Source organism: Flavobacterium anhuiense (assembly GCF_001705175.1).
In the GTDB taxonomy this organism is placed as follows: Bacteria; Bacteroidota; Bacteroidia; order Flavobacteriales; family Flavobacteriaceae; genus Flavobacterium; species Flavobacterium anhuiense.
The window spans coordinates 4,440,702-4,498,372 of record NZ_CP016907.1; the positions used below are offsets into that span (position 1 = coordinate 4,440,702).

The 57,671-nt window shown below is 32.9% G+C and carries 51 protein-coding genes (2 of these 51 cut by a window edge); 16 read left to right on the plus strand and 35 right to left on the minus strand.

What is annotated here, in order from left to right; all coding sequences use genetic code 11:
* A protein-coding gene (locus BB050_RS18740) for an LTA synthase family protein (RefSeq protein ID WP_066034659.1) crosses the window boundary here: on the plus strand, window positions 1-653 show its end. The gene continues 1,486 nt to the left of window position 1, outside the view; only the last 653 of its 2,139 coding nucleotides appear in the window; its start codon lies off the left edge, out of view; it ends in the stop codon at window positions 651-653.
* 98 nt (window positions 654-751) lie between these two features.
* On the opposite strand, the gene BB050_RS18745 is transcribed toward BB050_RS18740, so the two are convergent.
* Window positions 752-1,750 carry a zinc dependent phospholipase C family protein gene (locus tag BB050_RS18745; RefSeq protein ID WP_008464073.1) on the minus strand — a complete coding sequence of 333 codons (999 nt, stop codon included), beginning with the start codon at window positions 1,748-1,750 and terminating at the stop codon, window positions 752-754.
* A 221-nt stretch (window positions 1,751-1,971) separates the two neighbouring features.
* Between BB050_RS18745 and BB050_RS18750 the strand changes: the two genes are divergently transcribed.
* Window positions 1,972-2,874, plus strand: a complete 903-nt coding sequence (locus BB050_RS18750) for a hypothetical protein (RefSeq protein ID WP_236940364.1) — start codon at window positions 1,972-1,974, stop codon at window positions 2,872-2,874.
* 94 nt (window positions 2,875-2,968) lie between these two features.
* Here the strand turns inward: BB050_RS18750 and BB050_RS18755 are convergent, their stop codons facing one another.
* From BB050_RS18755 to BB050_RS18860, 21 genes are all read right to left on the minus strand, one after another.
* The gene (locus tag BB050_RS18755) at window positions 2,969-3,934 is read right to left on the minus strand and encodes a YeiH family protein (protein ID WP_066034661.1); all 966 of its coding nucleotides are present in this window, start codon (window positions 3,932-3,934) and stop codon (window positions 2,969-2,971) included.
* A 75-nt stretch (window positions 3,935-4,009) separates the two neighbouring features.
* Window positions 4,010-4,906 (minus strand): LysR family transcriptional regulator, encoded by an 897-nt coding sequence (locus BB050_RS18760; RefSeq protein WP_066034662.1) that lies wholly within the window; start codon window positions 4,904-4,906, stop codon window positions 4,010-4,012.
* A gap of 10 nt (window positions 4,907-4,916) precedes the next feature.
* A complete protein-coding gene (locus BB050_RS18765; RefSeq protein ID WP_066034663.1) occupies window positions 4,917-5,705 on the minus strand; it encodes a hypothetical protein in 789 nt (262 codons plus the stop codon).
* Between the two features lie 27 nt (window positions 5,706-5,732).
* On the minus strand, window positions 5,733-7,760 hold the full coding sequence (locus tag BB050_RS18770; RefSeq protein ID WP_066034664.1) for a hypothetical protein: 2,028 nt from the start codon (window positions 7,758-7,760) through the stop codon (window positions 5,733-5,735).
* Between the two features lie 79 nt (window positions 7,761-7,839).
* Complete coding sequence (gene fabG / locus BB050_RS18775; protein WP_008464066.1) at window positions 7,840-8,586, minus strand: 3-oxoacyl-[acyl-carrier-protein] reductase; 747 nt, start codon at window positions 8,584-8,586, stop codon at window positions 7,840-7,842.
* Between the two features lie 562 nt (window positions 8,587-9,148).
* Window positions 9,149-10,510, minus strand: a complete 1,362-nt coding sequence (locus BB050_RS18785) for a DUF4302 domain-containing protein (protein WP_066034666.1) — start codon at window positions 10,508-10,510, stop codon at window positions 9,149-9,151.
* A 29-nt stretch (window positions 10,511-10,539) separates the two neighbouring features.
* On the minus strand, window positions 10,540-11,397 hold the full coding sequence (locus BB050_RS18790) for a zinc-binding metallopeptidase (protein WP_066034667.1): 858 nt from the start codon (window positions 11,395-11,397) through the stop codon (window positions 10,540-10,542).
* Window positions 11,398-11,417: 20 nt separating this feature from the next.
* Complete coding sequence (locus BB050_RS18795) at window positions 11,418-12,905, minus strand: RagB/SusD family nutrient uptake outer membrane protein (RefSeq protein WP_066034668.1); 1,488 nt, start codon at window positions 12,903-12,905, stop codon at window positions 11,418-11,420.
* 13 nt (window positions 12,906-12,918) lie between these two features.
* On the minus strand, window positions 12,919-16,629 hold the full coding sequence (locus BB050_RS18800; protein ID WP_066034669.1) for a SusC/RagA family TonB-linked outer membrane protein: 3,711 nt from the start codon (window positions 16,627-16,629) through the stop codon (window positions 12,919-12,921).
* A 229-nt stretch (window positions 16,630-16,858) separates the two neighbouring features.
* Entirely contained in the window at window positions 16,859-17,974 is a 1,116-nt protein-coding gene (locus BB050_RS18805; protein WP_066034670.1) for a FecR family protein, read from the minus strand.
* 90 nt (window positions 17,975-18,064) lie between these two features.
* Entirely contained in the window at window positions 18,065-18,670 is a 606-nt protein-coding gene (locus tag BB050_RS18810) for an RNA polymerase sigma factor (protein WP_066034671.1), read from the minus strand.
* A gap of 455 nt (window positions 18,671-19,125) precedes the next feature.
* Window positions 19,126-21,570: a DUF7619 domain-containing protein gene (locus BB050_RS18815; RefSeq protein ID WP_066034672.1), complete on the minus strand. Its 2,445-nt coding sequence runs from the start codon at window positions 21,568-21,570 to the stop codon at window positions 19,126-19,128.
* 123 nt (window positions 21,571-21,693) lie between these two features.
* The gene (locus BB050_RS18820) at window positions 21,694-22,122 is read right to left on the minus strand and encodes a hypothetical protein (RefSeq protein ID WP_066034673.1); all 429 of its coding nucleotides are present in this window, start codon (window positions 22,120-22,122) and stop codon (window positions 21,694-21,696) included.
* A 152-nt stretch (window positions 22,123-22,274) separates the two neighbouring features.
* Complete coding sequence (gene sucD / locus BB050_RS18825; protein ID WP_008464045.1) at window positions 22,275-23,147, minus strand: succinate--CoA ligase subunit alpha; 873 nt, start codon at window positions 23,145-23,147, stop codon at window positions 22,275-22,277.
* A gap of 86 nt (window positions 23,148-23,233) precedes the next feature.
* Window positions 23,234-23,596 (minus strand): nuclear transport factor 2 family protein, encoded by a 363-nt coding sequence (locus tag BB050_RS18830; protein WP_008464044.1) that lies wholly within the window; start codon window positions 23,594-23,596, stop codon window positions 23,234-23,236.
* A gap of 1 nt (window position 23,597) precedes the next feature.
* A complete protein-coding gene (locus BB050_RS18835; protein ID WP_066034674.1) occupies window positions 23,598-24,527 on the minus strand; it encodes a UDP-3-O-(3-hydroxymyristoyl)glucosamine N-acyltransferase in 930 nt (309 codons plus the stop codon).
* A 122-nt stretch (window positions 24,528-24,649) separates the two neighbouring features.
* Complete coding sequence (efp, locus tag BB050_RS18840) at window positions 24,650-25,216, minus strand: elongation factor P (RefSeq protein ID WP_008464042.1); 567 nt, start codon at window positions 25,214-25,216, stop codon at window positions 24,650-24,652.
* 140 nt (window positions 25,217-25,356) lie between these two features.
* Window positions 25,357-26,142, minus strand: a complete 786-nt coding sequence (lpxA, locus tag BB050_RS18845; RefSeq protein WP_008464041.1) for an acyl-ACP--UDP-N-acetylglucosamine O-acyltransferase — start codon at window positions 26,140-26,142, stop codon at window positions 25,357-25,359.
* Between the two features lie 74 nt (window positions 26,143-26,216).
* Window positions 26,217-27,605: a bifunctional UDP-3-O-[3-hydroxymyristoyl] N-acetylglucosamine deacetylase/3-hydroxyacyl-ACP dehydratase gene (locus tag BB050_RS18850; RefSeq protein ID WP_008464039.1), complete on the minus strand. Its 1,389-nt coding sequence runs from the start codon at window positions 27,603-27,605 to the stop codon at window positions 26,217-26,219.
* The gene (lpxD, locus tag BB050_RS18855; RefSeq protein WP_008464038.1) at window positions 27,598-28,641 is read right to left on the minus strand and encodes a UDP-3-O-(3-hydroxymyristoyl)glucosamine N-acyltransferase; all 1,044 of its coding nucleotides are present in this window, start codon (window positions 28,639-28,641) and stop codon (window positions 27,598-27,600) included. Before lpxD ends, BB050_RS18850 begins: the two co-directional genes overlap by 8 nt.
* A gap of 39 nt (window positions 28,642-28,680) precedes the next feature.
* Window positions 28,681-29,910, minus strand: a complete 1,230-nt coding sequence (locus BB050_RS18860) for an HD domain-containing protein (protein WP_008464036.1) — start codon at window positions 29,908-29,910, stop codon at window positions 28,681-28,683.
* 223 nt (window positions 29,911-30,133) lie between these two features.
* On the opposite strand from BB050_RS18860, the gene porX reads away from it, so the two are divergent.
* The 4 genes from porX to BB050_RS18880 all read left to right on the plus strand — a co-directional run bounded on the left by porX (window position 30,134) and on the right by BB050_RS18880 (window position 33,914).
* A complete protein-coding gene (gene porX / locus BB050_RS18865) occupies window positions 30,134-31,687 on the plus strand; it encodes a T9SS response regulator signal transducer PorX (RefSeq protein WP_066034675.1) in 1,554 nt (517 codons plus the stop codon).
* Between the two features lie 77 nt (window positions 31,688-31,764).
* Entirely contained in the window at window positions 31,765-32,172 is a 408-nt protein-coding gene (tsaE, locus tag BB050_RS18870) for a tRNA (adenosine(37)-N6)-threonylcarbamoyltransferase complex ATPase subunit type 1 TsaE (RefSeq protein WP_066034676.1), read from the plus strand.
* A 131-nt stretch (window positions 32,173-32,303) separates the two neighbouring features.
* Window positions 32,304-33,503 (plus strand): alanine dehydrogenase, encoded by a 1,200-nt coding sequence (locus BB050_RS18875; RefSeq protein ID WP_066034677.1) that lies wholly within the window; start codon window positions 32,304-32,306, stop codon window positions 33,501-33,503.
* Window positions 33,504-33,539: 36 nt separating this feature from the next.
* Window positions 33,540-33,914, plus strand: coding sequence for a DUF4258 domain-containing protein (locus BB050_RS18880; protein WP_008464030.1), 375 nt, complete (start codon window positions 33,540-33,542; stop codon window positions 33,912-33,914).
* A gap of 126 nt (window positions 33,915-34,040) precedes the next feature.
* Here the strand turns inward: BB050_RS18880 and BB050_RS18885 are convergent, their stop codons facing one another.
* The gene (locus BB050_RS18885) at window positions 34,041-34,706 is read right to left on the minus strand and encodes a uracil-DNA glycosylase (RefSeq protein WP_008464029.1); all 666 of its coding nucleotides are present in this window, start codon (window positions 34,704-34,706) and stop codon (window positions 34,041-34,043) included.
* A gap of 159 nt (window positions 34,707-34,865) precedes the next feature.
* Here BB050_RS18885 and BB050_RS18890 point away from each other — a divergent pair, with 159 nt between their 5' ends.
* Window positions 34,866-37,031 (plus strand): endonuclease MutS2, encoded by a 2,166-nt coding sequence (locus tag BB050_RS18890; protein ID WP_066034678.1) that lies wholly within the window; start codon window positions 34,866-34,868, stop codon window positions 37,029-37,031.
* A 254-nt stretch (window positions 37,032-37,285) separates the two neighbouring features.
* Window positions 37,286-37,699 carry a thiol-disulfide oxidoreductase DCC family protein gene (locus tag BB050_RS18895; protein WP_066034679.1) on the plus strand — a complete coding sequence of 138 codons (414 nt, stop codon included), beginning with the start codon at window positions 37,286-37,288 and terminating at the stop codon, window positions 37,697-37,699.
* A 194-nt stretch (window positions 37,700-37,893) separates the two neighbouring features.
* Here BB050_RS18895 and ettA read toward each other — a convergent pair whose 3' ends face one another.
* The 3 genes from ettA to holA are packed head-to-tail and all read right to left on the minus strand — an operon-like array spanning window position 37,894 to window position 40,893.
* Window positions 37,894-39,585: an energy-dependent translational throttle protein EttA gene (gene ettA / locus BB050_RS18900; protein ID WP_008464025.1), complete on the minus strand. Its 1,692-nt coding sequence runs from the start codon at window positions 39,583-39,585 to the stop codon at window positions 37,894-37,896.
* A gap of 60 nt (window positions 39,586-39,645) precedes the next feature.
* Window positions 39,646-39,828, minus strand: coding sequence for a CAL67264 family membrane protein (locus BB050_RS18905; RefSeq protein ID WP_008464023.1), 183 nt, complete (start codon window positions 39,826-39,828; stop codon window positions 39,646-39,648).
* A gap of 60 nt (window positions 39,829-39,888) precedes the next feature.
* On the minus strand, window positions 39,889-40,893 hold the full coding sequence (holA, locus tag BB050_RS18910) for a DNA polymerase III subunit delta (RefSeq protein WP_008464021.1): 1,005 nt from the start codon (window positions 40,891-40,893) through the stop codon (window positions 39,889-39,891).
* Window positions 40,894-40,962: 69 nt separating this feature from the next.
* Here holA and BB050_RS18915 point away from each other — a divergent pair, with 69 nt between their 5' ends.
* Genes BB050_RS18915 through BB050_RS18925 form a run of 3 tightly spaced genes read left to right on the plus strand, consistent with a single transcriptional unit; the run spans window position 40,963 to window position 43,327 of the window.
* Complete coding sequence (locus tag BB050_RS18915) at window positions 40,963-41,418, plus strand: type I restriction enzyme HsdR N-terminal domain-containing protein (protein ID WP_008464020.1); 456 nt, start codon at window positions 40,963-40,965, stop codon at window positions 41,416-41,418.
* A 22-nt stretch (window positions 41,419-41,440) separates the two neighbouring features.
* Window positions 41,441-42,460, plus strand: a complete 1,020-nt coding sequence (locus BB050_RS18920) for a glycosyltransferase family 2 protein (RefSeq protein WP_066034680.1) — start codon at window positions 41,441-41,443, stop codon at window positions 42,458-42,460.
* A gap of 33 nt (window positions 42,461-42,493) precedes the next feature.
* Window positions 42,494-43,327, plus strand: coding sequence for an OmpA/MotB family protein (locus tag BB050_RS18925; protein ID WP_008464017.1), 834 nt, complete (start codon window positions 42,494-42,496; stop codon window positions 43,325-43,327).
* A 192-nt stretch (window positions 43,328-43,519) separates the two neighbouring features.
* Here BB050_RS18925 and BB050_RS18930 read toward each other — a convergent pair whose 3' ends face one another.
* The 3 genes from BB050_RS18930 to BB050_RS18940 all read right to left on the minus strand — a co-directional run bounded on the left by BB050_RS18930 (window position 43,520) and on the right by BB050_RS18940 (window position 47,678).
* Entirely contained in the window at window positions 43,520-44,140 is a 621-nt protein-coding gene (locus BB050_RS18930) for an L-threonylcarbamoyladenylate synthase (protein WP_066035223.1), read from the minus strand.
* Window positions 44,141-44,274: 134 nt separating this feature from the next.
* Window positions 44,275-46,611: an ATP-dependent helicase gene (locus tag BB050_RS18935; protein WP_066034681.1), complete on the minus strand. Its 2,337-nt coding sequence runs from the start codon at window positions 46,609-46,611 to the stop codon at window positions 44,275-44,277.
* Window positions 46,612-46,910: 299 nt separating this feature from the next.
* Window positions 46,911-47,678: a sulfite exporter TauE/SafE family protein gene (locus BB050_RS18940; protein ID WP_066034682.1), complete on the minus strand. Its 768-nt coding sequence runs from the start codon at window positions 47,676-47,678 to the stop codon at window positions 46,911-46,913.
* Between the two features lie 123 nt (window positions 47,679-47,801).
* Between BB050_RS18940 and BB050_RS18945 the strand changes: the two genes are divergently transcribed.
* Entirely contained in the window at window positions 47,802-48,326 is a 525-nt protein-coding gene (locus BB050_RS18945) for a DUF7935 family protein (RefSeq protein WP_008464010.1), read from the plus strand.
* A 79-nt stretch (window positions 48,327-48,405) separates the two neighbouring features.
* Here the strand turns inward: BB050_RS18945 and BB050_RS18950 are convergent, their stop codons facing one another.
* Window positions 48,406-49,314: a patatin-like phospholipase family protein gene (locus tag BB050_RS18950; protein WP_066034683.1), complete on the minus strand. Its 909-nt coding sequence runs from the start codon at window positions 49,312-49,314 to the stop codon at window positions 48,406-48,408.
* 136 nt (window positions 49,315-49,450) lie between these two features.
* Window positions 49,451-51,511, minus strand: a complete 2,061-nt coding sequence (locus tag BB050_RS18955; protein ID WP_066034684.1) for a M1 family metallopeptidase — start codon at window positions 51,509-51,511, stop codon at window positions 49,451-49,453.
* 67 nt (window positions 51,512-51,578) lie between these two features.
* On the opposite strand from BB050_RS18955, the gene BB050_RS18960 reads away from it, so the two are divergent.
* From BB050_RS18960 to BB050_RS18970, 3 genes are read left to right on the plus strand one after another with little or no spacing between them, the layout of a single operon-like run.
* Complete coding sequence (locus BB050_RS18960) at window positions 51,579-52,349, plus strand: Dph6-related ATP pyrophosphatase (RefSeq protein WP_066034685.1); 771 nt, start codon at window positions 51,579-51,581, stop codon at window positions 52,347-52,349.
* Window position 52,350: 1 nt separating this feature from the next.
* Complete coding sequence (locus BB050_RS18965; RefSeq protein ID WP_066034686.1) at window positions 52,351-52,731, plus strand: peptidase associated/transthyretin-like domain-containing protein; 381 nt, start codon at window positions 52,351-52,353, stop codon at window positions 52,729-52,731.
* Between the two features lies 1 nt (window position 52,732).
* On the plus strand, window positions 52,733-53,236 hold the full coding sequence (locus BB050_RS18970; protein WP_066034687.1) for a hypothetical protein: 504 nt from the start codon (window positions 52,733-52,735) through the stop codon (window positions 53,234-53,236).
* A 2-nt stretch (window positions 53,237-53,238) separates the two neighbouring features.
* Here BB050_RS18970 and BB050_RS18975 read toward each other — a convergent pair whose 3' ends face one another.
* The 4 genes from BB050_RS18975 to BB050_RS18990 all read right to left on the minus strand — a co-directional run bounded on the left by BB050_RS18975 (window position 53,239) and on the right by BB050_RS18990 (window position 56,552).
* Window positions 53,239-53,634 carry a DUF4348 domain-containing protein gene (locus tag BB050_RS18975; RefSeq protein ID WP_066034688.1) on the minus strand — a complete coding sequence of 132 codons (396 nt, stop codon included), beginning with the start codon at window positions 53,632-53,634 and terminating at the stop codon, window positions 53,239-53,241.
* Entirely contained in the window at window positions 53,634-54,173 is a 540-nt protein-coding gene (locus tag BB050_RS18980; RefSeq protein ID WP_066034689.1) for a DUF1697 domain-containing protein, read from the minus strand. The genes BB050_RS18975 and BB050_RS18980 overlap by 1 nt, the downstream gene beginning before the upstream one ends.
* Before the next feature lie 31 nt (window positions 54,174-54,204).
* Complete coding sequence (locus tag BB050_RS18985) at window positions 54,205-55,974, minus strand: hypothetical protein (RefSeq protein WP_236940365.1); 1,770 nt, start codon at window positions 55,972-55,974, stop codon at window positions 54,205-54,207.
* Window positions 55,975-56,120: 146 nt separating this feature from the next.
* On the minus strand, window positions 56,121-56,552 hold the full coding sequence (locus tag BB050_RS18990) for a hypothetical protein (protein WP_066034690.1): 432 nt from the start codon (window positions 56,550-56,552) through the stop codon (window positions 56,121-56,123).
* 269 nt (window positions 56,553-56,821) lie between these two features.
* Between BB050_RS18990 and recG the strand changes: the two genes are divergently transcribed.
* A protein-coding gene (gene recG, locus BB050_RS18995; protein WP_066034691.1) for an ATP-dependent DNA helicase RecG crosses the window boundary here: on the plus strand, window positions 56,822-57,671 show its beginning. It continues 1,259 nt past the right edge of the window; the window shows 850 of its 2,109 coding nt (coding positions 1-850); its start codon is at window positions 56,822-56,824; its stop codon lies beyond the right edge, outside the window.

Below are 57,671 nucleotides of genomic sequence, written 5' to 3' on the forward strand. Positions count from 1 at the left end.
CTTATCCAAACAATAAAATTGACATTCCCGGAAATATCAAATCACGAGACGGAGGCGTGAAATATACTGATTACGCACTTAAACAATTCTTTGAACAGGCAGAAAAACAGCCTTGGTTTAAAAATACTGTTTTTGTAATTGTAGCCGATCACTGTGCTTCTAGTGCAGGAAAAACAGAACTTCCGTTGGATAAATACAGAATTCCAGCTCTAATATACTCTTCAGATATAAAACCTGAAAAATACACCAAATTAATGTCGCAGATTGATCTCATGCCAACATTATTTGGACTTTTAAATTTTGACTACGAAAGCAAATTCTTTGGCCGTGATGTATTTAAACCAGATTATCAGCCTAGAGCTTTTATAGCAACTTATCAAGATCTTGGTTTAATAAAAGATAATGTTTTGACAATTTTATCTCCAAAGCAACAGATAAAACAGTTTCAATTGAAACTTAACGAAAGAGCCGGAATCTCTCCAGAATTTCAAATCCATTATGATGAAATTCCGCTAAAAACTGAAAACAAGAACTTGGTCGACGAAACTATTTCTTACTATCAATCAGCTTCATATGTTTTAAAAGAGAAAGAATATCAGTTTAAAGATTTAGCCGATAAGCATAAAAAATTATATGCAAACATTCATCATTAAAAAGAAAAACAAAAGCCTCAAAATCGTAAAGAATTTGAGGCTTTTGTTTATAGTTTCAGCTTAACTTGAAACATGAAACTTAAAACTTGAAACAAAAATTAGTCATTCTGATTTTTCATTCCAAATAAATTTCCTTTCTGGTATAATTTTAAATCATCCTGCAAAAATTGGTAGTTTCTTTGAGTAACAGCTGGCGAATCTAAATCGCTCAAATCTGGTTTTCCTGCATTTACCCAAGCAGTATACCAAAAACTTGCCGTTGCAGAAATTGCTTTTCTCATTTGACTTTCAACCATTCCGTTTAATTCTGCATGCAATTTCCCAGCATATTCATCAGAAAACTTAGAAGTATTGTATTTTGTTTTAGCGATTTTACCATCAGCATCCATTTCAAAAACTTTGTTTTCAGGAGTTGCAGTTCTTAGCTTTTTATCAATGTCCAATAAAGGCTGTGCAAAACTGTGAGTATCATTAATCATATCCCAAATGGCTTTATGAACATCGGCATAATACTGAGCTTCTGGAACATTTAATTTGTAATTCTTAACAAATAATTCTGGCAATCTACTTTCCCAAAGCGAATGAATTCCTTTTTGATCAGTCAATTGTCCATCGTGGTTTTTAGAAGTATGCAAAGGCATGTGTGCATCACCAATATAATGACCTAAATCTGCTGCAAGAAATAAGATTTCAGCTCTATTTTTTTCTTTAAAAGCCTTTGTCAATTTTGCCATCATATCTTCAATATACCAAGGCAGGATTCCATTATCGCTCAAAAATTTAGCATCGTACTTTTGTTTTGCTTCTTCTAATGTTTGTGGATATGTGTCAGCAGATCCAAAGTTTTCCATATCGAAATAGTGCCTTGGGCCCTCTTCTTTATAATTTAAAGCATACTTACGGATATCCGGAACCGAAGCTTCTTGTGTAATAAAATCAATGTGGTTGTAAAAAAAGATCTGTAATTGTTTTGGTAAAGCCATTACAGCTGCTTTGTTAATACGCTCATGGCCAACATTTCCCCATGACAGCATAATAAACCCAATAACTAAAGCTCCGAAAGCGATTAATTTTGGTCTCATTTGGATTTTCTTCATTTGTTTTTTTATTAGAGGGAGCAAATTTAGCTTTAATTAAAGAATACGCAAAAAATACTGTAATTAAGATTTCCTAAATTTAGATTTTTGAGATTTTCCGCTCCAAAAGAAACAGAAGTTTATATTAACAATAGTTTTCTTTATATATTTGTTTTTATAATTAATATACTTTTATGCGCCAGATTATCTTAAATCTCTTCTTGCTTACCTCCTCCTTATGCTTGGCACAAGAAACTGACATTCAACTAAAAAATATCAGCGACACTATATTAAACCCAAAAAGGATTCTTAAAGTTTCTCAACCGCTTGATGGCATAAAAACAATTCAAAAGCTATTTCCTGGCAATCTCTATCATTTTGCCGATAAAAATAATTTTATTAGCTGGAAATGTAAAGCATGCAAACCAGCTCCTTTTTTGGACGTAAATGGTGTCGAAGGCGACCAATTATTTCCATATACCGAAGGTGTTGCAACAAGACTTTTAGCCAATATTGATTATAAAGATTCAAAAGGAAATCAATTCAAAATACTAGCTTTTAATCACTCTGTCCATGATGAAGACGGATTGCAGACTGGGCGTTTTTCTGGAGGATTGCTAGGTTTGGCAAAATTTGCAAAAAATGCCAATTTGTGGGAAATGCGATCTTTCCAGCCAGCAGTTGCTGCATTTGGAGCTTTTGCGCAATGCCCAACTCCAAAATTGGTTGAAATTGGAGAGGATCAGTTTGCTTTTACATTACTGCATGTTAATGGTGGCGCAGGCGGTCCTTTTGAAGGATGGCTATACTTGGTTGCTGGTTTTGACGGAAAATATCAGCCGATAATGGAAGTCGACAATTATCAACTTACAAACGTCCAAAGTATACAATGGTCTGGAACATATACAGTTATGAATGATAATGCAAAAAAGCATTTTAGAGATATTATTGTCAAAACAACAGGCACGTTTAATAAAGCTTTAAAAGCTCAAGACGAATTCGAAACAAATCTTCCCGAAGAAATTTTCACTATGGCGAAAGCAAAAAAGTCGTTTAATTTTGAGATTGAAAGACGTTATGCTTTCAAAGGAAAATTCTACAAAATGATTGATAAACCAATTGTAAAATTCTCCAATGTAAAGTAGTTAAAAAACTTTTGAGTATGCTTTTACCGCAAAGAACGCAAAGTTCGCAAAGCTTTGTACAAAAAACTTTGCGAACTTTGCGGTTAAAAAAAAACTAGCCCAAATAAAGAATTGACACTAAAGCTAAAACGGCTATAAAAATCCAAAGAAAAATTCCTTGTAGCAAAGGCTTTACTCCTACTGTTTTTAAGGTGGCAAAATTTAAAGTTGCTCCAATTAGGAACAAAGTTATGGTTAAACCAATTTTGGCAATCCCAACGAGATGACCAGTAAAAAAGGCTGTTGACGGAACGTAAGTATTTACTAGCATCGCCACAACAAACAAACCGATAAAATAAGGTATTTTGATTTTTGAGTTCTTACTTTTAAAAAGAAAAGCAGTCAAAATTGAAATGGGAATAATCCATAAAGCTCTTGCTAATTTTACTGTTGTAGCAACTTGTAAGGCTTCTGCGCCATATTTATTTGCCGCTCCGACTACCGAACTCGTATCATGAATGGCAATGGCGCACCATAAACCAAAATCTTTTTGCGATAAATCCAATTGATGTCCGATAAATGGAAAAATAAACAAGGCAATTGAATTGAGTATAAAAATAACACCCAAAGCAATTGAAGTTTGATTTTCGTTTGACTTGATTACTGGTGAAATGGCAGCAATAGCGCTTCCTCCGCAGATTGCTGTTCCACAAGAAATCAAATGAGAAGTTTTTTTCTCTGTTTTAAGCCATTTTCCTAACAGAAACCCGAAGAGTAAAGTACTAAAAATTGAAAAAACAGTCAAAACAAATCCTTCTTTTCCCGCAGAAACTGCATTATTGGCATTCATTCCAAACCCTAAACCAACCACAGAAAACTGCAATAAAAATGTAATAGCTTTATGATTGAATTCTACAAATGGATTTCCGAAAAGATTCACAATCAAAACACCTAACAAAAGTGCAATTGGCGGGGATATAATTGAAAATAAACATAAAAGAATTACAGCGAGAAATAAAACTTGCTGCAATGACTGATTAATTTCAAATAATTGTGCTGTGCTTTGTTCTTTTGTTTTCAAAATAAATAGGTATTGATATTATGTCGCAAAGTTCTACCGTTTATATTAAAAACACCAATCGCAAATTACAATAGGCTATAACTTCAGGTTATAATGATTTGCTAAATTTTGAATAAATAATTCTGACAAAGCGTCTGATTTTCCTTGTAAAGTGGCAATATAAAAATATCTTTCTATTGACAACTTTTCTACATCTAAAACAATTAATTCTTTGTTTTTCAATTCCTTATTTACAGCATGAATAGACATAAAGGCAAAACAATCTGAATTTAATAAATACGATTTTATACTTTCTGTGCTCCCAAGCTGCATTTCGATTTGTAAATCTGAAAATTTTAAACCTGCTTTTTTCAAGGCAAATTCTATAACTTCAAGTGTTCCAGATCCACGCTCTCGAGTTATGAATTTCATTGATTTTAAATCATTTACTGAAATTTCGATTTGTTTCGCTAAAGGATTATTGCTGTTGCAGATTAAAACCAATTCGTCTTTTAAAAACGGAATGTATTTTATGGATTGATTTTTTGATTGCCCTTCTACAATTCCAATTTCGATTTCTTTATTGATTAAAGCTGTTTCGATTTGTTCTGTATTTCCATTCAGCAGATTGACTTTTATGTCTTTTTGTTTCTGATGAAAACTAGCTAAAACTGGAGAAATAATATATTGCGAAATGGTTGTGCTTGCTCCTAGCCTAAGTAAACCCTGGCGTTCTGCATTAAACGAACTCATTTCAAAATCTATTTCGCGATAAATATCAAAAATACTTTTAGTATACTTTAGAAGTATTTTTCCCGCTGGGGTTAAAGCGATTTTAGAACCGTTTCGCTCGAAAAGTTTGATTTTATAAGTTTCTTCTAATTCTTGAATATGCTTAGAAACGGCCGGCTGAGTAATATACAATTCTGTTGCCGCTTTAGTAAAATTAAGGCGGAGCGCAACTGTGTAGAAAACTTTTAGCCTGAAGTCCATTTTTATTTATTTAATATTTTCCAATCGCTTCAACAGCTGTTTCTGAAAATTTTAAAATTTCTGTCGTAATTGGATATCCCGAGTTATTATATTCATCAAGAACAACAGAACCTAGACGTTGAGAAAAATATTCAAAATCTTCTTCGGCAAAAATGTAACAAAAATCATTTACAGGAATTACAGCATAAAAAGGAAAACCAATATTATTTTCAACTAGATCTTTTATTTTTGAAGAAAAAAGACAAGAACTTTTAAGCGATACTTCTTCAAGATTAATCATTCCAAGTTTATGATTATCTATATCTTCAAATTCTATCTTTACTTTCTCCAATAAAATTCCTAAATTTAAATCGGCTTGTTTTTCTAATTCTGTAACGTCTATTTTCCAATCTGATAAATCGTCATTAGTTATAAACGAAAAACCATTATTAAGGTTTAATGCAAAGACTTTACTAAATTCATTAGTAATCTTTTCATTTATAATATTTTCAAATTCAAAGTCATTTGGAACAAATTGTAAATATATTTTGTCTTTTACTTGTTCCCAATCTTCAATTTTAAATGAATGTTGCACAATTACTTCTACTAAATCAGCAATATGTCTTTCATCAAAATCTCTTTCATAATTTCGTCTAACATTCTCTAAACTAACTTTCAGATCAGTTTCTCCGATATTGACATAAATAAATCCATCTGCATCAATTGACTCAATACTTAATCCGATTTTTTCAAGTTGCTTTTTAAATTTATTAAAAACAACATCTTCTTTCTGATTATTATTTGCGGAAAAGTTAGTCATATTATAAAATCATTTTAATTTAAAAAACTATAAAAGCCCATTATACTTCCTAACAAACCATTCTGTAGTCAATAAAGCAACAATCAAAATCAATAACCAAACCCAGTCGATAATTGGAGTTTTACTTGAAACATTTTTCTCGATCGATTTGTATTCTTTGTTTTCCAAAAGTGTATTTATCAATTGATCTGCTTGATCTTCGAAGAAAGCTTTTCCACCAGTCTGCTGCGCCAATTGCTGTAATTTTTGAACATCTGGATTTACGAATTGTTTTTCGATATCAAAATCTAAAATTTCAAAATGGCCTGTGTACGACGTATTTGAGTTTAATTCTTTTACTGTAAAATTATGTTTTCCAGCTGGAAGTCCTTCCAAATTAGCTGAGAAAGAATTACTTCCTTTTAGTAAATCGTAATTTTTGGTTTGTTTGGTTGCTGCATTTACAACACTAATTGTAAGTCGCGCTTTTTCATCAAACTCGTAATTTTTATTGAAATACTGTGCATTGATGATAATTTCTTCTCCAGAGTTATAAAAACTTTCGTGTGTTACTACCAAAGATTTTTTTGAAGCCGATGATGCTAGATATTGAACGATTTTATCAATAAAAACGTCATACTTTTCAAAAGACTGGTTGTCAACATGGCTTTGCAAACGCCATTTCCAGCTATTTTCTCCTAAAAGAAAAGCAGTTCTTTTGCCTTGGTTTTCGGCGAAAGCCAATAATGGAGCATTTGTAGAAACGTTTCTTATTTTTGATGAAAGCAAAACAGACACATTTCCGTTTGTACTTATATTTCCAAACGGATTCTGTAAAGGCGGGAAATTTTCAAAACCAATATCATCAATTGCAAACAGATTAAAATCTGAATGGAATTCGTTAAGGAAATCTTCTCGCTGATTGCTCATTTTAAAAATCAGATTGTTTTGCTGCTGATTTAAAAAATTGAAATCGGTATTGTTTCCTGTTATAATAAAAGTGTTTGTGCCTTTTAATTTATTATTGTCAAATATCGGTTTGAAAGCCGTTGTTGGCTGGTATAAAACCAAAACAGAAACATCCTGTAAGTCGTTAATCTGATTTGGCTTAACTAATATTACTTTACGTTGTGCATTTACTTCAATCGAACGTTTTAAAGATGCAATATCTGGATGATTAATTGCTGAAACAATAGCAATTGTCGACTTTTGGTCGATAATTTCAACTGCAAAATTTTTGATGTTATTATAGCTGTTTTTTTCTTTTGCCGAAGATTGAATACTCGCTTTATAAATCTGTAATCCTACTTTATCTGCAGGCAACAATAAATTTAAAGAAGCTGTTTTTTTAGAAGGCGAAAACGAAAGCTTTTCTTTTGCCACAACTGTATTTCCTTGTGTAATGGTAAATTCTGCATTGGCCGTTTTATCGCCGGCATATTGCAGAAAAACTTCTACAGGAAATTTATTTTTATGAAACGCGTATTTATTTACGTTCAATTGATTGATTTTTAAATCAAAAAAAGTGGTTGTATCTCCCACAACCAAAGGATAAACTTTATTGACAGGATCGAATCTATACACATAGTCGTTTCCTGTAGTTTGATTTCCGTCGCTAATAATTACTGTCGGGAAAATCAGATTTTTGTTGATGCTTTTTAAATTCTTTGCCGCTTCGTCTAAATTGGTTTGATTTCCCTTAAAATCAAATTTATCCGAAGTTTTAAAATCGTTATCAAATTGATATGATTGGATTTCAAATTTTTCCTTTAATGCAGGATTTGAAACCAGTTTTTGATATAATTCAACCGTTTTTTTATCTGATTTTAAAGCTGCGATTGAGCTTGAGTTATCAACTACAATCGCCAAAGGCGTTTTAGTAATCTCTAAAGAATTTTTAGAAATTATCGGATTGATCAATAAAACTAATAATCCGAAAATGGCCAAAAAACGTAAAAAAGCCAAAAGTATAATCACATTGGATTTACTTTTGGCTTTGAAAAAATATTGAAAGTACGATAAACCACCAGCAATTACTAAAGAAAGCAATAATAAAAGAATCGTGTTTGTCGTCATATTTATTTTAAGTTTATGGTTTTTAGCTTAAAGTTTATGGTTGTGAACTATAAACAACAAACCATCAACAATCAACTTATTAGGTAAGCATTCCTCCGCAAACGTTAAGAACTTGTCCTGTTACGTAAGCACTCATATCAGAAGCTAAGAAAAGGCAAGCATTTGCTACGTCTTCTGGAGTTCCTCCGCGTTTCAATGGAATACCTTCTCTCCATCCTTTTACTACATCTTCACTTAATTTTGCAGTCATTTCAGTTTCGATGAAACCTGGAGCGATTGCATTGCAACGAATGTTACGAGAACCTAACTCAAGCGCTACAGATTTAGTAAATCCGATTGCACCGGCTTTAGAAGCTGCATAATTTGTCTGACCTGCGTTTCCAGAAACTCCAACAACAGAGCTAATGTTGATGATAGATCCAGCTCTTTGTTTTAAGAAAGTTTTCTGAATCGCTTTTGTCATATTAAAAACCGATTTCAAGTTTACATCAATTACTTGGTCAAAATCTGCCTCAGACATACGCATTAAAAGGTTGTCTTTTGTAATTCCAGCATTATTGATTAAGATATCTACAGTTCCAAAATCTGCTAAAACAGCATCAACAAAAGTTTGAGCTTCGTTAAAATCTGCTGCGTTAGATTGGTATCCTTTTGCTTTAACGCCTAAACTATTTAATTCTGCCTCCAAAGCTTCTGCAGATGCTGCAGATGAGCTGTATGTAAAAGCAACGTTTGCTCCATGCTTAGCAAAAACTTCAGCAATTCCTTTTCCAATTCCACGGCTTGCACCAGTAATAATTGCAACTTTTCCTTCTAGTAATTTCATATTAAGGTATTCGTTTTTATTTTTTGAATTACAAATATAGATTATTTGGGCGTTTAATAAAATTTGTAATACAAAATTTGGCTTAAGAATTTTCGATGTCAACAAAACAAAAAAAAACAGCTCATGAAATGAGCTGTTTTCCCCCAAAATAAAAAAACAAAACTAAAAAGTTTAAATGTGATTTTGTTTCGTAATAAAAAATATAACAATCATGACTACCGCCATAATTAGCATTCTAAAAATCGAAGATTTAAATTCTTTTGTTTCCTCAACTTTATCTTTTTTCCATTGTTTGATAAGATTCCAAATCATGATTGGAAAAATTACGATTATGGAGATATACAAATAATATCTAACGTATTCGTAGTAATATTGATTTATAAGTAAGAGAATAGATCCCCATAAGAAAATCGCAATAGTTGCTGGTGTCAATATTTTTTTTATCATAATATTCATTAATAAAAGTTAGATTGTTTTAATGCAGAAATTATCTTTGGCAAAAGAGCAACTCAATTTGAGTTGCTCTTTTTAAAATAAAAACCATTCAAAATTATTTAACTAACTATTGGAATGCGTAAGTAGTGATTCTAAAACTGCTTGATGCTCCAGCAAAGGTATATATTGTATTACTGTAAGTTATTCTGAAGCTTTCTTTTGTAACATACAAACCTTTTGGATCCATTAATTTATCATCAAGATTTTTCACCAATGGATCTGCAGCAATAACTGCAGTTCCGTTATGCCATAATGAATGTTTTAAAATAATAGTTTTATTTACAGCATCTTCTGTAACGGTTGCTCTGTGGTATACAGTTGCTTTTCCTCCTGTGAAACTGTACATGATATCAACAGTACGATTATTGTAAAAAGTAAACTGTACTCTATTTACCTTTGCAGCTGACGCATTGTTAATTTCATTTAATAAATAATTGCACAACTGAGAATTTGTAGGAGCATTTGCTAGATTCGCAGCAATATAACCATAAGCTGTAGAAGGAGCTCCAGCCGCTGGTAATGTTACTTTATAATCATCTGTAAGTCTAGGTGGTGCATTTGTGTATTTAATGGTTGCTTTTACACCATCTTTACCAGTAGCAACAAAAGCATTGGTGGCGCTATCATAAACATAATCGGTAAGTTTCTGACCTTTCACTTCTAATGGAAGTTTTGAATAAGCTCCTAAAGGATTAAATGAGAGTGCAAGATCATAACTTGTATTAACACCAGATTCTAAAGAATAACCTGTACCAAAACGAGCACTAGGATTATAGCTAAAATCATAATTTTTAGTTGTCGTACCATCATTTATTTCTAATATTCTAAATAATGGACTATTCATGTCGCCTGTTATAGCCTTGATAATTGGAACATTACCTGGCAAATCGGCCCAATCTTTTGGTGTGGCTTTTACGAAACGAAGAAAATGGCTATTTCGATTTGTTCTGAAAATAATGTCACCATTTTTTTGTCCATAGTAGTAAAACTGAAAATCTCCTAAATACCCTTTTGCAAGAAGTGCTGCCGTAGGATAATTACTTGCATCAGATAAAAGGTGTATTCTATTTTGTGTCGTAAAAACTAAGCTTACTGTACTTCCCACCTGAATATCATACTGACTTTGATAGGTTTTTGTATCAATTGAACCATCTTTACCTGTAAAATCTGATGCCATATTTACTTTTCCATCTGGCAAAAATTTAAATAAATGTGTCCATCCTCCTAATTGTGTACTATCAGTATAATAAACAGCTTTCCAGCCATCTGCAGACGAAAGCAACAAATCGTTTAGTTCCTTTTGACGTCCGCTTAATCGATCTGTAGCATTTTGATCAAATTTAGCATCTACTTCCGGACTTGAACATGATCCCAAAAGCAAAGCTGCAAAAGCGATCATTAAGCACTTATATATATATTTTACTTTCATAATATTGATTTTTATAAAAATTTATGTCCTTAATTGTTTATTACAGCATCTGTATTTTTTTGAGCTTCGTCTCTTAATGTATAAAAGTCTATATTGAAAGAATCTTTATAATATTTAACTACCAAAGCTTCTTTCGCTTTAATATTAGCTTTCGCATTTGCATCTGTAATACTTGCTAAAATGGCATCATACTCTGCTTTTGAACTAGTTAAGATTGTAGCTGCAGTTTCTGCGAAATCTTCATATATATTCAATCTTGCATAACTTGTAATGAACCCTAATGATCTAGAAGTCGCGATTGGCTCTACATACCAACTTGTAGTATATCCAGATGGTGTCAGCTTAGCCCAAGCTTGCTCGTCAAAAGGTTTAGTCTGGTTTAAAATATGTACATACTCATGCTGAATAGTATGAATAAATTGCGTTATACTAGCTCTGCTCTTTCTATTAAGATTATCCACTTGGAAAAGAGATACTCTTTGACCGGCTTCTGCAAGACCTAGTGTCACAGTCCCATTTGTATTTAGGTTTACCCCTCCTACTAGTACAAATTCTCTCGGGGCAATCTTTTTAACAAAATCTGCTCCTCCAATAGTGGTGTAACTATCAATCCATATTTTCTTTACAACTTCCATGGCTGGCTGTACTTTGTCAACCATTGGCGGATATAGGTATCTATTGTTGTCTACCAAATTCTGGTTCCATTCATAATACACATTTATATTAAAAGGATTTAAGAAATTTGTGCCAATCCAATTATCTAGTTCTGTTTTTGCTGGTGTAGTAAAATCTAACTGGCTTTCTTTTGGCTGATCTTCGTGTGCGCATGAAGCAAGTAACAAGGCACCTGCAATTACTACTGTTTTATATGTTTTGAATATCTTCATAATACTTTCTAATTAAAAATTTACCTAGGATTTTTTTCAATACCATTATCTGAAGCTCTAAGCGGTATTTGCAGCGCTCTTCTTTTGTCATCTTTTACTAAGACGTTATTTTTTACCACTTTTCCATATTCAAGAGTATTATGTGTCACAACAAGGTTAAAACGCTTAACGTCAAACCATCTTAACCCTTCGCGGATAAAATCTCTTCTTCTTGCTTCGGCAATTGCTTTGATATAAGACTTTTGAAGATCTGTAAGTGCATAAAATGGCGTAAATTCATCTGCAACAGGAGGATATTTCGCTGTAACAACCGTCTCGTTCAAAATATCTGTTGTTGCATTGTATCCTGAAGTTCTAGTTCCTAAAAAATATCCTAATTCTGTATTAGCTTCAGCTATTCTGTTTTTCATCACCAATGCTTCAATGCGGTTCAAATACATTTCATCATTACTAAATAGTACAGTAGCTGTGTAAGGCACACCTACACCTGATGTTAAATTTGTGTATTTAAAATATTCATAAAGCTTTGGAACAAATACATTAGTACCTCCAAAATACTGGCCATTTGCTCTAATTAAATTAGGTTTTGCCCACATATTGGTTTGTGTTCCAAATATTTCATCAGATCTGTTTCCAGGAAGCGCAAATCTATATGCAGCCGATCTGTTAGCAATTGAGTTTGGATAAGCCACCAATAAATTAGTTTCTTGTTCAACTCTTGAATACTCAATTGGCATTTGAGCAAAAGCTACAGCATTAAAAGCTGTATAATTTCTAATTTTTGTCGGTTTAGAACCAAGTCCTTCAGAATATTCTAATACCTTATCCCAATCTCCTTTTATTAAATAGAAACGACATGCAAATGCTTTAGCGGCATCTATGTTAAAATGGTATTTAGGTTCTTTATACTCATTAGTAACATATTTCATCCCTTCATTGATATCCTGCTCAATAAAGTCAAATACTTCTTTTACTGTATTACGTTTGTATTTTACCAATAATTCTGTTTCAGGTTTAGTGATATAAGGAACTCCTAAATCTGTTGCTGCTGTCGCAGGATTGTAACGGTTTGCCCATAGTGAAACCAGCATAAAGTGATTGTATGCTCGCGCTATTAAAGCTTCTCCTTTTTGAGGATTCAGACTAGCCTTACCGCCAAGTTTTTCAATTGCATCTAAAGCTTGATTTGCTGCTGCAATTGCTTCGTAAGATGCCATCCAAAATGCATTTTCACTATCATTCCCTATTTGAGTGTGCATTTCCCAATTGTAGCTCTCCTCATTAATTATGCTGACAGACTGTAGTGATTCAGTATCAAAAACATTATCTGACATTACCTCCGCAATTGGAAAGTATGATCTGTCTGGATAAGCGGTAACTAACAATTCTGATATTTTTTCTGGAGTATCTATCTGTGTTCTATTATCTGGCACCTCTGAAAGAAAATCATCACAACTGCTAATTGTAACCAGTAATAATAATGACAGTGCTATTTTTATATTTTTCATAATCAATTTAGTATTAGAATGAAATATTAATTGCAAAAGTATATTGTGACGTAATAGGGAAAGCTACCCCTCCTGTGTTACGGAATTCAGGATCTTGTCCGTTCAATTTTTTATCTGAATAAATCAGCCAAGGGTTAACTGCCGAAGCTTTCAAGTTGAAAGTTGTTAATCCTAATTTTCTCTTATAATCACTTGGGAATTCCCAACCTAAAGAGATGTTTTTTAAACGTACGAAATCACCGCTTGCAATTCTAACATCAGAGAAATTATAAGTATTATAAGCAATCTGTAAGTCATTTGCACCATAATTTCTATTCAATAATTTATCTGCAATAACAGGAACGTTAGTGTAATTTTCGTCTCCTGGATTAATCCATCTGTTTGCAAAGTCTTTTGTAAAAACCGTCTGATCATTATAAGTATTGCTATATACAGGGTTTAATCTTACTTTGTTTCCTCCTGATCCAACAATAAACACGTATAACGACAAGTTTTTATAAGTAAATGTATTAGCAAAACCGATAGATTTATTAGGCTCTACAGATCCTTCATACTTCAAATACTTTGTCACATCATTTGTATCTTGGAAATTAGCTTCTGTAATATTGTTTTCTGCACCATCTTGCAAAATAAAAGTTGGAAGCCCTTCATTATTTAAACCTGTAAATTGGTAAGAATATAATGAGTTTCTTGGATGTCCTACTGTGTTTCCTCCATTTGTAGCAATCAAATCAAACACAGCCGGTTTGTTAGCTAATTTTGTGATTTTTTGATCATAAATAGAGAAGTTTACTGTAGAAGACCATTTAAAATCTTTTGAAACAATGTTTTGAGTAGTAAAACCAATTTCAAGACCTTTAGTTTCCATATCTGCATTATTACCTTGCTTAACAGATTGTCCTCCTACTCCCGATGTAATTACGTAATCAATCAAATCGAATGCTTTACGGCTGTAAACATCTGTTGTAAATTGTACTCGGTTTCTAAACATTCCAAGATCCACACCAATATTTGTTTCATATTGTTTTTCCCATGTCAAATCCTTATTCTGTAAATCTTCTATACGGATTGCATTCTCTCTATCTCCAACCGCAAAACGATCAGTAATAAAACTTTTATAAATTGCTAGTGAGTTTGTTGCCGGTCCAGCAGTAGCAGTTAAACCATAAGATGCTCTAAGTGCCAATGTATTTACTGATTCAACATCTTTCATAAAGTTTTCCTCTTTGATGTTCCACTTACCACTCACAGTATAAGTTGGCAACCATCTAGAAGAACCTGTGTCTCCTTGTCTGTTTGATCCATCATAACGACCTGTAACAGAAGCTGTATAACGACGATCGTAAGTATATCCAACCTTACCAAAGAAACCTACAGTACGCTCTCTTTCTGCTCCAAAATCATAATAAGAGTTTCCTTCATTTACTAATTTTTCAATCAATTTAGGATCGATAAAAGCAGTAAGTCCTTTTTCGAACTGGATACCAGCAGCTGTAAAATTGTCATTATTTCTATCTACAGATCTAAACTCTGTACCGAAGAATCCTTCTAATTCGTGTTTTTCGTTAAATGTATTTCTATATGTAATACTATTTCTAACATTGTAAGAAGTCATGTCGTTTGTATACTTTCTCAAAAATCCTCCATTTGGTAATACAGAAACCTTTGGTGCAGTCAAATCATTCGGATTTTGATACAAGAACACGTTATCTTTTTGAATTTGAGTATTTAATGTTTCACCCACTCCCGCATTATATGCCCCAACTACGTTTGAATTTTCGTAGATTTTATGCTCTCTTGATGTATTAGCATAACGAGCAGATGCAGTAAGGTTGTAGGTTAAATTTTTATTGATTTTATAATCTAAATCAGTTTGAAAACGAATATCATTTACTTTAATATCTAAAGTATTATTTTCTAATTCGTTAAGAATATTCATTGGAGCCCAGTTATTTTGATAATATTCCAAATTACCATTTTCATCGTAAGGTCTTAGCGTTCTACTTGTGCTCAATACGTAATTAAATGGGTTAATATCAAAATCTCTAGTTACCTTACCAAATACAACATCATTTTTACTTTCATAAGTACCTGGTGCTTCTTGGTCACGAACTGAACCTAAAGTTGATAAAGTAATATTTAACTTGTCATTGATATAAAATGTACCTTTAATATTAGCCGATAATTGTTTTACATTATCTGCAACAGTCCATCCTGGATCTGTATAATATCCTAGAGAAGCATAAAAAGTATTATTTTTTCCTCCACCTGAAAAGCTTAAAGAGTGATTTTGAGTAATTGACGGTCTAAATAAAACTTTGAACCAATCTGTATTTGCCAATTCATATTTTTTCAAAAACTGGTTAATATATGGCTGTTCGTTTCTAACTCCAAACTGCCCGTTAGAACTATCATATAAATTAATCTGTTTTGCCAAAATACCATAAACACCACTAAATCTTGCTGTTAAAGAAGAACTTTGATCCAAATATCCTTTTGTTCTCATTTCTTGAAAAACACTCATAGATTCTTGAGAGTTTAAGATATCGAATTGAGTATAACTTGGCACAGTTCTCACCGTATTTTCTACAGAATAATTAATTTTTAAAGGAGAATCTCTGCGACCTTGTTTTGTAGTAACGACAACAACTCCGTTTAACGATCTTGAACCATAAATTGAAGTAGCAGAAGCATCTTTAAGAATTTCAATACTTTGAATGTCATTTGCATTTAAACCAGCAACTGCAGAACTTAATAACGTAGCAGAGTTTCCAGATGCTAAATCTGCAAATGTTACATTAATAATATCCTCTTGAACCACACCATCAATAACCCATAATGGTTTTGTATCTCCAAAGATAGAAGAAGATCCACGAACCGTTATTTTTGGAGTAGCACCAAAAGATCCTGTAACATTTTGTACGGTAACCCCTGCCGCTTTTCCTTCAATCATTCTACTAACATCTACAACACCATCCACTTTTAACTCAGCTCCAGAAATTTTACTGATTGCTCCAGTAAATGTTCTTTTTGATGTTTTTTCATATCCAGTTGTAACGACAACTTCTTTAAGATTTTGTCCTGCTTCTGTTAAAACCACAGTTGGTGTAGGATTGCTAATGCCTATTTCTTTTGTCTCCATACCTACATAAGAAATAACCAAACGGTCTACGTTTGCAGGCATTTCAATAGAGAAATTTCCATCAAAATCTGTTAATACAGCAGTTTTTGTTCCTTTTGCTAAAACAGTGGCTCCAGGAAGAGGCGATCCGCTTTGATCTGTCACTTTTCCTTTGATGATTGGTCCGAAAGCCAAAATTTCAAACAAAGAATCATGATTATTTGAATTTGAAAAAGAAACAGTGCTTTTTTGAAGCACAATCTGATTACTCACTTCAGAAAAAGTAATATTAAAAGGAACCAATATTCTGCTCAAAATACTAGAGAGAGTTTCTTGGTTTGCTTCAATACTTACCTTCTCTCCAAGCTGAGGAAGTCTTGAGTTATAGGAAAATTTTACATGAGCAGACTTTTCGATTTTCGATAAAGCATTGTCTAAAGTTAGGTTATCAACTGTAATAGTTACTTTAGTATCTAATTTTTTCTGCCCATTTACATTATTTGCGAGAGTAACGCTCGAAAACACAAGCGCTAACACAAACTGAAACAGCGTTATTTTCATGATTTGGTGAAGTAATCGTTGCTTGACAACAGGTTTTTTCATAATTTTGGTTTGTTTTGATTAATACTATTCGAGTGTATTTTAAGAAACATCATAAATTACCCTTTACAGAGAGTAATTTATTCAGATTTAAGTGTCGATAATGTTACAGCATTCTCGGCACTTTTTTTATGTATTAGTTTTTTACATAGGCACTTACAAATTATTTTTTAGTTTTTTAATTAGTTTAATTTTGGATTTTCTTTTTTTTATTTTAATTGAATTGAGAATTCTAGTTACAGCCAGAAGTCGTAATTACAATCTGATTTCCATTCATTTCATAATTAGTATCGTTACCAATACTTTTACAAATTATTTTTAGCTTTTCCGCCAGTGGCTGATCGCTCAATGAAGTAGTTAATCGGCAATCTTTCAATTTGTCGTGAGGAAAATCTATATCTACCAAATAAGCCTGTTCAATGGTTTCAAGAATTTGCGCTACAGGTATATCTGTAAATTCGAAGCTTAATTGCTCTATATTTCCAACACTGCTAACTAAAATTGGATCCTGCGTAATATTTGTTATTTTGTTAAATAGCAATTCTTTACGAACAAAACGCAATGCTTGATTAGGAAGAAGAACAATTTCCTCGTTTTCAACATTATGAACTAAATTGTTGGATTTTACCTTAACTTTACCGGTGCGAACAAGAACTTCGACATTTTGCTGATCTGGATAAGCCTTTATTCTAAAGCTAGTACCAACAACACGAGTTACGATCTCGTTAGCGTAAACAAAAAAAGGCTTTTTAGGATTTTTACTAATTTCAAAGAAACCTTCGCCGGATAAATACACCTTTCTTTCGTTTCCGGTAAAGATTTTAGGGTAACTTAATTTACTATTGGGCTGTAATAAGACCGAACTTCCATCAGACAAAGTAATTATCTGCGATTTTTCAGTATTGTTGGTTTGTTCTACCAAACCTTCATTATTGTCCTGAATAAGTTCGTTATAAGTAACTACGTTATCAGTAGTTGTCATGTTAGTTTTAAAAAACCATACAGAAAATATACCAACCAAAATAGCGGCAGCAACACCACTAATCCAGTATCTTTGTATTTTTAGCTTCTTAATTTTTGAAGTTTCTTGAGAAAGTTCTTCTCTCTGTTCAATTTTACGCCAAGTTTGCTGCAAGGCTTCATGAACTTCATTTGAAGAAAGATTAGACTCTGGAACTCGCATTGCCAACAACACAAGTCTCGCGTCTTCGACAAGCTTGGCTCTCTGAAGATTTTCTAAAGTCCATTCTTCCCAGCCTTGTTCATCAACTTTTGATAAAATCCATAGTTGAAAAGATTCATCAGCTAAGAAGTCTTCTATTTCGATATAATTGTTACGTTTTTGCATCTTACTATTAAGGTTACAAAAACATAGAGGACAGTTTTTATATTATATACTCACTTATTTAAGATTTTTTTTTGATTTTTTCTTAAATTTTTAAAAAACCCCTGAGGATATAAGGACTAGAAGCGGAATACTGCTCTTCCATTCTTTACGAAGAGTTAACAAACCACGGTGCAAAAGGTTGCTAGCTGATTGATAGTTTACATCTAACAAATCTGCTATCTGATCTACACTTAAACCTTGATGATAGCGTAAATACAAGGCTTCTTTCTGGCGGCCTGGCAAATCGTTTAATAATTTATTTAAAAGAAGAACACGTTCGGCAGTTACTTCATCTTCTACCAAATTATTTTCTATAGAAAAGTCAAAAAGAAACTCCAAAACGTCTGTTGTGGTGGTTTTTCTAAACACATGATCTCTTTCATGCAAACGCGCAATTCTCTTTCTAACACTAGAAAGCAAATAGGCCTTAACTATAACATTATCTTGAAGAGAATCTCGATAAAGCCAAATATCAGCAAAAACATCTTGAATACAATCTTGCACTTTTTCAGTATACGAGCAAAGTGAATTACCATAACTGATTAAATCTCTATAATATTTTTCAAAAAGTAAAGAAAATGATTTCTCATTACCATTTTTCAAATTGTTCCATAGAATAAAATCGTCTAAAACCTTGTTCTTTAAAATTTGGCTCATACAAAAATACTTAGGTGCGCAAAAAATCGAATCAATTTAAATCAATCATAAAAAGGGACTAATTGCAAGGGGTTAATATTGCTTTTAAAATTTGATTCTTAACGATTATAATGAATCTGTAACAAACTATAATTTAACAAAAAGTTAAGCAAGCGCCTTACATTCTATCAAACCTTATCTATCACAAAAGAACCATATTTTAACATTATTTTTTGTTTTTGTGTGATAAATATAGAAAAGCAAATGATTAAAACCCAATAATTCGCTAAAATTTGCTCATTTTTCCAAATTCATCAGTATTTACCCTACTTTTTTAATTAAACTTAAAATTTACTATAATTTAAATTTTAATTAACAGATTGCATAAATAATCCCTCACAACAAAAAATTAATTAATCCAATAAAAAAGAGCCTTATATAAGTAAGACTCTTTTTTGCTATCTATAGAAAGTCATTTAAATTTTAATAAACTTCGTTGATAAGTTTCCAGTGGCAGTTTTAACTTGAAGAATGTAATTTCCTGATTTAAATTTTGAAACATCAATTTTTGAAATATTCTGAGCATTCGGAATCACTTGAATCAATTGCCCCAGAACATTATAAACATAGACTGACTCTATTTCAACTAAATCTTTTGCATCTATTTGGAGATAATTTTGAACTGGATTTGGATAAACACTAAAAGAAGATGAAAACTCAAAATCTTGTCTCCCTAAAGTTTTAAAAGTAGACGTCTCTTTGTTTGTCAAAATTGGAAAATTATAGTCAAAATAAATATTGGCTTCATTCTCAAAAGTATCTCCAACAACTAAAGTGGGCAATGTTTTGATTTTAAAAGCGATATAACCATCATTATTCGCATCATCAAAAGGAAGATTTATTTTTTCGAAGATAAATTCTACTTTATTTCCTTCTGAAATTTTAGTTATGTAAGAATGGCTCGAACTAGTAGGAACTAAAGTCGAAACATCAAATTTTGAAGTGTCAATTATATCTTTAATCACAACATTTTCAGCATTATAAGTCCCTGTGTTTTCAAAACGAATTAGATAGTGAACATATTGACCAATAAGTTCAGGTTTAATGACTTTTCCTTCTAAACATGTTTTATCATTTGGATCATAAGAACCCACAACGGTTTGAGGAAATTCAAAAACATTATCATCAGGTGTTTCATCAGTTTCTGCAGAATTAATGATAACTTTATACTTTAATATATCTCCGTTATTTACTGCTGGAGTTTCAACCGGAGAATTCACGTTTAAAACAAAATCAATTTCTCTGCTTTCAAATGGTTTTAGATTTGAAAAATTCCAAACTAATTTACCAGAGCTTTGATTAGAAACCACAGAGTTTGAAGAAACAAAATCCAAAATTGAATCCTCAAAACTAAGATTTAAAGTTCCTGATTGAACAGTAGTTCCTTTATTTTTATAAACCAATTTATACTTTGCATCAAAACCCGGTCTCGCAGCATCAATAGGTATTACTGCAATTTCTAAATCGTTGTGCGATCCGTTTGGAACAATGCAAAAATTTTGATTGAAGGGACTTATTTGTGCAGGAAAAACGATATCGATAGACGACGGCGTAACTGTAAAATAATTTGGATCTTCTACAATAGGGATTATTTTATAAGAACCTGGAGGAACCTTTAAAGAATAATCGCCATTAGAATCTGCAGCAAAATTCTGCAACTTCGTACCATCAAAAATTGAAAACTTTAAGTGCGATGCTCCAATATCACCAGCATCACAGCCATTACTATCAACATCAATCTGGCTTTTGCCTTTTATAGTGTAGTTTGTTCCGCCTGGCTCAAATGAGCAATAATTTCCAACTAAGCAATTTTCATATTTATATGGTGCTATTTTTTCTGTAACCAATGCCAGATTAAAATCGTCATCGCAGATATATTGCAGATTAGGACAATTTGAAAAATTAAGGCCATTATAACCTAATGTATTCAAAGGTGTCTCTAAAAAACTTAAATTTTTACTAGCTCCATTCTTAATATTAAGGAATTCTAAATTTGGACAATCTGATATATTTAACTCTTTTAAGTTTTTCGAACTACTAATATCTAAGGTTTTAATTAATGTATGCCCAATCCATAAAGTCTCTAAAAGCACTTGATTTGATAAATCAATAGATTCAATTGGATTTGCCCCACCGTAACAATCTGTTATTTTTTTAGAATTTGAAAAATCGAGAAAGGTTATTTTATTATCCCAAAAATCAAAATACTCAAGCCCAGGCAATTTTGCGATATCTAAGCTTGGCAATAAATTTTGGGCACATTTAAAAAACCATAATACTGTTGAATTAGGGAGCTTTAACTCAGTAAGCTTGTTTTTGTAGCAAACGAGTTCTCGCAAATGCGAACTATTCGAAACATCCAGAGATTGCAAATCATTATTGTTGCATTCTATAATTCTTAACTCTGTTAAGTTACTGACATTTAAAGAGGTTAACTTGTTTTGTCCGCAAATAAGCGAGGTCAGTTTACTTAAATTTGAAAGGTTTAAATCAGTAATCAAATTTGTAGAGCATGATAACCCAGTGAGCTTTTTTAAATTGCTGACATCCAATATTTCTAAATTATTATTAGAGCAATAAAGGCCAATTAAATTAGAAAAGTTTGACAATTGATCCAGCGATGAAATATTAGATTCTCTTAAATCTAAATAGCTCACATTTAAAGCTTCAGATATTTCAATTTCACCATTGTTGTTAGAATCAATTTTAAAATAATTTGAATTTAAATCTTTTGCGATTGTATTGGAACCATTCGCTTGAAGCAATTTTGCCTTGAAATTGGCATCTGGAAAAGTAATTATTTGCGCTTTTGATGAAGAAAAAAAGCACAAAGCCAGTAATAGCAGGTAGTTTTTTATCATAGGTTTTATTAGTTTTTGGTGTTTAAATATATAAAACCCAAAAATAAAAACCTATAACTTCATAAAAAAAACCTTACTAATTTACTTAATAAGGTTTTTTATAATCTAATGTTTAAAAGTAACTTAAAAAGCTACATTCCATCTTGGCAACTTAGCATTTTCATCTAAGAAATTTTGCAAAACTTGCCCTTCAACAGCAGTTGGAATAGCTTTTGCATCACCCGTAAAAGTTTCATACCAAACTACTTCAAGCTCAGAAATATTCTCTAATTTCATTTGAGCTGGCCAAGAATACTTTCTTCCTGTTTTCGCAAACTGATGTCCGTTTACGATTTTATCGTAAAGTCCGCCATTTTTGCTTTTTAAAGTTCCGTCATTCTGAACAGTTCCTGTAGAACCAACCATAATCAGTTCTTTTGTATCACCTTCAACAGCATATACGATAAAGATTCCAGCGCTTCCTTCTGGCGCGTTGCAAGCTTCTTCTAAACTATCATTTACAGTAAAAGTAAAACTGTTTGTTGATTTAAATTTTTCTAATTCTTTGTACATAATTCTTTTTTAAGCTTCTGAGATATTATCCCGATAGCTATCGGGATCGATGCTGAGTTTTATTTTATTTATGCCTCAGCCTTTAAAATGTAAAAAAGTCTCAACAAGAAATTGAGACTTTTTTTAAAAATTTGTTATTTGAGACTTGAAAATTATCCAAGTACTTCTTTTACTTTTTTACCAATTTCAGCTGGTGAATCAACAACGTGAATTCCGTTCTCTCTCATGATTTGTTTTTTAGCAGCAGCTGTATCATCAGAACCACCAACGATTGCACCTGCGTGACCCATTGTTCTACCTGCAGGAGCAGTTTCTCCAGCGATAAAACCAATAACTGGTTTACGGTTGCCGTCAGCTTTTACCCATCTTGCAGCGTCTGCTTCAAGTTGACCACCGATTTCACCAATCATGATGATAGCTTCAGTTTCTGGATCGTTCATTAATAATTCAACAGCTTCTTTAGTAGTAGTTCCAATAATTGGATCTCCACCAATTCCGATAGCTGTAGTGATTCCTAATCCTTGTTTTACAACTTGGTCAGCAGCTTCGTAAGTTAAAGTTCCAGATTTAGAAACGATACCAACTGTTCCTTTTTTGAAAACGAAACCTGGCATAATACCAACTTTAGCTTCACCTGGAGTAATTACACCTGGACAGTTTGGACCAATTAATCTTGAATTTCTTTCTTTAACATAATTATTTGCTTTAATCATATCTGCTACAGGAATTCCTTCTGTAATAGCAATAATTACTTTAATTCCAGCATCAGCAGCTTCCATAATTGCATCAGCTGCAAAAGCTGGCGGAACAAAAATGATAGAAGTATCAGCACCAGCTTGGTCAACAGCATCTTTTACTGTATTAAAAACTGGACGATCTAAATGGCTAGTACCACCTTTTCCTGGAGTTACACCTCCAACAACATTAGTACCGTACTCAATCATTTGAGAAGCGTGGAAAGTTCCTTCACTTCCTGTAAATCCCTGAACAATTATTTTGGAATCTTTATTAACTAAAACACTCATGATATATATTTTATGTAGTTTTTAAATTTGTGTTGCAAAAATAAGGTTTTGTAATGTATTTTGACTCTTTTATTGTCAAAAAAATATTAAGAAAATTGACTCATTTGATAACCTCTATAAAGTTTATCATCTTTTATTTGCCAAATGGTTGCAAAATGCGCTAAAAGCATCTCCTCTCTCGGATTCTCAATTGTTTTCACAAAATGAGAGTAACGCACTGATACTAAATCATCTTCGCTAATAATATGGCTAATTCTAACCTTAGAACGCACATAGGCGCGACTAAGCTCATTGGCCATTTCAATTATCGAATCATAATCCATCTGAATAAAACCTTTGCTGCTGTTCCATTCAAGCGTTACATCAGGATGCAGATATGTTTTTAAAATTTCGCTATCAATTAGGGCATCTGACTTATAAAATTTCTGAACAAATTCTTTAATAGACATATTACTTCAATTTACTTAAAATTTCAGGAATCTTCTTGATATTGGCTAATTGTTTCAATTTCTCTCTAGACTCTTCAATTGGGGTTCCAAAATATGATTTTCCTCCCTCAACTGATTTTGTTACACCCGTTTGCCCCATAACAACTGCTTTTGCTCCAATTGTTATACCGCTTGTTGTACCAACTTGACCCCATAAGGTCACTTCATCTTCTATAATCACGCAACCTGCAATACCAGTTTGCGAAGCAATCAGACATTTTTTTCCAATTACAGTATCATGGCCAACATGTACTTGATTATCTAATTTAGAACCTGCACCGATAGTTGTATCTCCAGTAACTCCTTTATCGATTGTACATAAAGCACCAATACCAACATTATCTTCAATAACAACTCTTCCACCAGAAACCAACTGATCAAAACCTTCAGGACGTTTTTTATAATAAAAAGCGTCGGCTCCTAGAATAGTACCAGCATGTATAATAACATTGTCGCCGATTACAGTATAATCATAGATAGAAACATTAGAATGTATCAAACAGTTTTTACCTATTTTCACATGATTTCCAACAAATGTATTTGGCTGAATTATAGTACCCTCTCCTATTTCTGCAGAAGGTGCAATGGCAACATTAGCAAATTGAAACGGTTTAAAATGTTTGGTAAGAATATTGAAATCTCTAAACGGGTCGTCAGATATTAAAAGGGCTTTACCTTCTGGACATTCTACTTCTTTGTTTATTAAAACAATTGTCGCTGCCGATTGTAAAGCTTTATCATAGTATTTTGGGTGGTCAACAAAAACAATGTCTCCAGGCTCCACAACGTGTATCTCGTTCATGCCTAAAACTTGAAAGTCTTTGTCGCCAATAAATTTGCAATTAAGCAAATTGGCAATTTCTTGTAAAGAATGACTCTTTGGAAATTTCATATAGTATAATTAGAAAATTTGTCAATTAGAAAATGAGTCAATTAGAATGTGAATATACAAAATTATGTCGATTCACTTATTATCTAATTGACTCATTGTCAAATTTATCTTAATCAAAAAGACTACTCTTTTACACGCTCCATATAAGAACCTGTAGCCGTATCAATTTTAATTTTATCACCTTCGTTAATAAACAAAGGAACATTGATGTTCGCTCCTGTTTCTACTGTAGCATTTTTAGTAGCGTTTGTTGCAGTATTTCCTTTTACACCTGGTTCAGCGTAAGTTACTTCAAGAATAACAGATGCTGGCATATCTACCGATAAAGGCAAATCAGTTTCTGTATTGATTTGAACCATTACGTTTGTACCTTCTTTTAATAATTCTGGAGCATCCAAAATATTTTTGTTCAAAGAAATCTGCTCAAACGTTTCAGCATTCATGAAGTGAAATTCATCTCCCTCTGGATATAAAAACTGGAATGTATGTGTTTCAACACGAATAACGTCAATCTTGTGTCCTGCTGAAAATGTATTATCTAATACTTTTCCAGAAGTTAAACTTTTCAATTTAGTTCTTACGAAAGCTGGTCCTTTTCCAGGTTTTACGTGAAGAAATTCAATAATTTTATAGATATCGTGATTAAATTTAATACACAATCCGTTTCTAATATCTGATGTAGATGCCATTTTGTTTTTTTTTATTTTAGATTTTATAATGTAGATTTCAGATTCTTTACATAGAATCAATCTTCATTTTTATTTAATATTTATTTCAAATTCTTTTCAAAGTTCAGAAATCTATCCGATAGCTATAGGAACTAAAATAATTAGTAGTTCCCTGAATAACCTTTCATAATTCCTCTAGATGAATTTCTAATAAAATCTAGAATTTCATCTCTTTCTGGAGTTGCTTCCATTTCAGCTTCAATAATACTTAAAGCCTGAGTTGTATTATAATTCTTTTGATATAAAATTCTATAGATCTCCTGAATTTCTCTAATCTTTTCAGTTGTAAAACCTCTTCTTCTTAAACCAACAGAGTTAATACCAACATATGATAATGGTTCTTTTGCTGCTTTTGTATATGGCGGAACGTCTTTTCTAACCAAAGACCCACCAGAAATCATAGCGTGATCTCCAATATGGATAAATTGGTGAATTGCAGCCAAACCTCCGATAACAGCATGATTTCCAACAACCACGTGACCTGCTAAAGCAACACCATTTACAATAATTGCATTGTTTCCAATCTCGCAATCGTGAGCAATATGCGCGTAAGCCATTACTAAACAATTGTTACCAATTACAGTCTGACCAGAAGCAATTGTTCCTCTGTTTATGGTTACACATTCTCTAATTGTACAATTATCACCAATAATGGCAAGAGAATCCTCACCTCCGAATTTTAAATCTTGTGGTACCGCAGAAATGACAGCCCCTGGAAAAATATTACAATTTTTTCCAATTCGAGCACCTTCCATGATCGTCACGTTTGAACCAATCCAAGTACCATCACCAATAACAACATTATTGTGGATTGTTGTAAATGGCTCTATTACAACATTTTTAGCGATTTTTGCGCCTGGATGAACATATGCTAATGGTTGATTCATCTGTATGTTTTATATTTTTAATTAAAATATTCTAATTTGAAGCAACAAACCTAAACAATAAATTTGATAATTTATTATTGTTTTCTTGCTATTTGTGCCATTAATTCTGCTTCAGTTACTAATTTACCATTTGCATAAGCGTTAGCCTGCATATGACAAATTCCTCTTCTGATAGGAGAAATTAACTCACATTTAAAGATTAAAGTATCACCTGGCAATACTTTGTGTTTAAATTTAACATTATCAATTTTCATGAAATATGTCAAATAATTTTCAGGATCTGGAACAGTGCTTAATACCAATATTCCACCTGTTTGTGCCATTGCTTCTACAATTAATACACCCGGCATAACTGGAGCTTCTGGAAAATGACCTACAAAGAAATTCTCGTTCATAGTAACATTTTTCAATCCTACTACGTGACGATCAGACATTTCGATAATTCTGTCAATCAACAAGAATGGTGGTCTGTGAGGCAGCATAGACATGATTTTATGAATATCCATCAATGGTTCTTGATGTAAATCATAAGTAGGAACATGATTTCTCTGCTCTATTTTGATAATTTTTGCCAATTTCTTTGCAAATTGAGTATTTACAAAGTGTCCTGGTTTATTAGCAATAATTTTTCCTTGAATACGAACTCCAATTAAAGATAAATCTCCAATTACATCAAGCAATTTGTGTCTTGCAGCTTCGTTTGGATAGTGTAAAGTCAAGTTATCCAAAACTCCGTTTGGCTTAACAGAAATCTCTTCTTTACCAAAAGCTTTCTTTAAATTCTCCATTGTAGACTCAGAGATTTCTTTATCTACATAAACAATTGCATTATTTAAATCTCCTCCTTTAATAAGTCCGTGTTCCAACAATGACTCTAATTCATGAAGGAAGCTGAAAGTTCTAGAACTTGCAATTTCAGATTTAAAATCTGCTAAACTTTTAAGAGTAGCGTTTTGAGTACCTAAAACTTTAGTACCAAAATCTACCATTGTTGTAACCTGATATTCATCGCTTGGCATAACAAGGATTTCGCTTCCTGTAGCTTCGTCTGTAAAAGAAATTACTTCTTTTACTACATAAACGTTACGTTGCGCATCTTGCTCTTCGATTCCAGCTTTTTCAATCGCTTCAACAAAATATTTTGATGAACCATCCATAATAGGAAGTTCAGAGGCGTTCAATTCAATAATAATGTTATCCAAATCGCAGCCAACTACTGCAGCTAAAACGTGTTCTGGTGTTTGAATTTTTACTCCTAATTTCTCAAGATTTGTTCCTCTTTGAGTATTAACAACATAATTAGCATCAGCCTCAATGACTGGTTGACCTTGCAAATCTACTCTTACAAAAGTGAAACCATTATTAACGGGTGCAGGTTTAAAAGTCATTGTAACTTCTTTTCCAGTGTGTAAACCAACTCCTGTTAGCGAAATTTCATTTTTGATGGTCTTCTGTTTAACCATTATTTCCATTTTTTGGGTTTATTATTTGTTTTTTTAATTCTTCAACTTCAGCCACAATTTTAGGCAGATTCTTAAAATGAACGTACGATTTATTAAAATCCGTATATCCAAGAGATGGCGTCCCCTGCAGAACTTCATCATCTTTAATGTTTCTAGCTACACCTGACTGCGCTTGAAGCCTAACATTATTTCCTATTGTTAAGTGACCTGCAATACCTACTTGCCCACCAATCATACAGTTTTCGCCGATTTTTGTAGAACCTGCCACACCAGTTTGAGCGGCTATCACAGTATTTTTACCAATTTCTACATTATGGGCAATCTGAATTTGATTGTCTAATTTAACTCCTTTTCTAATAATTGTAGAACCAAGAGTTGCTCTGTCAATTGTAGTATTAGCACCAATATCTACATTATCTTCAATGATAACATTTCCAATCTGAGGTACTTTACTGTATTCTCCATTTTCGTTTGGAGCAAAACCAAAACCATCTGCACCTATAATAACACCAGAATGCACTGTGCAATTATTACCGATTACAGTTTCAGAATAGATCTTTGCACCAGCAAAAATGAATACATTATCTCCAATAACAACGTTATCACCAATAAAGCTATTTGGGTAAATTTTCACATTATTCCCTAAAACCACATTTTGCCCGATATAACTAAAGCTTCCTAAATATAAATTCTCGCCATATTTAGTTCCTTCAGACATATACGACTGAGGTTCGATACCGTTTTTGTTTAATTTTACCTGATTATAAAAATGCAAAAGTTTAGAAAACGCTGCATAAGCATCTTCTACCTTTATAAGTGTAGTACTAATTTCCTGTTCAGGAATAAAGCTATCATTAACAATTGTTACTGTCGCTTTTGTAGTATATATATAATTGATATACTTCGGGTTAGCCAAAAAAGTAAGCGATCCTTCGTCACCTTCTTCGATCTTGGAAAGCTTAGAAACTTCTGCATTGGGATTCCCAACAACTTCTCCTTCTAAAATTCCTGCTATTTGTTCTGCTGTAAATTTCATCGCGACAAAAATATAAAAAATAGGATTTAAATGTTAATTTTATATAAGTTGTTTTGGGAAACAGATATAATATTTTGTTACCAATTTAGATAACGATTTCAAATTCAGCTGGTCAGAAGCTTCAACAACATCTTCAATTGTTTTATCTTTTTTCAAAATACGAATAGGTTCTGCTTCTTTACTATAGGCTTGGTTTTTAATTTTTCCTCTAAAAATAAAATACCCCGCATCTACAGCCGAAATTTGATGCGCTTCTGCAAACTCCTCTTTTAAAGATTGCGATTCTTCCATCGGAATTTTCTCTGCGCTAAGCTTAATTTTCAGCAAATCTCTGTTAATGATCATTTTACTTAAAGTAGAAAGTATAAAATCATTGTGCCTTTGCCAAGCTTTTAATGCGCTTATAATATCAAAATCGTCTAATTGTGAAAACAAGTCTAATTTCTCTGCATCAAAATCTTCAAGCGTAATTTTATTTTGCATGAAATACATTAGAGGTTCACTGCAAGGTAGTTTAACACCTTTTAGAGTCAGTTCTTTTGCTCTTTTTAAAACTTTCATTAAAATTAATTCTGCCACCAAGCTTGTTTTGTGCAAGTAAGCCTGCCAGTACATTAATCTTCTGGAAAGCAGAAATTTCTCGACAGAATAAATTCCTTTTTCTTCAATGACCAAAACATCGTTTTCTACGTTCATCATCTGAATCAATCGTTCAGAATTTACATTTCCTTCTGCAACACCTGTATAAAAACTATCTCGTTTTAAATAATCCATTCGATCCATATCCAACTGACTTGAAATCAATTGCAACATGAATTTTCTGTGATATTCTCCTTTAAATACCTGAATCGCCAAACTTAATCTTCCGCCAAATTCTTCGTTAAGCTGATTCATAAACAATAGCGAAATGGCTTCATGATGCACATCTTCAACAATGCTTTTTTCCATTGCATGCGAAAATGGCCCATGTCCTATATCATGAAGCAAAATTGCTATTAAAAGCGCATTTTCTTCTTCTTCAGAAATAACTACATCTTTAAAACGAAGCGTATCAATGGCCTTCTTCATCAAATGCATACATCCTAAGGCATGATGAAAACGGGTATGATTGGCTCCTGGATACACCAAATATGACAATCCCATCTGTGAAATACGGCGCAAACGTTGAAAATAAGGATGCTGAATTAAGTCGTAAACCAGCTCATTCGGAATCGTAATGAAGCCATATATAGGATCGTTGAATATTTTTAATTTATTGATCTGAGTCACAGTGTGGTCATTTTTTAGGTCAACAAATATAAGTAAATAAGTATAAAGAGCTTGGTGTTTTTTATTTAAAAATCACAATCGAAATTGTAATGATTATCAATAAAATACATTTAAAAATGTTAAATTTCAAAATAAAATCATGCTTCATCTTTGGTAATTTTATACTATTTTTAATACTTTTTAAGTTCTATAACTTTAAATTGCAGTAAAATTAAATTGATTTATGGATAAGATAAAAATACTTTGGGTCGACGATGAAATCGATCTTTTAAAGCCTCACATATTATTTCTAGAAAAAAAGAATTACGAAGTTACGACTTGTAATAACGGACTCGATGCGATTGCGCTTTTTGAAGAAGATAATTTTGATATTGTTTTTCTAGATGAAAACATGCCTGGAATGAGCGGATTGGAAACACTTTCTGAAATGAAAGAGAAAAAATCGGCCATCCCGATGATTATGATTACCAAAAGCGAGGAAGAATACATTATGGAAGAAGCCATTGGTTCTAAAATCGCTGATTATTTGATTAAACCGGTAAATCCGAATCAGATTTTATTGAGTTTGAAGAAAAATCTGGATGATTCGAGATTAATTACAGAAAAAACAACCTTAGATTACCAGAAAGAATTCAGAAAAATTTCGATGGAATTGGCAATGGTTAATTCGTATGAAGACTGGATTGAACTGTATAAAAAATTGCTTTTCTGGGAACTAAAATTGGAAGACATCAACGACACTGCGATGATTGAAATTCTGGAATCTCAAAAAGTCGAAGCTAATTCTCAATTCGGGAAATTTATAGAACGAAACTATGAAGATTGGTTCGCACCAAAAGCCGATAAACCTATTCAGTCTAATACCTTATTCAAAGAATTAGTCGTTCCTGAAATTAAAAAGAAAGACAAACCCATTCTTTTTGTAGTAATCGATAATCTGCGTTACGACCAATGGAAAGCTTTTGAAGGTGTAATTGCCAATTATTACAAATTAGAAAAAGAAGTTCCGTACTACTCAATTCTTCCAACGGCTACGCAATATGCGAGAAATTCAATTTTCTCTGGTTTGATGCCTTTAGAAATGGAAAAACAGTTTCCTGAATATTGGAAAAATGATGTTGAAGATGGCGGAAAAAACCTTTACGAAGCAGAATTTTTATCAGCTCAATTGAAACGTTTAGGCTTAAATATTAAGGAAGATTATTTTAAAATCACCAATTATGCTGGAGGAAAAAAACTGGCAGAAAACTTTAAGGCCTTAAAAGGAAACGACTTAGTAACGGTAGTTTATAACTTTGTTGACATGCTTTCTCACGCTAAAACCGAAATGGAAGTGGTGAAAGAATTGGCTTCAGATGACAAAGCATATCGTTCTTTGACTTTAAGCTGGTTTAAAAACTCACCTTTGTTAGAAATCATTCAACAAGCGCAACTTTTAGGCTTCAAGCTGATTCTAACAACTGACCACGGAACAATAAATGTAAAAAATCCGTCGAAAGTTGTGGGAGATAAAAATACAAGTCTAAATTTGCGTTACAAAACTGGACGCAGCTTAACATATGAGCAAAAAGACGTTTATGTAGTAAAAGAGCCTAAAACTATTGGTTTGCCGGCTATAAACATGAGCAGTTCGTTTATTTTTGCCAAAAATGATTTCTTTTTGGCTTACGTAAACAACTACAATCATTATGTGAGTTATTACAAAAACACCTACCAGCACGGCGGAATTTCGTTAGAAGAAATGATTATTCCGTTCTTGGTATTTAATCCGAAATAAAAAGTTTTCAGTCGCGGTTGTCAGTCACAGTAATACTGAAAGCTGCGACTGAGACTAAATTAAATAAGTAAATAAAAATGAATATCGTTTTTTCATTAGATCAAATTCAAGAAGTTGCAGAGCAGATTATAGCTTCAAATCCTAATAAAATTATCCTTTTTAATGGAGAAATGGGAGTTGGAAAAACTACTTTGATCAAACAACTTTGCAAAAGTCTTGAAATTACTGACGCAACTAGCAGTCCTACTTTTTCTTTAGTGAACGAATATCAAATTCCAAACGGAAAAAAAGTCTATCATTTTGACTTTTACAGAATAAAACAAGAAACAGAAGCGCTAGATATGGGAGTTGATGATTACCTATATTCTGGAAATTGGTGTTTTATTGAATGGTCTGAAAAAATCGAAAGTTTAATTCCAGAAGAACATTCTACAATAAACATCAAATTACTTTCTGACGGTAAAAGAGAGTTAGAATTGGTCTAAAAATATTCAATCACTACTTTTAATTGAGGGATATTATATTTCTTAACTTTTCGCTTTGAGTATTAGCAGAATTTTTACACTAATTTTAAAACTTTTTACGTAATTTGTACTCTTAATTTTTTGCACTATCCATGTCAATCACGTTAACTCCATTTACAAAACAACAATTAATACCACAGGAAGAAAAACTTGAGGTTGGTCGTTTTAAAAGAGAACTTTTTATAGGAATCCCTAAAGAAACAAGTTATCAGGAACGTCGTATCTGTCTTACGCCCGATGCAGTGACTTCCTTAACTTATGAAGGACATCGCGTTATGATAGAATCTGGCGCTGGAGAAAGTTCGAGTTATACTGATAAAGAATACGCCGATGCAGGTGCAGAAATTACAAAAGATACCAAAAGAGTTTTTGGCTGTCCGTTTCTATTAAAAGTAGAGCCTCCAACTTTAACTGAAATAGAAATGATCAATCCTGAAACGGTTATAATTTCTGCTATTCAGCTAAAAACCAAAAAGAAAGAATACTTCGAAGCTTTAGCAAAAAAGAAAATCACTGCCTTAGCTTTTGAATATATAAAAGATGAAGACGGTTCTTATCCAGCAGTAAAATCTTTAAGCGAAATTGCCGGAACAGCTTCAATCTTAATTGCTGCCGAATTAATGATTACAAACGAATTCGGGAAAGGACTTTTATTCGGAAACATAACTGGCGTTCCTCCTACCGAAGTTGTAATACTTGGTGCTGGAACTGTTGGTGAATTTGCCGCTAAAACAGCAATAGGATTAGGAGCCAATGTAAAAGTTTTTGATAATTCGATCACAAAATTACGTCGTCTGCAGAACAATTTAAATCAAAGAATTTTTACTTCAACCATACAGCAAAAAGGTTTATTAAAAGCTTTAAGACGCTGTGATGTCGCAATTGGCGCCATGCGTGGCAAAGAACGCTGTCCGATTGTGGTTAATGAAACAATGGTTGAACACATGAAAAAAGGTGCTGTAATTGTTGACGTGAGCATTGATACTGGAGGTTGTTTTGAAACATCTGAAGTTACGACTCATGAAAAACCAACATTCATAAAAAATAATGTTTTACACTATTGTGTGCCAAATATCCCTTCAAGATATTCTAAAACTGCTTCATTATCAATTAGTAACATCTTGACCCCTTATCTACATCAGATAGCCGAAGATGGTGGTATTGAAAGTGCCATTCGATGCAACAAAGGACTTAAAAACGGAATTTATCTTTATCACGGAATTTTAACTAACAAAGCCATTGGTGACTGGTTCGATCTTCCGGATAACGATATTAATTTACTTGTATTTTAAGGGAACTTTAGTGTACCTTTGCAAAAAATTTATTTCATGAAGTTCGTACATCGTTTTGCATATTACCTGATTGGTCTCGTTATGGGATGTTTTATTGTATCAGGATTTTTTATCGGAAAAGACACCCGATGCAATTATTTTCCAAATGCCAGAGTTTTAAACAATCTTAGAACAAAACCATTTCAATATTCTCCAAAAGCTGTTCAGACTTTAAACGAAAAATGGGTTGACACAGCAGATATCAAAAACACCTTAACTTACGGAGATGTGGATTTTGACCAAAGTAACATTCCGTTCAAAAAAGGAAAACTTTATATCATTGAAGGTAAAACAGTAAAAAATCAAGAAATTATTCTGAAAGTGGTTAATTATGAAAACAAAGCCGTTTTAGAAGAAATCGTAAAAAAATAAAAAGAAACCCAATAACAAAACAGTTATTGGGTTTTCTTTTATAAATATATTTCTCAAAAATCACAAAGCCAAAAAGTTTTTTCTCTTTGTCACTTTGCAATACTGAACCTTTGTAACTCTAAAAAATTACCATTCAATTTCTTTCAATCCTTTTGATTTCAAGAAATCATTGGTCTGACTGAAATGTTTATTTCCAAACCAAAAACCTCTATTGGCGCTCAAAGGCGAAGGATGTCCCGATTTTAAAATATGATGTTTTGAAGCATCAATCAAAGAAGCTTTCTTTTGAGCAAAACCGCCCCAAAGCAAGAAAACAACATTTTCTTTTTCAGCAGAAATTTGTTTAATCACGGCATCAGTAAATTTTTCCCAGCCTTTTCCCTGATGACTTCCTGCCTCAGATTGTCTTACTGTTAAAGTTGCATTTAGAAGAAAAACACCTTGGTCTGCCCAACGCTCCAAGTTTCCAGTTTTTGGCAGCGGTTTACCCAAATCCGTTTCGATTTCTCTAAAGATATTATATAACGAAGGTGGAAAAGGAATTCCGTCATTCACAGAAAAACACAAACCATTTGCTTGATTTGGTCCGTGATAAGGATCTTGCCCAATAATAACCACTTTTACTTCATCAAAATGGCAATGATCAAAAGCAGAAAAAATCTGGCTCCCTTTTGGGTAGCAAACTTTTGTCGCATATTCCGATTTTACAAATTCAATTAAATCTTTGAAATATGGTTTTTCGAATTCTTCATTCAAAACAGGCTTCCAAGAAGAATGCATTTTTACGTCCATAATTTTTTTATGCGAATTTCAGAAATAAATACTTAAAATCAAAAAAGTCCAAAGTCCAAAGCTAAGTAAACTAAAAACTATAATTCATAATTCACAATTCATAACTCATAATTCATTATTGTTTTCGTACTTTTGTCTTTGCTTTCATAAAGAAATTAAATGATCAGTATTACCGAAAAAACGTTACAAGACTTACAATTTCCAACCGTTCTCGAAACCATTTCTGATGGTTGCAACACCGACATTGGAAAAGAAAAGGCTTTACAAATAAAACCATTTAGAGATAAGGAAGAATTAATGCAAGCTTTGATGCAGACGTCAGAGTACGTGTCTTCTTTTCAAAATAATAACGCAATTCCGAATCACGGATTTGATGCCATAACGCATGAAATTAAGTTTCTTGCTATAGAAGACAGTTTTCTGGAAGTAGGGAGTTTTAGAAAAATCGCCAATCTTTCTGCGACTACAAATGTCTTGTTGAATTTCTTAAAAAAGTTTGATGATTATTATCCAAACTTAAACGCAAGAGCTTCTCGAGTAGAATTAACCAAAGATATTATAACAGCAATTGATGCGATTGTAGATAAGTACGGAGAAATAAAAGACAATGCTTCTCCTACCCTGTCTGGAATTCGTCAGAATATGAATTTGGTTCGCGGAAAAGTAAACCAAAGTTTTGGCGTGGCTTTAACTCAATACAATAGCTTGGGTTATTTGGACGATATTAAAGAGAGTTTTGTACAAAACCGTAGAGTTTTAGCGGTATTAGCCATGTATCGCCGTAAAGTGAAAGGCTCAATTTTAGGAAGTTCTAAAACTGGAAGCATTGCTTACATTGAACCTGAAGCGACTCTAAAATATTCTCGTGAATTAGCGAATTTAGAATATGAAGAGAAAGAAGAAATTACGAGAATTTTGAAGAATTTATCAAACGTAATTCGTCCTTATCTTCCTCTATTAATTGAATATCAAGACTTTTTAAGTGATATTGATGTTGTTGCTGGAAAAGCAAAGTATGCAAATCGCATTAACGGAATCTTACCAGCAATTACAGAAGAAAGAAGATTGTTTTTTAGAGAAGCCTATCATCCGATTTTGTATTTGACTAACAAACAAAAACAAGAAGTTACGCATCCGCAGACGATTGAACTGAAACAAGAAAACAGAATTATTGTAATTTCTGGTCCAAATGCTGGAGGAAAAACTATTTCTTTAAAAACAGTTGGATTATTACAATTAATGTTGCAATCAGGAATATTAATTCCGGTTCATGAAAGAAGCGAAACTTTCTTGTTTGATAGAATCTTAACTGACATTGGAGATAACCAATCTATTGAAAATCATTTAAGTACTTATTCCTATCGTTTAAAAAACATGAATTACTTTTTAAAGAAATGTAATCGAAAAACCATGTTTTTGATTGATGAATTTGGTACTGGTTCTGATCCTGAATTGGGTGGAGCTTTGGCTGAAATTTTCCTTGAAGAATTTTATCATCGTGAAGCTTTCGGAATTATCACAACGCATTATGCGAATTTAAAAATTTTAGCAAACGAGTTGCCTTATGCAACAAATGCCAACATGATGTTTGATGAAAAAACTCTTGAACCAATGTACAAACTGGCTCTTGGTCAGGCAGGAAGTTCTTTCACTTTTGAAGTGGCGCAAAAAAATGGAATTCCATTTGGATTGATTAATCGCGCAAAAAAGAAAATCGAAGTTGGAAAAGTCCGTTTTGATAAAACTATTGCCAATCTTCAAAAAGAGAGATCGAAGCTTGAAAAAACTTCTCTCAATTTAAAAGAAGAAGAAACTCGTGCACGTGAGGAAAGCAAAAAGATGGAAACCATCAATACCAAGATTCAGCAAAAACTGGAAAGCTATCAGGAACTATACGATAGTAATCAGAAGATTATATATATAGGACAAAAAATTGATGATATTGCTGAGAAGTATTTCAACAACAAAAACAAAAAAGAACTTATTGGTGAATTTTTGAAAATTGTTGAGATAGAAAATTCAAAACGTAAAAAAGCTACTCCGAAAGAAGTCAAAGCAAAAGTTGAAAAGCAAAAAGAAATTATTGCTGAAGTTCAGGTAAAAGTTGAAGAAATTCGAAAAGAGAAAAAAGAGAAAAAACTTAAACCTGTCGTAGAAAAACCTAAACCAATTTTAAAAGTTGGTGACCGAGTAAGAATGCTCGATGGTAGATCGGTTGGAAGCATAGACTTAATAGAAAAAAATAAAGCAACTGTAAATTATGGCATTTTTACTTCGAAAGTAAGTTTGGACGAATTGGAATTGGTAGAAGCTATTAAGAAATAAAGTTTTAAGTCGCAGTGACAGTTTTTACTATAAAAAATTGATCAAAAAACACCAAAATTAAAATAAAGCGATTTAAGCGATTGTTTTAAAAATTACATAAAAGTAGGTCAACATTATTTTTAAATCGATTTAGAGCAATTTATGAAAGCTGTTTTTGATTTGCTAAATTTATGCAAAAATAAAATTCGATAGATAAAATTAATTTGTTGATATTATATATAACTTTTTTAAAGTTTTACTTTTAAAGCCATATAATGGAAAGCCTTCCCATAAATAAAAAAATTGTTCTTTTTGACGGAGTTTGTAATCTCTGCAGTTCCGCTGTACAATTTATTATAAAACATGACCGAAAAGACATTTTTAGATTTGTCGCATTACAATCAGACTTAGGAATTTCGATTTGCAAACATTTAGGGATCAGTTTTTCAAAAATGGACAGTATAATTTTATATGATCCTGGAACAGCTTATTTTTATAAATCTTCTGCAATTATTGAAATTGCTAAAAATTTCGGAGGCTTTTGGAAACTCACTCCAATTTTTAGAATCGTGCCCATTTTTTTAAGCGACAAAATTTATGATTATGTCGCAAAAAACAGATACAATTGGTATGGCAAAAAAGAAAGCTGTATGATTCCAACTCCCGAGTTGAAATCTAAGTTTCTTTGAGAAATTCCAAATTCTGATATTTCAAAATTCCAATATCAAAACTGATAACATACTTTATCTAAAACATTATTGAATTCAAACTCGACAGGTTTTAAAAACCTGTCGGATTTGTTTTGTACATAAAATTCAAATAAAAATCCCAAGCTCCGATAAACTTGGAATTTGGGATTTTTTATTTGAGATTTCTCAAAAAATTATCTAATCAATTTTCTGTATTTCAAACGTTTTGGAGTTAAGTCACCACCCAGACGTTTCTTTTTGTTTTCTTCGTAATCAGAGAAACTTCCTTCAAAGAAATAAACTTCAGAATTTCCTTCAAAAGCTAGAATATGTGTACAAATTCTATCCAAGAACCATCTGTCGTGAGAAATAATTACGGCACAACCAGCAAAATTTTCCAAACCTTCTTCAAGAGCACGAAGTGTATTTACGTCAAGGTCGTTTGTAGGCTCATCCAGTAAAAGGACGTTTCCTTCTTCTTTCAAAGTCATAGCTAAGTGTAAACGATTACGTTCTCCACCAGAAAGCATTGACACTTTTTTGTTTTGCTCGCCGCCACCAAAGTTGAAACGAGATAAGTAAGCTCTAGAATTTACCTGCTTACCACCCATCATAATTAACTCCTGACCATCTGCAAAGTTTTCCCAAATAGATTTATTCGGATCAATATTGGCGTGAGACTGATCGACGTAAGCGATTTTTACAGTTTCTCCAACCGTAAATTCTCCGCTGTCAGTTTGTTCTTCTCCCATAATCATTTTGAAAATGGTAGATTTACCAGCACCATTTGGTCCAATAATTCCAACAATACCTGCTTGCGGTAAAGTAAAATTCAGATTATCATATAATAATTTATCACCAAAAGCTTTAGCAACATTTTTAGCTTCAATAACATTTGTACCTAAACGAGGACCATTCGGGATGTAGATCTCTAATTTCTCATCCAATTGTTTTTGATCTTCATTCAATAATTTGTCGTAGTTCTGTAAACGAGCTTTTTGTTTTGTCTGACGGCCTTTTGCACCTTGACGAACCCACTCCAACTCACGCTCTAAAGTTTTTCTACGTTTAGAAGCCACTTTTTCTTCTTGAGCCAAACGGTTTGATTTTTGATCCAACCAAGAAGAATAGTTTCCTTTCCATGGAATACCTTCTCCTCTATCTAACTCAAGAATCCAACCTGCCACATTATCAAGGAAATAACGGTCGTGCGTTACCGCAATTACAGTTCCAGAATATTGTGCTAAGTGTTGCTCTAACCAAAGAACTGACTCAGCGTCAAGGTGGTTGGTAGGCTCATCTAGCAACAATACATCCGGTTGTTGCAATAACAGACGGCATAATGCTACACGACGACGCTCTCCTCCTGAAAGGTTTTTAATTGGCGTATCTCCTTCTGGAGTACGCAATGCATCCATTGCGATTTCTAATTTTGTATCGATTTCCCAAGCCCCAAGCGCATCAATTTTGTCTTGTAATGCTGCTTGACGGTCCATCAATTTATCCATTTTATCTTGATCTTCGTAATACTCTGGAAGACCAAATAAGTCATTAATTTGATTGTATTCTTCTAAAACCGCCATAGTTTCAGCAGCTCCTTCACGAACAATTTCGATAACTGTCTTAGAATCATCAAGAATTGGTTCTTGCTCCAAGTATCCAACTGTATAACCAGGTTGAAAAACTACATCACCTTGATAGTTTTTATCTACTCCAGCAATGATTTTTAAAAGTGAAGATTTTCCAGAACCATTAAGTCCCAAAATACCAATCTTAGCACCATAAAAGAAACTAAGGTAAATATTCTTAAGAACCGGTTTGTCTGCTCCTTGATAGGTTTTACTCAATTTCTGCATTGAGAAAATTACTTTCTTATCGTCTGACATTTTTTATATTTTATTTTAATTATTTAACTAGATTTGAGATTAATATTGCCGCTATTCAAATTAAACCCTGCCTTTTAAAGCATTGAATACCCAGGCATTTGCAAAAAAACCAACTCCAACAGCACCAAATCCCCAACCTGACACATCACTGTACCTAAAGATTCCAAGACCTATAAGCAACAATCCCATAAGCACCATTATTAAAGTAGCCCATCCTAAAATGGTATTTTTATTCATTCCCATAGTTTATAAATATTTTAATGCAATTTTTTTAGAAAGGCAAATATCGTGAATTTTAACGGCTTAATTAAAAATTTTATAAAGCATTTCTTTTAACAAATCAGATTGAGGTAAAGCATTAGCTCCCACACCTTTACTCTTAACATCAATATCTCGTAAAGCGCCAACAATCTGACTTACTTTTCGCATTGGATAATTTTTTACTGCCAAATCATATTCTTTTAAGAAATACGGATTCACTCCAAGTGCTGATGCCACATTTTTAGGACTCTTATCTTTTAATCCATGGTATTTTAGAAGCTGAACAAAAAAACCGAATACCAATCCTGTAGTCATAACAAGAGGATATTCTTTCGGATTATGGGCAAAATTTTCCGCTATCTTATAAGCTTTCAATTGATTGCGTTCTCCAATAGCTTTTCTAAGTTCGAATACATTGTAATCTTTACTGAAACCTATATTTTCTTCAATGTGCTCGGCTGTAATCATTGTCCCCTGTGGTAAAATAATCTGTAGTTTCTCCAGCTCATTATTGATTTTACTCAAATCTGTCCCTAAAAATTCTACAAGCATAGCATTTGCTTTGGGATCAATAGTATATTTTTTTCCAGCTAAAACACGTTTAATCCAGTCTCCAACCTGATTTTCGTATAATTTTTTGCTTTCATAAACAACGCCTTTCTGCCCTAAAAGTTTAGTAACTTTTTTACGCTTGTCCAGCGTTTTATATTTATAGCAAAAAACCAAAACAGTAGTCTGCATCGGGTTTTCTACATACGATTCTATTTTATCAATTGTTCTAGATAAATCTTGCGCTTCTTTCACTATAACAACTTGACGTTCAGCCATCATAGGATAGCGCTTGGCCGTTGAAATTATATCATCAACTGACACATCTCTTCCATACAAAACTGTCTGATTAAAGCCTCTCTCTTCTTCAGCCAAAACATTCTCTTCAATATACTCCGAAAGCTTATCTATATAATAAGGTTCTTCACCCATTAAAAAATAAATCGGTTTAATATCTCCGGCTTTTATATCATTAACAATTTTTACTACTTCGTCCATTTAAAATTTGTTTCAAGTTTAAAGTTTCAAGTTGATACGAAACCTCAAACTATTTTTTATTTTTGCTTTATGCTTAAACTAAATTTCCCAACTTACACTTTCCGATTCAAAAATAGCGAAAATAAAGTGTCTATTTTTGATGAAATCAGGAAAAAATTTATAATTCTTACTCCAGAAGAATGGGTTCGTCAGCACGTTGTTCATTATCTCATGCATGAAAAAAAATATCCAAAATCACTCATCAATGTAGAGAAAGTTTTAACGGTCAATGGATTACGAAAACGATATGATGTTGTTGTGTTTAACTCAGATGGATCTATACATATATTGGTAGAATGTAAAGCACCTGAAGTCAAAATCTCTCAAGCAACTTTTGATCAAATTGCGCGTTACAATATGACAATGCAGGCACGGTTTTTGAAAGTCACAAACGGACTAAACCATTTTTACTGTCAGATGGATTTTGAAAACGAACGATATGAGTTTTTAAGAAGCCTACCTGACTATAAAGAAAACCATTTATAAAGAATAAATAATTAGAATACTTTTGGATAAGATAGCAATTGTCATTTTAAATTGGAACGGAGTAAAATTGCTTGAGCAATTTTTACCTTCTGTTATTCAGTTTTCAGAAGGCTCAACAATTTATGTTGCCGACAATGATTCTACGGATAATTCTGTTGCATTTGTTACAGAGAATTTCCCTACCGTAAAAATTGTAAAAAACTCAGGCAATCATGGTTTTGCGAAAGGCTATAACGATGCCTTACAGCATATTGATGCAGAAATATACGCATTGGTAAATTCAGATATTGAAGTTACAGAAAACTGGCTGAAACCAATACTTGATACTTTCGAAAAAGAAAAACAAACTGCCATTATTCAGCCTAAAATTCTTGATTTTAAAAACAAGGAGTATTTTGAATATGCAGGAGCCGCTGGTGGTTTTATTGATAAATACGGCTTTCCTTTCTGCAGAGGGAGAATATTTGAAACAGTCGAAAAAGATAACGGACAATATAACGATAACATCGAACTATTTTGGGCTTCAGGCGCTTGTTTCTTTATCAGAAAAAATGTTTACCACGAGTTAGGTGGATTTGACGAAAGCTTCTTTGCGCATCAGGAAGAAATAGATTTATGCTGGAGAGCAGCAAATGAAGGACATATTATTAAATACAATTCGCAAACTGTTGTTTACCACGTTGGCGGCGCAACATTACAGCAAGGAAATCCGAAGAAAACCTATTTGAATTTTAGAAATTCATTGTTAATGATGGTCAAAAATCTGCCAAAAAGAGGATTATTCTGGGTGATTTTCTTCCGCATGATTTTGGATGGAGTTGCCGGTATACGTTTTCTTACACAAGGCAAGTTTGGGCATACTTTTGCCATTTTAAAGGCACATTTTTCATTTTATTGCTTATCTTTAAAATATCTGGGGAAAAGAAAAGATTTTCAAATACAGCAATACTATATGGTAAAAAGCATCGTTTTCCTTTACTATATAAGAAAATTGACCTTATTTAAAGAAATCTTTAACAGTATTCAAAATATTAAAAACTAAATTTGTAATTCAAGTCTAATTAAAATTAAATTTATGAGAAAAATAGTTATCGCACTATCAGTATTAATGGCCCTAACATCATGTGTTTCTAAAAAGAAATATGCTGAGTTGGAAGCTAAAAACAAAGAGACTCAAGATTTGTTAAACTCATGTACTGTAAAATTAAATACGTGCTTAGAAGAAAAAGCTGGATTAGCTGCTACAGCTGAAAGCTACAAACAACATAATCAAGATCTAATCAATAGTTCTAAAGATTTAACTATCTTAACTACTAAAGGTGCTGAAAACCTTGAAAAATCTCTTGAAAGTTTAAAAGAAAAAGATTTAAAAATCGCTAGACTTCAAGACGCCTTAACTAAAAAAGACAGCGTTACTTTAGCATTGGTTACAAGCTTAAAAGGAGCAGTTGGAATCAACGATCCAGACATCGAAATCAATGTTGAAAAAGGAGTTGTATTTATTTCTATCGCTGATAAATTATTATTCAAAAGCGGTAGCTATGAAGTAAGCGACAAAGCGAAAACAGTTTTAGGAAAAGTTGCTAAAGTGGTTAATGATAAACCTGATTTCGAATGTATGGTTGAAGGCCACACTGATAACGTACCATACAAAAGCAACGGTATTATCTTAGACAACTGGGATTTGAGCGTTAAACGTTCTACTTCTATCGTACGTGTATTAACAAACGATCTTGGTGTTAACCCAGCTAAATTAATTGCTGCTGGTAGAAGCTCTTACGTTCCATTAGTTTCTAATGATACCGCTGAAGATAGAGCTCGTAACAGAAGAACTCGTATCGTAGTTATGCCAAAAATCGATCAATTCTATGATATGATTGAAAAAGAAATGAAAAAACAAGCAAAATAATCCTTGGTTTTACATACTATAAAACAGAAAAAGCAGGTCAATTGACCTGCTTTTATGTATTCTTAATTCTTATTTTAATTAATCAATTAAACGCAAAATCAAGAATAACATTATCTTTAAGTAACTAACTAAATTTTAACATAATAAAGTTACTCATTATTTTTTGTACTTTTATACTTTTAGTGTATTTTTTTACAAAATATCAATATCACCCTTACCTTCTCTTACTATAACTGGTTCATGTTCAGAAAGATCAATAATTGTTGATCCCACATTATCTCCGTAACCACCATCTATTACCATATCTACAAGGTGTTGCCACTTTTCAAAAATTAACTCTGGATCTGTAGTATATTCTATTACATCATCTTCATCGCGAATAGAAGTGGAAACCACTGGATTCCCTAACTGGCGAACAATTTCTAATATGATATTGTTATCTGGAACACGAATACCAACTGTCGTTTTCTTTTTAAATTCTTTTGGTAGATTATTATTACCAGGCAGAATAAAAGTATATGGCCCCGGCAATGCTCTTTTCAAGATTTTAAAAGTTGATGTGTTAATCTGACGAACATAATCTGATAAATTGCTCAAATCATGGCAAATAAAAGAAAAATTGGCTTTCTCTAACTTTACTCCCTTTATTTTAGCAATTTTCTCCAATGCTCGCGAATTGGTAATATCACAACCTAAACCATAAACTGTATCTGTTGGATAAATTACCAAACCTCCATTCTGAAGCACTTTTACCACTTTGGCAATTGCAGCTTCACTAGGTTTGTCTGGGTATATTTTTATAAATTCTGCCATATCTTTTTGTTTCAAGTTTTTGTTTGTTTCATGTTTCAAGTTTGTCAGACTGAGCGGAGTCGAAGTCCTCTAGTTGAAAAGCTCTTTGACTCCGCTCAGAGTGACAAATGTTTTCGAAACTTGAAACAATAATTTTATCCTACGACATCTAATTTAGCAAATCTTAACAACAATTTCTTAATTCCGCCTACTTCAAATTTAATTTCTGCTTTTCGGTCTGCACCTGCTCCTTCAAGATTAATTACTTCACCTTTTCCAAAACGTTCGTGCATTACAATATTTCCAACGGTAAGCTTACTATCAAATAAATTCGAATTGCCATTACTTGGTGCATTTCCAGAAACAGGTTTTAATTTACGAATATTCAAATCTGGTTTAGGCTCATTTTTAGTAATATGAGCAGGAGGAGTTCCTCCAACCGGTTTGCTTAGTCTTAGTTTTGATTTATCGACGTCTCCAAAGATATCACCATCAATTGGCGATTTATAACGGTAACTTGTTTCGGCAGGTGTCAAATACTCTAAATATTGCCCATCAATTTCTTCAATAAAACGAGATGGTTCACTGTCTGTCAGTTTTCCCCAACGGTAACGAGATTGCGCATAGGTTAAATAAGCCTGATGTTCTGCACGAGTTAAGGCCACATAAAACAATCGACGCTCTTCTTCTAGTTCACTTCTAGTGCTCATACTCATAGCACTTGGAAACAAATCTTCTTCCATTCCCACCACAAAAACGTGAGGAAACTCTAATCCTTTTGCCAAGTGAATAGTCATAAGAGCCACACGATCTTCATCGTTAGTGTCTTTATCCAAATCTGTTGCCAGAGCCACATCTTCCATAAATTCAGAAAGTGCGCCTCTTGCCCCATCAATTTCTCTTTGTCCTTCAGTAAAATCTTTAATACCGTTTAATAGCTCTTCGATATTCTGAATTTTTGCCATTCCTTCAGGAGTAGCATCTTTCTTCAGTTCCTGAACTAATCCTGTCTTTTTAGCGACGTGATCTGTCAAATAAAAAGCATCCTGATTCTGATCGATAACCTGAAAACTCTGAATCATCGTTACAAAATCTTTCAGTTTATTCTTTGTACCAGCATTCAGTTTCAAATCGATTTTATCAATATTCACCATCACTTCCCAAATCGAACGTTTGTAATGATTGGCGGCAATAGTCAATTTTTCAATAGTGGTATCTCCAATTCCGCGAGCAGGATAATTGATAACACGAATCAAAGCCTCTTCATCTTTCGGATTCAAAACCAAACGTAAGTAGCATAAAACGTCTTTAATTTCCTTGCGCTGGTAGAATGATAATCCTCCATAAATTCTATACGGAATGTCGCGCTTTCTCAACGCATCCTCCATGGCACGCGATTGCGCATTGGTACGATACAAAATCGCGAATGAACCATTATGCAATTGATGCTGCATTTTCTGTTCAAAAATAGTGCTGGCTACAAAACGACCTTCTTCTGCGTCGGTCAAGCTCCTATGAACCTTAATTTTTGGTCCAAATTCGTTTGCTGTCCAAACCACTTTATCCAGTTTCGTTTTGTTGTGATCCATAACCGTATTGGCGGCTTCCACAATATTTCTTGTAGAACGGTAATTCTGTTCTAAACGGAACATCACAACACCTTCATAATCTTTTTGGAAGTTTAGAATGTTATTGATATTTGCACCACGGAAAGCATAAATACTCTGTGCGTCATCTCCAACCACACAAATATTCTGAAACTTATCAGACAAAGCTCTAACAATCAAATACTGAGAGTGATTTGTATCTTGGTACTCATCAACCAGAATATAACGGAAACGATTTTGATATTTTGCTAAAACCTCCGGGAAACGGGTCAATAATTCGTTGGTTTTCAATAACAAATCATCAAAATCCATTGCACCGGCTTTGAAACAGCGCTCCACATACTGCTGATAAATTTCTCCCAATCTAGGCTTTTTAGACATCGCATCTGCTTCCTGCAATTCAGGATTATTGAAATACGCTTTTACTGTAATCAGGCTGTTTTTGTAACTTGATATACGTCCTAAAACTTGTTTTGGTTTATAAATATCACGATCCAGCTGCATTTCTTTGATAATCGAAGAAATCAATCGCGCCGAATCCTGAGAATCGTAAATGGTAAAATTGGAAGGATATCCCAAAAGTTCTGATTCTGCACGAAGAATACGCGCAAATATAGAGTGAAACGTTCCCATCCAAAGATTTTTAGCCTCAGATGCTCCCACAATATCTGCAATTCTATGCTTCATTTCTCTTGCCGCTTTGTTGGTAAAAGTAAGCGACAAAATATTAAATGCATCAATTCCCTGATGCATCAAATAAGCAATTCTAATTGTTAAAACACGGGTTTTTCCCGAACCTGCACCAGCAATAATAATCATTGGCCCGTCTTTTTTTAGAACAGGCGCTCTCTGCGCTTCGTTGAGCTGGTCAATATATTTCTGCATGTAATTTTCTCCTTTTAGGCAAAAATAAGAATTAATACTTTAAATAGCTACTAAGATACTGAGGTTCTAAGATGCTAAGTTTTTTGTTTTTTTGAAGCCAAACAATAGGCATTTTATTAAACATAGGTTACCGCTTTCGGCTATATCTCTCCGCTCCGCTGCGAGGATACCGCCTCAATCGGGGCTAAGAAGCAAACATTTTTTTTGAGATGCTATGATACTAAGTTTCTGATATTCTAAGTTTTTTTTAGACAAAATAGAGAAAACTCAGCAACTGAGCGTCTTAGAACCTTTGTAACTTACTTAAAAAACACATCGTAAGCAAATCGAATCAATGTTCCGACAACCACAATCAAAAAGAAAATTCTAATAAATCCGTTGCCTTTATTTATCGCTAATTTTGCTCCGAGCCAACCGCCAAGTCCGTTGCTAATTGCCATTGGAATAGCGATCGCCCAAATGATTTTTCCTTTTATCATAAACAAACAAATCGAACCGAAATTGGTTGCCAGATTTACCATTTTAGCATTCGCGGAAGCATGAAGAAAATCGAAACCTAGAAGTGCAATGAAAGCCACAACAAAAAAGCTTCCTGTTCCTGGTCCGATAAATCCATCATAAAATCCGACAATCATACTGATTACGACTGCATAAAATATTTGAGTTGTTTCAGAATGATCTTTTGCTTCATGTTGTCCGAAATTTTTCTTGGCATAAGTATATACGAATAGTAAAGACAAAACCACCAATAAAAGTGGCTTCATAAAATCATTGCTTACCAAGGTCAAAATCGTAGAACCTAAAAACGCAGAAGGAACCGCTAGACACATCATAATAATAAGGAGTTTCCACTTAATAACAACTTTCTTCAAATATTGAAAAGCAGCAAAAGCAGTTCCGCTAAAAGCTGGAATTTTTAAAGTCCCGATTACAGTCGAAACTGGAAGACTGGGCAATAAAATTAGTCCCATTGGCGTCTGGATTAATCCGCCGCCGCCAACAATTGCATCAATAAAACCAGCCGCAAAAGCTGCCAGACAAAGAAAAAGTATTATGTATGAATCCATTAAAAAGATATTTCGGTCTCAGTAAAAACAAGTTGCAAAAATACAGCTTCCTTTTTGTTTATTGCCATAAATTTAAAGTTGATTTTTGATCAAAAAGTATATTTTTGCTTAAAAATTATTCCAATGGATTTCAACAAAATAATAGAACTTGCGAGTTATACTTTACCAGCCTTAGTTACAGGAGTTGTAGCGTATCGTTTCTTTGAATTACACATTAAAAACAATGACAGAAAGCGTGCTTTTTTATTAAACAAACAAGCACATAAAGAATCTCTTCCTGTGCGTTTACAGGCATACGAGCGTATGACTTTGTTTTTAGAACGTATTAACTTGACAAAATTGTTAATTAGACTTTCTCCTATTTCTCAGAATAAACACGATTACGAAAATTACGTAATTGACCAAATCGAACAGGAATTTGAGCACAATCTAACACAGCAGATTTATATGTCTGAAGAATGCTGGACTATCATTACAACTGCAAAAAATGCAACAATCCAAATGATTCGTAAAGCGGCCATGAGCGATAAAGTAGAAAATGCTGATAAACTTCGCGAAGTAATCTTAAATGATTTACTAGAAAAACAATCACCAAGCAATGCAGCTTTGAGTTTTATTAAATCTGAGGTTGCTGAACTTTGGTATTAAATAAATATTGCAGATTTTAGATTTTAGAGTTCAGATTTAAAACATTCAATCTAAAATCTAAAATCTGCATTCTAAAATATCAAATCAAAATCTTATTATCACTCATAACTTCCGATTTATTCTGAGCATATTCATAACCTTGCTCCCACCAATCTTTCATTACCTCTTTATTAAAAATCAGAGCATTATCGGTTAGTTTTATTGGCGTGTAATATAAGTTTAGTTTTACATTCTTATTATTTGCCATAAGTTTTCCTATAGCAATATCATGTTTTTCTACTTGATCTAAAGCAATTCGGAACAAATCTATCATTAATGAAAATGGATTCTTTCCAATTACTGTTTTCGTCGTATTTACCTCCGTTTCAAGTATAATTACATCTATTTCTGTTGCCCCTCTATTGATTGCTTCGCGAATTGGCACTAAACTCGAAAATCCTCCATCGCCATATTCACAGTTATTTTTTTCAACCAAACTCATAAAAGGAACATAATTGCTGGATATCCAAGACCATTCGCAAAATTCCTCGTAAGTACAATCTTTTACCGATTTATATTCTGATTCGTTTTTAGTGAAATTGGTAACCGTAACAATAACGTCGGTTTTTAGCTTTTTTAGTTTATTAAAATCAGAAAGAGAAAAATTATTCTGAATGTACTTTTTCAATCCTTTACTTTCTCCAAAAGTGCGTTTCCCTTTAAAGAACTGACGTAATACATTAAAGTGATTAATAGTCACAATATCAACGCCATCTTTCGTTTTTACCACAAATGGACAAATATTAAAAATACTCGACATGGTAACATTGGTATAAACAGAATGGATTTTTTTAATATGACCGAGAGCCAAATGCGGAATCAGCAAACTTCCTGTTGAAGTCCCTATAAACAAATCGTATTCGTGTTTTTTTTCTTCTATTAAATATTGGGCAACACCGCCAGCAAATGCGCCTTTACTGCCACCACCTGAAATAACCAATGCTCTCATAAATTGTAATGTAGGTTTTGTTTTTTTGGGATATTTTTTTTTGACTTAAATAAGAGGAAAGAAGCAAGAAGAAAGACCTTTTATATTCTTTGCTATGAATTCTTGACTCTTGCTTCTTGCCTCTTTCTACTCTAATTTACTCCTTCAACAAACGATTCAATTGGAACTGTTCATCGGGTGTCAAATTAGGCAAAATTCTATTAAAAGAAGCACGCATTTCAGGATTTTTTAACAGAAGTTTTATAGTATCTCTACCAAATTTCGAAAACTGCCACATATGATGCGTTGTAGCGCCAACTAAATTACTCAAAACCTGATCATTAATAATTTTAAAAGCTATTAATTTTTCTAACGCGTTTTGACGTGTTGTAGCTTCGTATTTTGAAGATGAAAATGCGATTAGTTCATTTATCAAATCATCTTTTTTATTGGTATAGTTTGGCGTCGACAAAGCAAGAGAAAGCCATAAAGTCCTCAAATTATAATCGTTGAAGCCAATCCAACTTTTAGATTTATCCAAGTATTCTGTTCTATGATCTGGAAAATTTCTCCATAGCCAATAAAGCGCTATTTCTTGTGTTTGATATGATTTATCATCCAAAAGCGTTTCATAATTTGCTCTAAAATCTTCAGGAATTTTAGTTAGAGATCCAGCCAGATTTTGACGTACTCTGATGTTATTAGTCTGCAATGCCAAAAGCAGAAGAGCTTTTTTGTCTTCGTATTTTTCATTTTCCAATTGATCGACAACAGCTTCTTTTACCGATTGATAAACATCCGATTCTAAAGTAGATTTCAAACTATCTTTTTTTTCTGCAAAAGGTGTTTTTTTCAGCTTATCGATTTCTAGTCGCTTTTGAATTGCTTTGTTTTTGCTCAATAATGCATTTGCTGTCGGCGTATCAAAAACGGTCGATTCCAGCCATGTTTTCTGAAATTTCTCCAAATCAAAATCGGAAACTTTTTTAATTTCATCAAAGAAATTCTGTGTGTTTACAGTTTGATAAGCATATTTATTCAGATAGCTTTTAATCGCTTTTTTAAACGCTTTATCGCCAATTGATTCATGCAAAACAAACAATGCCCAAGCGCCTTTTTCGTAAAACGTAAGCGAACTTGCTTTTGCATTTAAAACAGGAATGGTGTCCGTTCGAGACGCAAACTTTATTTGTTGCGCTGTGTCGTATAATTTAGAGTAAAAATAATGTTCTCCATAAATGTCTTTTTCAGCAAGCAACGCAAAATAAGTGGCAAAACCTTCTTGAAGCCAATGATGCGTGCTGCTTTCGGCGGTAATAAGATCTCCAAACCAATGATGCGCCAATTCATGAGCGTCTACATTTGTATAATTTCGATCACAAAAGCCAGTTGAATCTACCACATAACGTGTTGCAAAAAGAGTCGAAGTTGTATTTTCCATTCCAGCATACAAAAAGTCTCTTACTGGGATCTGTCTATTGATTTTCCAAGGATATTTTACACCTATTTCTTTTTCAAGGAAATCAAAAATGCGTTTCGAGTAACGATACGTTGGCTCAAAACGATCTGCATCTTTGGGTTCGTAATAATATTCTAAAGGAATTCTACTCTTAGATTTAAATTCTTTTTTATCAAATTTCCCAATAGCCAGCATCAATAAATACGAACTCATTGGTCTTTCCATTTCAAATTGCCAATGATCCAGATTTCCGTTTGCAGTTTTTGCTTTTAAAACTCCGTTAGCGACCACCTGATAATCTTTATCATAAGAAATCCCTAAATTGAAAATCAATTTTTCATTTACATCGTCAAAACTCGGAAACCAATTGCTTGTATATCTGCCCTGCCCTTGTGTCCAGATTTGCACTTCATCATTTCCCATGTCAACAAAATAAAGCGCTTGTTTTGGTTTTGCTGTATAATCGAATGTCAAATGATTTTGTCCTTTTTTAAACGGAAAAACTAATTTTAATTCTTTATTGGTATTGATAAACATGATTTCATTTTCATTGATTTTTACATTCGAAAATGACATGTTTTTAGCGTCAAGCGAAATCGTATCAGCATCTTGCAATACCTCAAATTGAAAATCGACAGTTCCCGAAATCATTTTATCTTTTGAATTTATAGACAATTGCCCTGAAACCGATTTAAAATCAACGTATTGAGTTTGCTGAGCAAATAGAAAACTGGTGAATAATAAAAAAATGTATTTCATTGAAACAATTTTGAAGCCGAAATCCCAAAGTTACAAAGGTTTCCTTTATAAATAGAATGAAATTTGTATGTTTACAGTATTAAAATGCCAAATCGTGTCTGAACCTCAAAAAGCCTTATTTAACTGGAGCAGCGGAAAAGATTCTGCTCTGGCTTTATACAAAACACTCCAAAATACTGATTTTAAAATCGAATGTTTATTGACAAGCGTAAACCAGCAATATCAAAGAATTTCGATGCACGGAATTCGTGTTGAATTGCTGCACGAACAAGCGCAGAGCATCGAAATTCCGTTAAAAATTCTAGAAGTGCCCGAAATGCCGACAATGGAAGTTTACGAAAAAGTGATGACTGAAACGTTAACCAAAATAAAGCAAAATGGCATAACGCATTCTATTTTTGGAGATATTTTTCTGGAAGACTTACGTCAATACCGAGAAAATCAATTGGCAAAAATCGGATTAACAGGTGTTTTTCCGATTTGGAAAATCCCAACTCAAGATCTAATTCAAGAATTTATTTCATTGGAATTCAAAACCATTGTGGTTTGTGTAAACGAAAAATATTTGGATAAAAGTTTTGTCGGCAGAATAATCGATCAAGATTTCATAAATGATTTGCCTGAAAATGTTGACGTCTGCGGTGAAAACGGTGAATTTCATACTTTTACTTTTGATGGTCCGATCTTCTCAAAACCAATAGATTTTGAAATTGGCGAGATTGTTTATAGAAAATATGAAAAGCCAGAAAAGAAAGATTCATCAAATACAGCCTGTGATACTAATGATGAAACTGCTTTCGATTTTGGATTTTGGTATTGTGATTTAATTAAAAAGTAAAATGAAATTATTGTTTAGGCTCTTATTTGTCATTTTTATCTCTTTGTCTCTCCAAAGCTGTTTGGTCAACAGATGCAAGAGACCTCAAATAACGGGATACATTTATGATGCAGAAACAAAACAGCCTATTGAAAACTGTAAAGTTGGCGAGACTTTAACTCAATCAAACGGTTCTTTTTCATTAAAAGAAAAACGGTATCGCCAATTTACTTTTTTTGGTTTTGAAGCGCCTACTTTGTCTGTAAATGAACCTATACAAAAAGAAGGTTACGAGCCTCAAAACATTCAATTTATGCAGCCTTTTGGAGGCGGAATGAAAAAAGGAGCGTTACATCATGCAGATACTATTTACATCAAGAAAAATATTTTAAAAACAAACTAACATGGATTTAAAAGAAAATGATGAAGTAAAAAAAGTAATATTCTTTCTGAAAGAAATTGGAATTGATATTATTGAAAAAGAGCTTGGAGAAACTTTTTTGCCAGGATTAGAATTAGGTCCTAACTGCATCTATATCGATTACAGTAAATTATTATATCCTGGCGATATTTTACATGAAGCTGGACATCTAGCTGTAACGCTTCCGGCTGAAAGAAAACTAGTTGGAACCGTAGAAATCTCTAAAGATTGGCCAACACAAGGCGACGAAATTGCTGCGCTTTTATGGTCTTATGCAGCACTGCATCATTTACAGCTTCCTGCCGAATTTGTATTCCATCCAAATGGGTATAAAGGTAGTTCTGAATGGTTTATTTCAAATTTTACTTCAGGAAATTATATGGGATTGCCTCTTCTGGAATGGATGGGACTATGTTTGGGGAAAGAAAAAGCTGAAAAAGAACAAAAAAAGCCTTTTCCAGCTATGCAAAAATGGATTCGAGAATGACATTAAGTTGATTGATCGTCAAAAGTTTTCAAAAACCATTTGTTATCTTTTAATTCGAAAATATAATCAATATAAATCCCATTATCTAGCCCGCGCTCTTCAAGAGTGGCTTTGTTTTTCTTTACTAACAATGTACGCTTTAAATATCTTTCATCAGCCTTATTGTTGAGATGAAGCACTTTATATTTTTCCTTTGTCATTGTATAATCTGACAATTCAAAATCTTCATTGTTCGCTTTGTATTTTAAAGGAAAAATAACTCTAGTTATTTGAAATTTAGGATCTGAATTGAATTTCTTAAAAAACTCATTAAAATCTTCTGAAGTTGCTTTTGAGGTTTGCGCCAGAGTCACTGAGCTTAGTCCTAAAAGGAACATCATAAAAAAAAACTTTTTCATTACTCATTATACATTTTAAGCAAGTTCGTAACCGTGTTCCAGTTTCGAATTGTTGCTGTTACGTTTAGTTTTTTCTCGATATATTTTTGATCGAAACGGGTTTTTCCGGCACCAATGTCATATTTAATAAAAATTCTATTTTCATCAATGCTGGCTTCGTCTGGCTTAAATTGGCTTATTTTCAAATCGTTTATACTTTCCTTTTTCAAATTCATTGAAACAAAAGCAACATATAGTTTTTTCATATCGATATCCTTCTCTTTCAAGAACGGATTATTGGCAAAACACGATTCCAAATTTTCTTTGGTAATCATTACTACAGGAACTTCGTGACCAAAAACTTTAAAAATTTCCTGTTTAATCATGAAACCAACTTTTGAAGCTTCTTCTTCGCTATCCACAAAAACATTTCCAGATTGCAAATACGTTCGTACATTTTGAAAGCCAAGATTCTCCAGCATTGCTTTCAAAGCTTCCATTTTCATCATATTATGCCCAGAAACGTTGATTCCGCGTAAAAGCGCTAAATGTGTTTTCATTTTTTTATTTTTTTTTCAAAGATAAAAAACACTATTCATCTTCCTCACTGATTTCAATGCCAAACTTTACTAAAAAGTCGTTAAACTTTTGTTTATATTTTGTCTGTGCTTCTTCTACAATTTCATCTGCTTCTTCGTTAGAATCTATTGCATCCAAATTAAACTTTTCTTTCACCCATTCGCGAAACTCTTCCTTATTTTCACTTTCTTCGTAATATTCTTCGTCTTGATAAAAATAAGCTTTATCAAAATCAACAGAAATTTCAGTATCGAATGTTAGAAGCTGAATCAGTTTTTGAGTGTTTTCTGCTACAACATGAACTCCGCCTTCGTCTCCAAAAACAACAATTGGGCAATTATTCAAATCTTTATCAATAATCCAGTATGCATAAGAGCTCCCTGAACCGTTTGCACCTGCAAATTCGATAAAACTATTATAGAATTCTTCTTCTTCAGACCAAGTTTTTATACCCGTTTTATCATCAGTTATGGTAAGCCCAAAACATTCTGAATACGTTTCTACACCATATTCCTGCTCAAATTCAAATAGCTTCACTAAATCTTCAGGCAGTTTATAATTGCCAAATTGAGAAGCATATTCTTCCAATGAAAATCTATTACTGTAATCTGAATACTCTGTTTCATCATCAGCTTCGCCGCCTTCCTCAACAACTTCAGCGGTCAATATTTCAAAAGTTTTCATGACCGCATTTTTCACGCAGAAAAGTTCAATTCCTGGAGCATTTTCATCATTCATCCATTGGTATTTCGGATCTCCGTTTCCATCTAGATATTCCAAAATAAGCATAATTTCTTGGTCTTCATGACACCATAAAGCGCGCATTCTTATGCCAAAACCATTCGCGATTTCTTCAGAAATCTGGCTGTATTTTTTTCCTTCATAATCAAAAGGAATAAACAAATAAGTTGTTCCCGAAATATGTCTAACGATTTTTCCGTTTTCTTTCTGTTCTTCAGTTTCAGACAGAACTTCAACCATATTAATAAACTGACTTCGGAAATCAGCATACATATATTTGTCCTTTTTGTCGTAATCTAAAATTGAAAGACCTTCTTTAAAAACATCTAAATAATTATTGCCTAATATTTCTTCGTTATAATCTGAATTTTCGACAAAAGAATCTTCTACAATATCAGATAATTTATGCGTTGAAGGCAGATAATTCTCAACAGTTATAATAGATCCGTCGGTATCCTGAACATTGCTGCAAATTAGAATATCGGGTCTATTGGCACTGATAATTGCCTGAACGTCTGTAAAACGTTCAAAATGAAATAACATATCATCGCTATAAATTAGCCATGCTGTAAGATCTCCTTTTACAAAAAGTTCTCCGTGATTGTATTCTCCTGCAAGTGTGTCGCATTGCAGACCTCCGCCCAAATAATGCACACTTCCAAACAAGTTAATATTTACTGTTGTAGTTTTTCCTAAAACGATTAAAGCCGGAGAATTATCCGTATCATAAGAACTGATCAGTTTTGTAACGGTTAGATTTCCTTTAAAAATAAAACCTAAAATGAAAATATCGAGATGTTCTTCGGTACTGAAGTCCATCTCAAACAAATCCATTTCCACATCATTTTCTGCTAACAGAAATATCGGATTTTCTTCGTAATCGGGAAAACGCCAAGTATCTTCAAAAACATTGTAGATTTTCTGATTCTTGAAATCGGTTAGATCTCCAATTATATTGTGTGCTTCGTGTCTGTTAATTACTTTGAATGTAACCCCAGAAAAGACAAGGGTTTCAAATGGAACTTTTTCTTCTTTAATCATAATTTGAGGCTTATAATTTAAATGTTTTAACAAATCTAGTAATTATCTTTTTTTATTAAAACAATACTGATTTTTAATTCTAAAAAAAAACTCCGCTGGGAAACCAACAGAGTTTTACACTTGAGATATTAAAATAAATATCCCGTTTACCTAACTTTTTTATATTCAAATCCGGGACCGTCACAATTCCTCCATGTACTGAATAATACTCCTTTATTGTCAAGAATCAGTTCCTCAGTTAAATTTCCTAAACAACTGCCGATAATATCGCTAGTTTCAGAATAAGTTAATTTAAGATTAGTCTGATCGCTGTTTTTTGTTGCTAAAAAGGTACCTGATGCCGTTGTGGTTGTTCCGTTTATTATTCTCGTTTTCAAAAATGTATTATCGGTTTTAAAATCATAATACTCTTGCCATTGCGGCTCGCCAGGAATATAAATTGCTAAAACAAAACTAGTTGTATAGGTCGTTAATTTCCATTTTCCGTAATAACCTAGTGCATTTTTTGAAGTCGCATCATCGCTTGAACAAGATACAATGCTTAACATGATGATAAAAACAGTAGCAAACTTTTTCATTTTGATTTTGGTTTTAAGGTTAATCTTTACCTAATTAGACGATTAAATTCTCAAAAGGTTGCGTAAATCAATATTTTATGGGTCTCAAACCAACAAAATATTCCCTAACCATTGATCAATTGAAAACTATAATTCATTTTTAAAATTCCCAATTAAAATTTATCTTCGCTTTCTAAAAAGAATATAGAAGAAAGAAACAAGATAATGCTTGTCTTTTTTCTTTCTTCTTGCCTATTTTAATCTTGCTTCTATAAAATCTAAATCTTCGAATGTCTAATAATCTTCTCGAAACTCCAATTGAATACTTAAAAGGCGTTGGTCCAAGCCGTGGCCAGCTGCTTCGTAAGGAATTGGGCATTCATAAATATGGAGATTTAGTCAATCTTTTTCCGAATCGATACATTGACAGAACACGTTATTATAAGATTAATGAATTGCAGAATACAGGCTCTGAGGTTCAAATTATTGGAAAAATAATTCACATCAAAACAGTTGAATTTGCTAAAAACAAAAAACGTCTCGTGGCTAGTTTTGTTGATGATACGGGGCAAATTGACTTAAACTGGTTCCAAGGGCATAAATGGATTCGTGAAAGTTTAAAACTTAATGAGCCTTTGGTTATTTTTGGAAAATGTTCTCTTTACGGAAGCCAATTCAGTATGGCACATCCAGAAATTGAACTATTAAGCGAACACGAAAGAAGTTTGCGTTCGGCTATGCAACCTGTTTATCCTTCGACAGAAGCTTTAGCTAATAAAGGCATTTCGAACCGTACGATAAACAAATTGATGGAACAGCTTTTTTTGGAAACACAAGCGTTGTTTACAGAAACTTTTCCGCCATTTTTAATAGAAGAATTAAAGCTGATTCCGAAACGTGCTGCTTTATTCAATATTCATTTTCCTAAAAGCGCTGAAATTTTAGCGAAAGCACAATTTAGACTGAAATTTGAAGAATTATTCTTTATTCAGCTACAGTTAATTACAAAAAATCTCATTAGAAAACATAAAATAAAAGGGCATCCATTTGATAAAGTGGGCGAACTTTTTAATGAATTTTATAAAAATCATCTTCCTTTTGATTTAACGAATGCTCAAAAAAGAGTAGTCAAAGAAATCA

What these genes read in the sequence shown, in the direction of transcription:
- BB050_RS18980 (WP_066034689.1), bottom strand. Translation starts at nt 54,173, where the DNA reads ATGAAAACACATTTAGCGCTTTTACGCGGAATCAACGTTTCTGGGCAT.
- BB050_RS18785 (WP_066034666.1), bottom strand. Translation starts at nt 10,510, where the DNA reads ATGAAAGTAAAATATATATATAAGTGCTTAATGATCGCTTTTGCAGCT.
- BB050_RS18890 (WP_066034678.1), top strand. Translation starts at nt 34,866, where the DNA reads ATGATCAGTATTACCGAAAAAACGTTACAAGACTTACAATTTCCAACC.
- BB050_RS18850 (WP_008464039.1), bottom strand. Translation starts at nt 27,605, where the DNA reads ATGGTTAAACAGAAGACCATCAAAAATGAAATTTCGCTAACAGGAGTT.
- BB050_RS18940 (WP_066034682.1), bottom strand. Translation starts at nt 47,678, where the DNA reads ATGGATTCATACATAATACTTTTTCTTTGTCTGGCAGCTTTTGCGGCT.
- BB050_RS18745 (WP_008464073.1), bottom strand. Translation starts at nt 1,750, where the DNA reads ATGAAGAAAATCCAAATGAGACCAAAATTAATCGCTTTCGGAGCTTTA.
- ettA (WP_008464025.1), bottom strand. Translation starts at nt 39,585, where the DNA reads ATGTCAGACGATAAGAAAGTAATTTTCTCAATGCAGAAATTGAGTAAA.
- BB050_RS18765 (WP_066034663.1), bottom strand. Translation starts at nt 5,705, where the DNA reads ATGACTAACTTTTCCGCAAATAATAATCAGAAAGAAGATGTTGTTTTT.
- BB050_RS18950 (WP_066034683.1), bottom strand. Translation starts at nt 49,314, where the DNA reads ATGAGAGCATTGGTTATTTCAGGTGGTGGCAGTAAAGGCGCATTTGCT.
- BB050_RS18820 (WP_066034673.1), bottom strand. Translation starts at nt 22,122, where the DNA reads ATGTACAAAGAATTAGAAAAATTTAAATCAACAAACAGTTTTACTTTT.
- holA (WP_008464021.1), bottom strand. Translation starts at nt 40,893, where the DNA reads ATGGACGAAGTAGTAAAAATTGTTAATGATATAAAAGCCGGAGATATT.
- BB050_RS18945 (WP_008464010.1), top strand. Translation starts at nt 47,802, where the DNA reads ATGGATTTCAACAAAATAATAGAACTTGCGAGTTATACTTTACCAGCC.
- BB050_RS18930 (WP_066035223.1), bottom strand. Translation starts at nt 44,140, where the DNA reads ATGGCAGAATTTATAAAAATATACCCAGACAAACCTAGTGAAGCTGCA.
- lpxA (WP_008464041.1), bottom strand. Translation starts at nt 26,142, where the DNA reads ATGAATCAACCATTAGCATATGTTCATCCAGGCGCAAAAATCGCTAAA.
- BB050_RS18790 (WP_066034667.1), bottom strand. Translation starts at nt 11,397, where the DNA reads ATGAAGATATTCAAAACATATAAAACAGTAGTAATTGCAGGTGCCTTG.
- BB050_RS18985 (WP_236940365.1), bottom strand. Translation starts at nt 55,974, where the DNA reads ATGATTAAAGAAGAAAAAGTTCCATTTGAAACCCTTGTCTTTTCTGGG.
- BB050_RS18835 (WP_066034674.1), bottom strand. Translation starts at nt 24,527, where the DNA reads ATGAAATTTCCAAAGAGTCATTCTTTACAAGAAATTGCCAATTTGCTT.
- efp (WP_008464042.1), bottom strand. Translation starts at nt 25,216, where the DNA reads ATGGCATCTACATCAGATATTAGAAACGGATTGTGTATTAAATTTAAT.
- BB050_RS18770 (WP_066034664.1), bottom strand. Translation starts at nt 7,760, where the DNA reads ATGACGACAAACACGATTCTTTTATTATTGCTTTCTTTAGTAATTGCT.
- BB050_RS18795 (WP_066034668.1), bottom strand. Translation starts at nt 12,905, where the DNA reads ATGAAAAATATAAAAATAGCACTGTCATTATTATTACTGGTTACAATT.
- BB050_RS18955 (WP_066034684.1), bottom strand. Translation starts at nt 51,511, where the DNA reads ATGAAATACATTTTTTTATTATTCACCAGTTTTCTATTTGCTCAGCAA.
- BB050_RS18960 (WP_066034685.1), top strand. Translation starts at nt 51,579, where the DNA reads ATGTTTACAGTATTAAAATGCCAAATCGTGTCTGAACCTCAAAAAGCC.
- BB050_RS18915 (WP_008464020.1), top strand. Translation starts at nt 40,963, where the DNA reads ATGCTTAAACTAAATTTCCCAACTTACACTTTCCGATTCAAAAATAGC.
- BB050_RS18935 (WP_066034681.1), bottom strand. Translation starts at nt 46,611, where the DNA reads ATGCAGAAATATATTGACCAGCTCAACGAAGCGCAGAGAGCGCCTGTT.
- BB050_RS18880 (WP_008464030.1), top strand. Translation starts at nt 33,540, where the DNA reads ATGAAGTTCGTACATCGTTTTGCATATTACCTGATTGGTCTCGTTATG.
- BB050_RS18815 (WP_066034672.1), bottom strand. Translation starts at nt 21,570, where the DNA reads ATGATAAAAAACTACCTGCTATTACTGGCTTTGTGCTTTTTTTCTTCA.
- BB050_RS18895 (WP_066034679.1), top strand. Translation starts at nt 37,286, where the DNA reads ATGGAAAGCCTTCCCATAAATAAAAAAATTGTTCTTTTTGACGGAGTT.
- BB050_RS18975 (WP_066034688.1), bottom strand. Translation starts at nt 53,634, where the DNA reads ATGAAAAAGTTTTTTTTTATGATGTTCCTTTTAGGACTAAGCTCAGTG.
- BB050_RS18965 (WP_066034686.1), top strand. Translation starts at nt 52,351, where the DNA reads ATGAAATTATTGTTTAGGCTCTTATTTGTCATTTTTATCTCTTTGTCT.
- BB050_RS18875 (WP_066034677.1), top strand. Translation starts at nt 32,304, where the DNA reads ATGTCAATCACGTTAACTCCATTTACAAAACAACAATTAATACCACAG.
- BB050_RS18810 (WP_066034671.1), bottom strand. Translation starts at nt 18,670, where the DNA reads ATGAGCCAAATTTTAAAGAACAAGGTTTTAGACGATTTTATTCTATGG.
- tsaE (WP_066034676.1), top strand. Translation starts at nt 31,765, where the DNA reads ATGAATATCGTTTTTTCATTAGATCAAATTCAAGAAGTTGCAGAGCAG.
- BB050_RS18885 (WP_008464029.1), bottom strand. Translation starts at nt 34,706, where the DNA reads ATGGACGTAAAAATGCATTCTTCTTGGAAGCCTGTTTTGAATGAAGAA.
- porX (WP_066034675.1), top strand. Translation starts at nt 30,134, where the DNA reads ATGGATAAGATAAAAATACTTTGGGTCGACGATGAAATCGATCTTTTA.
- BB050_RS18830 (WP_008464044.1), bottom strand. Translation starts at nt 23,596, where the DNA reads ATGTCTATTAAAGAATTTGTTCAGAAATTTTATAAGTCAGATGCCCTA.
- BB050_RS18925 (WP_008464017.1), top strand. Translation starts at nt 42,494, where the DNA reads ATGAGAAAAATAGTTATCGCACTATCAGTATTAATGGCCCTAACATCA.
- sucD (WP_008464045.1), bottom strand. Translation starts at nt 23,147, where the DNA reads ATGAGTGTTTTAGTTAATAAAGATTCCAAAATAATTGTTCAGGGATTT.
- BB050_RS18990 (WP_066034690.1), bottom strand. Translation starts at nt 56,552, where the DNA reads ATGAAAAAGTTTGCTACTGTTTTTATCATCATGTTAAGCATTGTATCT.
- BB050_RS18970 (WP_066034687.1), top strand. Translation starts at nt 52,733, where the DNA reads ATGGATTTAAAAGAAAATGATGAAGTAAAAAAAGTAATATTCTTTCTG.
- fabG (WP_008464066.1), bottom strand. Translation starts at nt 8,586, where the DNA reads ATGAAATTACTAGAAGGAAAAGTTGCAATTATTACTGGTGCAAGCCGT.
- BB050_RS18805 (WP_066034670.1), bottom strand. Translation starts at nt 17,974, where the DNA reads ATGCAAAAACGTAACAATTATATCGAAATAGAAGACTTCTTAGCTGAT.
- BB050_RS18760 (WP_066034662.1), bottom strand. Translation starts at nt 4,906, where the DNA reads ATGGACTTCAGGCTAAAAGTTTTCTACACAGTTGCGCTCCGCCTTAAT.
- BB050_RS18800 (WP_066034669.1), bottom strand. Translation starts at nt 16,629, where the DNA reads ATGAAAAAACCTGTTGTCAAGCAACGATTACTTCACCAAATCATGAAA.
- lpxD (WP_008464038.1), bottom strand. Translation starts at nt 28,641, where the DNA reads ATGAAATTTACAGCAGAACAAATAGCAGGAATTTTAGAAGGAGAAGTT.
- BB050_RS18905 (WP_008464023.1), bottom strand. Translation starts at nt 39,828, where the DNA reads ATGGGAATGAATAAAAATACCATTTTAGGATGGGCTACTTTAATAATG.